Below are 56,901 nucleotides of genomic sequence, written 5' to 3' on the forward strand. Positions count from 1 at the left end.
TATCCATAAGCTCACGGTATATTTTGATACATCTATTGGTTGTGTTGTTGTAATTCCAGTATTTGCTGTAAAATAATATGCACCTTTACTATCATAGCCATCTGTTGGCTTGAACAAAGCTCCGTTGACAACAGCATCATTATTATTTGTCGAGTAATCTTTTGCCTTCGTTGCAGATTCAGCATGCGCTTCAAAAGGCAGATTAAGCGAAGCAATTGAAATTCCATTCAATCTCCAATCAATGATATTTGTATACGGTTCTTCAGCTAAACCTGTTAAATATAAATCTGCATCATCGCTATTAATTGGAGTATCAGTTGAAGTAAGAATTGGATCAAAACCTGAAACAATTGCTGACAACAATAATAGGAATAACAATGAATAGGATTGTTTGTGTATTTGAGATAATAATTTATGATCTTTCATCTTATTTACCCCAAGATAGGTATTGCATGATTGTATATAAATGTTCCTGTTAATTACTAAGTAGGTGTGAATAAAGAGATACCATCAGTACGTAATAAGTCTTCTATAGTTTTAGCGCCGGTTCAGCTTAAACGTATTATTTCGCTTGGATTTTTCTCTCTGGAACTCCGAAAAATCCCCACAATTAGTATGAGAAGAGCTTCACAAAAGTAGGCGCTAAAACCCATGACTTATTACGTACTTCTTAAAGTAAAATATTTATATTCCATTACTTATTTATATTTCATGAAGCTTCAAAACTGGTGTATTCTGATCATTTTTCTGATACTGTTTGGCATAAGTTTTTACTTTTATCAAAAAATGCCAGCTCAAGTACCTATTGATTGGGATGAAAATGGAACTATTCAAGATTACGGTTCAAAAACATTTTGGATTTTCTTTATTCCTGAATTAAGTGTATTTTTGTTTTTACTCCTTTATTATTTGCCTAGATATGATCCAATTCATAAAAATTTTGAGGGATTCAGAAATGCTTATGACTGGCTCATCGTAAGTTTCCTTGTTTTCTTCAGCTATGTTCATACTTTGTTATTATTGGCTATGATCAATGTTAAACTTGATTTTTCACTGTTCTTCATGTTTGGAATAGGGATATTATTTTTTGCCATAGGTAGTGTTATGAAATATTTTAAAAGAAATTATTTTGCCGGGATTAGAACACCATGGACCTTGGAAAGCGATGTTGTTTGGGAAAAAACACATATGCTCGGAGGAACTTTGTTTAAGATAAGCGGCATTATTACTTTAGTAAGCAGTTTCTTTTCTCCTTATGGGATATGGGTTGTTTTAGCTACTGCAATCGGTTCAACAATAGTTCTAATATGGTATTCTTATTATATTTATAAGAGAACTTTTCAAAACTCTCTAAAACACACCAACAAAAAATAATGCAACCATTAGATACCGCAAAGTTCTTGGGACAATCGCATATAGGATGAATTCTTTTAAGGTTAAATTAAATACACCGCCTAACATAGGAACATAAGGAACAGGTGTTGTAGCTCCCAATACCATTAACCATTTTCCATGCTGTTCAAATTGGCTGCTCCATTTCAAATATTTAACTGTTCCATACATCCTGATTAATCCATGTTTTCCGTAGAGAATACCAAGATAATAACCAGTAAAGCTCGCAATAGTACTGCCTATCAGCACTGCAGCAAGCACTGAATACCATGGCAAACCACCCAGAATACCAAAAATTAAAGCAATATCCGGCGCAAGAGGAATTATCAAAGTATCAAGAATAAAAGACACTACCATGATCCCTCCATACCCATAGTTTTGAATAAATTCTTGAATTTCAGCTTCAAATGTTCTATATCTGAAAAGCACATAGGAAAACAATATTATGATGCTGATTACAAGTATTGTTGTCAATAATTTGAAGTTTCTCCTAAAACGCTCATTTCTTGTAGCTTGAATTATCTTTTCTCCATATTCAATAACAATTTCTTCTCCCTTAATTACTATCATTTTTGTTCCTTGAACGGTTCTCACTACTGCATTCTTTGTATTTTGATGCGCTTTTGAAACAATCCGTCTGCTATGATGGTGAATATTTTGAGCGATATTCATAATAATCTGCCTGCTGCTTTTTTAATTTCCCATAAAAAGAATCCTGTTCCTAAAATATAAAAGAGTATCGTAATCATAAAAAAGACTAAAAAAAAGATCCCGGTAAAAAACGAATGGATTTGAAATTGCGAAATAACAGCATTGATGAAAAAGCTGCTATAACTCATGAAAAAATAATAAACATATAGTATGAAATAAATCATTGCAGCTATAATTAAAAAATGTTGGATATGATTATGAAAAAAATTATTCATATTGCAAATGAGAACAATAATTATTAACCCTAAAGCGAGGAGAAGACTAATGTGCAACTGAGTTATGTTGCTGCTGACAGATCTTGTTAGAATATCAACACCTATAAATCCTGGTGTTTTAATAGAAGCTATCTTAAACACAGGATTTACTAAAAAGACAACTAATCCTCCTAAAAAAAGGTACTGAAAAGCTGGAGGTATTTTAAGGGATTCTTTTCGATATATTGCGTACCATATCAACGCAGGAAATACAAAGAGAAACACGATAGCTATAATGTTCAGAAGATACCCTCCTATTATAAACATCGTTTCTGGAAAGGAAGCAGATGCAAGGTCACTGATCAGCAAACCATGGGCTTGCGTTGTAAATAACTCCTTGAAATTAAAAATGATCGTATGCCCTGCCCCAAGATAATCAAAGTACATCCGGTCATGGACATGAATTAAATAAGGAATAAGGAAGTTACCAACATCAGTTAAAAGATGCAGCACCAGCATTCCTGTTACTCCAAATATTAAGCCCTGCCTTGAATGAAACATCGTTATAAAATGTTCATAAAAAGATTCTCCTAAACTCCCCATTTTAAAAATAAAAGAATGAGGATGGAATTTGTCATGATGCTTTAATAATAATAACAGATAGGTGAATATAGCAATAATCAAAAGAGGAGCGTCAATAGCAAGCCCAAGCCATTCCATAATTAAATTAAATATTATGATAAAAAATCCAACAAGCACTATGAAAATCACCAAAGCCCTTACCATATATTTCCATTTTTTATTCAAAGAACCTTCTTCATGTATAACATGCAACAAACTCGGTGATTTTATAGTATACCTATAACCAAAATATAATGATAATCCTATCAGAATAATACCGCCCATGATAAAACTGATTTTGTCAATAAGCGCAGCATGTTTGACAACGGTATTAATAAAAGGAATAAGAAAAGAATCAACGTCAGTAACAAGAAACCGCGATGCTTTTCCATCAGTAATATGAACCACTACTTCAGGATTTGATAAGGTGATCCCATTGAATATGTTTTGCATCACTTCTTTGCTGAAATCTGCTGTTGTCAGATGCTGCAAGTCTGCAACCCTGATAGTAATATAACTCATCCCAGCAGTTAATTTTGTTTCTGCAAATGAAATAAGTTCTGAAGCTTTATGGAGAAGCTCTGTCTGGCTAAGCTGAGCTGCATTAATTAAATTCTTCATTATCATAAGAAAATAAGCAATAACAAGAGCGCCATCACCTATTTTATGCTTTTCTCCGAAGAATAGCTTAGTCAATGAAACGCGATATAAGAGGTATCCTAATGCAACCCAGGATACCAGCTTGTCAATATAATCCCATTCAGGAGTAATAATCTCGAGAAAATCGAGGATGTTAATAAAAATAAGAACTGCAAGAATAATTTCTTCGATATAACATCCAAGTTTATAGACTATACCCATCATATTCTTTATGATGGGTATAGTTTATAAACTTTTCATAACATTTAAATATACTTGAAATAACTCTCGACTTCATACTCAACTGATAAGGCTTACTAAGCTAAATCATTTGTTAATAATGAGTACGGAGGTTAAAACTATGGAATGGCATATATTAGGAGATGACGAGGATGATAATTCTAATGACTGGGATGATGAATAGATAATTCATCACCTATTTTTTTCTTATTATTTATTTCATAGTAATTGCTACTGCAATATCCTGATTAATCCCAAGAATGTTCTCTTTTGCTTGATATATTTTAAATTCTGGATCAAGAAAGTAATGCACGGTATCATTAACCATACGCTTAAGAATAGGGATGCCTTTTACAATTAAGTTAGATATATACAGAGAAACTAAATCAACTGACAATCCAACTTTTCTTGCAACTTCAAAATTAGCAATACCATTTTTTTCATAGGTGTAAAGAGCCATAAACACTTCTTGCTCATTTCTTGTTAATTTATCAACGTGATATTTTTTTTGCTGCTTACCTGATACTTGACCAATAAACAATACTAACTCATCTACACGCTCAGTAAGCTTTTCTATCTTAGCGTCTAAACGACAGAGATATTCATAATTTGTTTGAAGTTCATTAGTATTTTCATTAATGCTTTCTCTATGGTCGTTTAATTCGAGTTTGATCTTAGTAAATGCTTTTCTTATTTGTTCCTTTAAGTCCTCTAACATTGCTGTACCTACTAATCCCAAACCGTACACCCCCAAATAGTTTTTATAATCGAAGGGATATAAATACGTTTCTATTTTTGCGTAATTCATTACTGGCAGATGAAAATTAAAATGCTAATGACATTGTCAACCTGTGTAGAGAAGAGTATATTCTTCTTTTTATAAGAAAATTCCGCAGCTTATTTTCCATTTCATCATACTTATTAAATTTAGATTCATCCTGTTTGAATAAAGCAGTGTGATGATATGATCTCCCTGAAGTGCAATTAAATTTATGCTTTTTATGAAGCAATTCATGATACATCACATAATCCAATAGTTCTTCAGGAGCATTTCTTAACACTGAACTGATAATAATTTTATCAGAACCATATTCATAACTCCCCAGTTTCCTTGTTGATTGCTGACCCCAAACTAGATTAGGCGCATCAACTAAACCATTACAGTAAATATTATTCACCCGGTCAAATGATTGCTTTAGAATAGCGTCTTGCTTTGATTTAGGGATTGCTAGATGGATATTTTTAAGAAAGGTATTATATAATTCTAAATTCAACGTAGAGGGCGCTTGCGCATTTTCTCTGCCAAATACCTTTAACATAAGGCTTTGCAATAAACCAATTTTAATCTCATCACTGATTTTTCTCCAATGTTTGCTTAAATAAAATTCCATTTTAGAACGATTGTACTTAACATTAGCATTATATGATCTAAATCTTCCGGAGTAGGTTAAATCAAATTCATACACCGATGCTTTTTCCGGATAGAGTTCTTTCAATGCTTCTTGAATAAGTTCTGACATCAAGTTTATGTGAAAGAATTTTATTTATATGTTTATTGATTTCAGTTTTTTCTTACTTTGAGAAAATTATAATGCAGAACATAAATAATTAATGAAAGTGTTATGTTCTGCAAACATAATAGCGAACAGAACAATATTAAAAATATAGGTTCGCTATTATAGATTACTACATGATAGAGTAAAACATAAGGGTGTAGCGCTAGATTCCTCTATAACCAAACTTTTTATCATATTCTTTATGGTCAATAATATCGAGAACAAAAGCAATAATTTCTATTTCACTTTCTCCCTCAGTTAAAGTGTACAACATTCTCCAAAAAGCAGGGAGTTCTACTCGAAAGAGATTTACTACAGAATATCTTTGTTTATATTCCTCAGGAATTTTGTCTTTTCCTATGGGATCGCCGTAGTGGGGATTAGTCTTAATAAGTTCTACTTTTTGATTAACTGCTTTGAGAATCATCCGTTCCGTTTTTGAAGTTGGTGCTTCTTCATTGAGGTATTTGTACACCTCTTCAGCTTCTGGAGATAATTTTACACGCACTATCTTCATAATTCAAGTCCCTCTGCGATTGCTTTTTGGAGATTTGGATTAGGGTTGTGTATCCAGGTTATGCCTCGCATGGTAACTAGGATTTTATTGCTGAGTTCAAGGTATTCAAGAATGACTTTAAGAGTATTATGGTTTACTTGGCGTGGAAGGTGGTGTTTAAGCTCTGCAACGGTTATGACGCTTTCGTTCATGTTTTTTAGTGTATCTTCTACCATAAGGACGGTATTCAATGTGGGGGAATGTTTGAGTTCTTGCATTTTAATCACCTATAGTTATTAACTTGTAACTATTATATACTAACTTATATATAAATATTTTGCTACTTTTTTGCTGTTTTCCACAGAATGTCAAAATATAAACTGTATTTACCGAATAAAAAAGAACTTGAACTCTTTGCCAAGTTTAGGTAAATCAATATAAACAGAGATCATATCCTTCGGTTATGGATGACTTATTAGCTGATGAGGCAGTACAGAAAGCATGGAGTAGAGAAGGAATTGAATTTTATAGAATAGGAATGAGAGTTACTACGAGAGAAATGGTAGATGATATTAGATCTCCAAATAGTAAGGGAATTTCATATCAAGCAGATGAAAATGCAAGAAGAAATCCAATAGTAAGCCAATTGGGTCAGTTGCACGAAAATCTTGGAAATGGGTTAATGCGTGTTTATCAGGGAATGAAGAGAGATATTTCCTTAAAATAATCATTTCTATCTTAGTTTTACCATAGACTAATTATTGTCCACTAACATCATATCTTAATATTGCTCCCACTTTACCTAAATCCCTTAATTGCACGCCTTCTCTTGTTTCTGTTGATATTAATTTAACTATGGTGTTAAATTGCTTTGCTGCTTCTTCAAATGCTTCTATTTTTGCATCATCTAATTGCTCTGATAATAACAAAGTGTCAACCACACCATTTTTAACATGCGCCATGCAATCTTTTTCTCCATAAGCAACTTTACCCTGCTCAGTGCTGAACATACTGAAAAATTTCTGCATGATCTTTTTTTCTTCTGCTATTTCTTCAGAAGCAAGAACATCTTCGCATTTATCAACTAATTCCTGCAATCCAAACTCTTCAGTATATCCTAAATCTTTAATAGCGAGAATCTTCTTTTTAACTTCATTAGTAATAAAATCTCCTTCAACAAACTCATATTTTGTTGGGCCAGGACCGCCTACTAAAATCCCTTTAATTTCACTTCGCCCTAAAAATTGATCTTTCATATAATCCCCAACTTTATTATAATGATCTTTTGCTGAAAGCTCTCGGTTGCGTGCGAAACGGACTGAACTCTGACCACCGGCCTTAAACTTTCCTGGAACCTCGGAATGCGTTTTAACTAAGGGAATTATTGTTTTTCCTTTAAGCAATGCTATAATTGCATCCCTTCTATCAAGAACCACTAATCCATACACTGCTTTTGATTCACACATCTCTTTTAATGGCTCAAGAATAAATTCTTTATCACATCTATACAACCGCAAGTTTAAAGGCACTGGCGGTTCAATACTCCAAACTTGAATATCTGACTGACCTTCACGCTCAGCCACGTTGCCTGCAAATGCAGCTAAACCATTTGCCGGAGTTCTTCCTACAATCCGTAAATGCTGAATCATCTTTTCTAAAGCAGCAGTGACATTGTCTCTTGTCTGCTTAGATTTAATGTTCTTGGCAGTACCCTGCTCTTGAGCAAGATGATTCATAATTTTAGTCATTTCATAACCGACAGGAACATAGACAGTCACTAATTCAGTATGCCTGCCTCTATATTGTTCCAGAGTTTTGATAATTTTATTCAGTTTAAATCGTTCAGCTGCTGAGATTGACATGATCTATAAGAACTGGAGATGATTTATAAAGTTAATTTATTCAAATCCATTTGTATTAAAACAATGGGTATGATCGGAATAAACCACATGAAAAAAAACCATAGTACTGGACTGTTGTCTTTTCGTACATAATTTGAAAACCCTTCTGCATATCTAAAAAGCCAATAAAGGCAAACAATAGGAATAATAAGCAACCATGCTGTTGGAATTTGAGCGCCCTGGGATTTTATCTCTTCTTTTGTTTTTACAAACCAATAGATACCATAAATTCCTAACGTGATTATCATAAAGATAATCACTAATGCTGGATTTCTTCGCTTAACCATGACTAACACCTCTGTTATGTTAACTATTTGAGTGGGCAGCATATTTATTGTTCTGTCTTGTCGAAAAAAATAATATTATTGGCAGGCAAACCGCTTTTACTGCGGTAAAAGCTCGGCATGATACATGCCGTTTGCGCCAATATTATTTTTTTCTCTCCGTCAAATTATGCTATTCACTACGAATAATTCCTACCTACCTGATTAGATTATTAGATCACATTAGAGTGACTAATTTAATGCATATATCCTTACAAACCCATAGAGAACTAACAAGACAATGATAGCTATAATTGTTTTTGTCACTCCCATAGGTATAAGGAAAATAAGGATAAAAAGTACTAAGAAGAAACTATTAAGCCCAAAAAGATTCCGCTTACTGTGCTTGTATCTTTCTGCATCTTCTTCAAGGCTTTCTTTATATGCTTCTGCACCAATTCCTGACATAATTAGTTAGGAACTTTTTGGCTTTTTATATTTAACTGTTTCAATCATTAAAGATTATATAAATTTATGAAGAATTTCACTAACTAATTTACCATCTACGTTGCCTTGGTATCTTTTCATCACTAAACCCATTATAGCTCCAACTGGCTTGCCTTTGTTGCTAGCAATAATCTCTTTTATTGCTCTTTCTAACTCAGCTCTTGATATTCCTTTGAATTTCCCATAATTGACTTCTTTACCTTGAGCATACTGCAAAAAAATCTCTTCAACACTGCTTTTAACTATAGAGCCCTGATTAAGATGCCCTAGTAATAATTTGATCTGGGGCTGAGTAATTTTATCAATGTCAACATTGTACTTTCTCTTCACTTCCAATAGCTTAGGCAATAACACTTCAGCAATAAATGCAGGCTTGAGATTTTTGTAATGAGCTACACATGTTTCAAAAAATGCAACATCGCCTTTTTTAACTAACAATTCAGCTAAATCATTGCTTAAACCAAGCGTTTCTAATCTTGTTTGCTTTGCTTCAAGAGTTTCCGGCAAAGACAATAATTTCAAATATTGTTCAGTTATTGGAATTGAAGGAATATCTGTTTCTGGATACATTCTTGCACTTCCTGGCATTGGCCGCATATATTTTGAAGTTGCTTCCTGCGTTGCTGCGCGAACTTCTGAAATAACACCACTGCGCAATAAATTGATCTGTTCAATAATTATTTCAAAGACTATTTTAGCATGGTCATGTTTAACTGCGCTTAAGACAAAAGCATCATCTTTGTTACAAGAAAGTTTTTCCCTGATCACAGCAACTTCTTTGTCTGTAATACCGAATTTAGGCAGTTCATCTGAATGCACTATTCCTGCTCCAGTTAATAGTTTAGTTTTGTCTGAAATTTCAGTTCCAACACGATGATTTGGCATTAATTCACTGCCAAATATCCCAGCAAAACATGGGATTTTCAAGCCATAAATTCCTTTCCCCTCTTTGATTGCTTTCTGTAAAAAAGCGCATTGCGTGTTGGTGAATATTTGCGTTAAGTTTTGAGCAGCTTGTTGTTTGAGCAGAGGAATACGCTGCAACTTTTCAGTTAACGCAAGCATATTCTGCTGGCGTTGAACCTCGTACTCTACAATTTTAGGAATCAAATGCAAATCCTGTGCGCCTTTGATTTCTACTCGTGGACAGCCTTTAATCGAGATATTAAGGTCCTGTCGAATAGTTCCTAAACCACGCTTCACTGCATTAGTTGCCCGAAGCAGCATACCAATCTTTTCTGCTACTTCTTTTACTTGTTCAGGACTATGCATGTCTGGAGCTGTTGCAATTTCAATTAAAGGAATGCCCAATCTTGAGAGATTGTACACTGCATAATCAGTGTGTTTTTCAATAATTTTAGCAGAATCTTCTTCTAAACAAATCGTTGGTATTGATACTTTACCAAAACTTGTTTCAATGAAGCCATCAGTGGCTACCAATGCTGTTCTTTGAAAACCTGAAACATTGCTCCCGTCAATAACTGTTTTCCGCATAAATTGAATTTCATCAACTACTTTTGCATCCAATAATTTTGCTGCAATTAAACAAGTTTTCAATGCTGTTTTGTTGACTGGATGAGGCGGCTCTTCATCAATCTCAACAAGACAGGTATTTTTATGGTAAAGATGATAACGATAATATTTTTGTTTTTTTTGCTCATGGGAAGCTGCTATATCAATCTCACCAGTTTCTCCTTCAACTGCACGTAATACACGTTCGACTATTGCATCTGGTTGAGCATCAATGATTTCAGTTGGACAAGCGCAGAATAATTTATTGCCTTCTAACTGCTGATGAATTTCAATGCCTGAGATTAAACCGAGCTGATGGTAGTTCATATAATGCTATGATTAATGGTTGTTTATAAAGATTAAGAATAAAAAAGAGGAAAAAAGAAAATATTATTGCGTGCTGCCCATCATACCTGTTTTAGATGAACCGCCACTTTCCTGCATTGCTGAACCTGAGGAGGAACTTTCATCCATCATAGCACCGCTTGATTCACCACCTTTTGCTGCTTCACTTGATTGATCAGCTTGTGATCCAGCTTCTTCTGCGCCTTCAGCTCCTGCTGTTCCACTTGATTCCATATCAGGAGATGGATCTGTCCACATTCCTTGAATTGGGAATATTAATGCCTGACTTGGTTTAGCACATGGATGTCCTGCATTTGGATCAGTGTCAATTGGTTTGCCTTTAAGCGATTCTATGAACTGTGTACAAGTTGGTGACAAACCAGCACAAGCAGCACCTAGTACTTTCCCTTGTTGTGGATTACCACTAGTTGGATCTTGATCTGGATTACCACCACCAGCACCTGTTATTATAACAGCAGCTCCAGTCATCTTATCTCCACCAGCACCTTTCTCTTTTTGGCATGCTGCTAATTTATCTAAGAGCATATCATTTTCAGATTTCCCTAAAACCCCTGCACTAAAACAACCCATAACATTGTTTGCAAGACTTCCGCATGGATTAAATGAGTCTTCATCTGGATTAGAACCTTTACCAGTTTCTTTAGGTGGTGTATTTTTAACCTCTCCCTTATCTTTATTTTTAGGACCAGCATCTCCACCTTTGCCTTTTGCGTCTGCAGTTGCAGCTTTATTGACATTATCATTAAGTTTTGCACTATCACTAACAGTTCCCGCGAATGTACCACCAACATTACCTGAAAATGCATCTCCTTTATACGACCCTGTTGTAGTACTTCCTCCTACTGTTTTACCCCCTACTTCTGTTGTTGTTGTTGTTGTTTCTGTTACTTTACCGGTAACTACTCCTCCACCTTCACTACTATAACCATCTGGCGTAAATTTAACAGTTTTTTCAACGGTAGTTTTTGCACTTCCTTTTGTAGTAGTTGTTGTAGATTTTACACTCCAACCAAACGATTTTTCAAGAGCTGCTTTATATGCTGACGTAGCACCTTGTGCTGCATAACCACCGAGTTCACCTAAATTAATTCCAAAACATCCTTTTGCTTTAACCTCTTTCTTGTCTGGCGCCATACCACCTTGACCAGCAACTGCACCACTACCTGCTTCACCTGAAGTTGCAACTGAACCAGGTGTTCCTGCTCCTCCACTTGGGCCGCCTGCACCTGGAGGCAAATTTGATCCTGGCTTATTTTTCATTGCGTCTGTTGCGCAACTTACTGTTGACCAAAGATTACCACCAGACTTGGCACCTTTTGAACCTTTGTCTCCACCCTTGCTTTTAGAGCCTTCAAGTCCAGTACCTTTACTACCTTTTTTACCTCCCGTTGGACTTTGAGGTAATCCCACAGCCTTTTCTTTTTGAACTTGACCTCTGCCACCAATACCCTCTTTATTTTTTAACATAGCCATAACCCCTTCAGGATCCATTGGCATGATTAATTCCTGCGCTGTTAATTCCCTCCCGAGAACAATTTGTTTTAAACTTGGTTCGGCACCTGTCAACCATGCAGACTGTTTAAAATCAGAAGCTGTAAATTTTTTCTTTCCTGCATTATCATTTACTTTATTTTCAATAAAGCCTTTGACTTTTTTGTTTGTTTCTTGATCAGGTGATGTATGTAATGTTTTACACCACATTAACCAATCATATTCTCCATCACCAAAATCTATTAACGCTGTATTACTTGCACAAAGACGCTTCCAAAATTCATCTTCACTTAATCCTAAATCCATCATTTGCTTTTTTAAGAATTCAAACGGTGTTGTACCTTCTTTTTGTTTCGGTGAACCAAGCTGTTGCAAACCTTTTTGAGATTTTACTGCATATCCTGTTGCTTTCCCAGCAGTATTTGACATCTGAAACATTGCAACCATTGCAACAACACCAACAACAAGAACTAATAATAAACCATAGCTTAATGCTTTTTTATCCATGAAATCACCTATTTTAAAATAATAATATATTATAGTATAGTTTCTTGACAAGGCGGTATATATATTTTGTGGAATATAGTGCGTAATAAGTCTTCTTAAGTTTTAGCGCCGGTTCAGCTTTTGAAGTTCATATCGATTGGATTTTTCTCTCTGGCACTCCGAAAAATCCCCATTGTAAAGATAGAAGAGCTTCACAAAATAGGCGCTAAAACCCCAGACTTATATTACGTACGGAATATATTAAAGAAAAACATAACATTACTCCAACTCATACACCACATTCACATTAACCATAACGGTAACATCCTGCGGATTAATGGTTGTTGGTTCTGCTGATGCTTCTGCACATATCTTCTCTAAACAAATTACAAACTAACTGCTTTTATTCTTTTTATGTCAAGTATCTGTATTTTATCTTGTGGTTCATTCACTATATCAAACATTTTTCTTACATTTTCAGGAACATTAATCTCACTGATATTCTGTTTCATTATTTTTTTCCTTGTTATATACTCATGCGCAAAAGAACGTGATATTGATTTTACACCTTTGAAATCTACAGAAATATATTTAGTAGATAACCTTGCAATTTCTTGAAAGAACTTTTTTGCAGATTCTCTCAGTGCTAAATCTACTGAAATCTTATCTTTGATAATAACTTTAGTTGAGGTGTTCATATAAATCCACTTTTGGAGCTGGTAATGGTATTCTAATGCTTATTAATGTACCTTCTAGTGTATATATCTGTTTAAGTATATATAATTTTTCTAAATTCTTCCCAATATATAAGGCTCCTGCCCTTGAAACAATTAGAACTTCTCCATTCATGCCCTTAGTGAATATGTCTAAATTAGTACTAAGTCCATATCCTCTGTCTTTACTTTTTGTTGAAAGACCATTAACAGCTCTTACTATGGCTTCATGATCATTAAAAATTAAACCAGCCTTTTGAAAACTACCTGGAATAGTTATGCCATCATCAAAAAAACAAATCTCTACAAAACCTTTCTTATCATAACGTTGCGCCATAACTAAAGCATTATGAAATTCTGAATGTTGATAAATATTATCTACTAACTCACTCACTAAATACTTAAATACGTTTTCACCACCATATTCTTTGCCATTTTTGTGCAATTTAAAGATAAATTCTAAGATATCTATTACTTTTTCACGTTTATTAGGTAATTGAACACATGGTACATAAGATTTATTTTCAAGTTCTTCAATCTTAATAACTCCTCTTACTAAACCCACGTAATTTGCTACATTATGGTTATAAGGCGGTAAATATTTCATCGTTTGATTTTTCTTTATGAAATCTCCTAATAGCAATAACGTTGTTGGGAAAAGCCAACTGCATGAGCTTAAATCAATTACTTTAGTAGAAGTAGCACGTTCCCTATAATTGCAAAACGTAAGATAATTGTTCACTAAATCAGGTACTTGAAGTTCAGGCATACTAAGTTACTGAATTTTCTTATTTAAGAATATTTCTGAATTGAAGGCTCTATAGAAAATCTCGGCATAGCCTCGGTTTTGGTGCCGTGATTATCTCACTTGTTTACAATAAGGAAAAAATTCCTACTGGAACTTCCTTTTTTCCCACGTACTAATTTGAAGGATAATCACCAGCATGGCACCAAAAACTACATTTTCTACAGAGCCTGAATTGAATTAAAAAAATAAAAGATCAGTTGGATTTACTCCAACTCATACACCACATTCACATTAACCATAACGGTAACATCCTGCGGATTAATGGTTGTTGGTTCTGCAGTTGCTGCCATCTCTGCAACAGCATATTTTCGATAGTCATTATAATATACTGGTGTATATCCTGTTGATTGCCCTAAAGAAAGCACTTTTCCCAGATTCATGCCTGCAGCTTCTGCTAGTGTTTGTGCCCGAGCTTTAGCATCTTTGGTTGCTTCTGCTAATAACTGCAATTCAACTTCTTTCTGCTTTTTATCTGATAATTTGAATTGGATATTATCAACATTATTAGCTCCTGCTTTTATGGCAGTATCAAGCACTTTCCCTACAAGCTCAATATCATTGGTAGTAACGACAAGGCGATGGCTTACTTGATAGCCATTATCAATGTATTTTTTGGTTTCATAATCCCACTGGCGATCTTGATAGATATTATAATTATCTGTCTGCAAGTTTTTGTCTTTTAAGCCCAATGATTTTAAGTTATTAATTACCACATTCATCTTTTCTTTGTTTTGCGTTTGCGCTTCAACAACATCTTTATGTTTGGTTTGCACACTAATATAAACAACTGCCTCATCAGGCGCTTCTTTAGATTCTGCTTTTCCAGCCATATTAATAGTAGAAGTATCTGAAGTTACACCATTACTATTAACGACTGACGGAGTTTTAGTGTACGCCAATATACCTAATACCAAAATACCTATCGTTAAAAGCACTACAATCCATTTAATACCAGATTCTTTATTTGTTTCAGTCATAATGATCAATCCTCCTAGGCTTATAGAAAGATGTTCATTTATATAAATACTGTTTAGACTCTAGATGGAATTAAAGTTATCGCCACAATATTTAAAAACATACACTTTTTTTCCCAGACTATGGTTGATTTTAGCACTATACTTACTCAAACATACTTTGATAATACGGTTTTACAGTATCTCATAGCATTAGGTATAATTGCGGCGGGATATATAGCTGGAAAGATTGCTTATTATATTATTAAAAACATTTTAATTAAGTTTGCTGAGAAAACTGAGACCAAGTTTGATGATATTCTTATTAACTCAATTCATGGACCATTAGTTTTCTTATTATTTGTTATATCCTTGAATATTGCTTATCGCACCTTAATCTTAAGCCAGGGAATATTGACTTTTTTTGAGCGTATAACTTCAGTGTTGGTTATAATTAACATTGTATGGTTTTTAATTAAATTCCTTGATGAGATCATTGTCCAGTATTTACAACCCTTGGCTGCTAAAACTGCTTCTGATTTAGATGACCATCTTGTTCCGATCTTAAGAAGAATTGTTAAAATCATCTTAGTCATTATTGCCGGCATTATGATTCTTGATGATTTTGGGTATAATGTTAACTCCATTCTTGCAGGATTAGGAATAGGCGGATTAGCATTTGCTTTTGCAGCAAAAGATGTTCTTGCTAATATGTTCGGAGGAATAACGATCATTGCCGACAAGCCATTTAAAATTGGGCAGCGAATTAAAATTGACACTTATGATGGCATTGTTGAAGAAGTTGGCCTGCGTTCAACTAAAATAAGAACCCTTGATAAGACTGAAGTGATTATCCCTAATCTCAAGTTTACTGACCAAATTATAGAAAATATTACCCGCGAACCTGCTCGAAAAATAAAATGCATCCTTGGATTAGTTTACAGCACTCCTACTAAAAAACTAGAGCAGGCAATTGAAATAGTTAAAGATATTATAGAAAAACATAAACTTACTACCAAAAATTATCACGTGTTTTTTGATGAATTTGCAGCGTATTCACTCAATATAAAAGTTATGTATTATATTAACAGCAAAGACGGCGATGTTATTTTTAGAACACAGAACGAGATTAATTTTGAGATAAAACGAAGATTTGAGCAATACAGAATTGAATTTGCCTTCCCTACCCAGACTATTGAGATGAAGAAGTAGAACAATTATTAGATTAAATAATTCTATTTTTCCGTAATCTTTCCGATTGTCCAGTGTGAATTTTCGAATAAGGCTAAAAATAGTGAATTCTCCACTTTAAAGCACTCGACACTTTTGCCACTGGACATGGTGGCGTAGGATATATAAAGGCAAAGAGTTTAGTGAAGTTATGGATAAAAATAATGCTTTAGTAGTTTTTCAAGATAAGAAAATACGAAGGATTTGGTATAATGAAGAATGGTATTTTTCAGTAATAGATGTTATAGCTGCATTAGAAGCTAGTACTGTACCTAAAAGATATTGGTCTGACTTAAAAACAAAGCTTTCTACTGAAGGTTTTGAACCGTACGATAATATCGTACAGTTGAAATTACTTGCAGAAGACGGTAAATTAAGAGAGACAGACTGTGCAAATACTAAGAATATGTTCAGAGTCATTCAATCAATTCCATCTCTTAAAGCAGAACCATTCAAACAATGGTTGGCACAAGTAGGTTATGAACGAGTTCAAGAAATAGAGGATCCAGAGCTTACTCAAAAAAGAATGAAAGAACTGTATAGGTTAAAAGGATATTCTGATGATTGGATTGAGAAAAGAGTTAGAGGAATTGCTATAAGGCAGGAATTAACTGATGAATGGAAAAAACGCGGTGTTGAAGAAAGTAGGGAATTTGCCATCTTAACCAATGAAATCAGTAAAGCAACATTTGGCAAAACAGTTGAGGAGTATAAACAATTCAAAGGATTAAATAAAGGAAATTTACGCGATCACATGAATGATTTAGAATTAATATTTACTATGCTTGGAGAAAGGGTAACTACTGAGATTACTAAAACAGAAGATACACCTGGATTTAATAAATGTAAAAATGCCAGCCAAAGAGGCGGAAAAGTAGCAGGCAATGCACGAAAAGAAACTGAAAAAGAGTTAAGACGTTCAATTGTATCTGATGAAAATTATATCTCTGAGTCTGAAAACAAGAAGAAGCTGTTGGTAAAAAATGAAAAGAGTAAGAAGCAAGACAATGCCTCATTGTGATTATAGAGGAACTTGTAATAATAAAGCATATGGAGAAGTTTATCCTAGTTTAATGAAAGGAAAACATAAGGATAGCGGATGGAGCTATCTTTGCAGAAAACATTATTATCAAGAACAAAAAAGAGTTCATTGGAAACTTCCTGCAGGTGGTCTTGATTAATAGAAAACTACTTATTATTTCTTAAGAACTGGTTCATCTTCATTGAAATTTTCTTTAAAGAAAATTCTACTTCTTATTTTAGGTTCTTCAGTACAGACATTATCTTTATTTTGTGTTTTAATATTAGGCATTTGTTCACCTTAAATCATTATTACAAATAATAAATTACCTACTACTAAAATGATTCCTATTTTTATAAATGTTTCGGCATTTCGAACAGATTCTCGCTTTTTTTCAATTTGGGAGAGATTACGTTCTAAATCCCGTTTATAACTTTTAATTACAGCTGTTTTAACATCAATAGATTTATATTTATTTATTGATAAAAAAATATCTTCAAAATAAGGAATAATTAAAGAACAAACTACTAATAATATTTCACTTTTCTTCTTGATATCATCGAATCCTTCCAAAAAAATCCCATACTGTTCTTTAATCTCATCTAAACAAAAATCAATAGACTTTTCTTTATCACTCATCCCTATTTAAGGAAAATATTTGTATTTTATAAAGATGTTCAATTAATCGCCCGTTTCTTAAACGCCTTTAAGCCTAATACCATAAATAAAGCTGCAAAAATGGTTAATCCTAACAAACAATAACCTAAAGGCAAGCTTCCTTGATGAGCAGTTAATAAACTGCGCAATGCTTCATTAGTATAAATATTAGGAATAACATAGAGAATGTAACTAGCATATTTGTTAATTGAGCTAATGATTGCCAATGAAAAAAAGGTTCCGCCAAAAAACATAAAGGTTGTAACCACTAAGTTAAATGACTCAAACATTAACGCTGGAATTCTAAATACACTTGAAACTATTAATCCAAGAGACGCAAAGATTGCTGACGTTAAGATCATGACTAATAATAAGGGAAATATATTAATGAGTTTTATAGAAAATACATTATTTAATAAAAATAGTTCTAATAATAAAATAATTACTCCTGAAAATACTCCTTGAAATACGCCAAATAGTATTTTTTCCAATCCTAATAGTTCAATGCTTATTGGAACCTGGATTTGCGACCGTATTTCTTTATCTCTGAAAAAACTTAATCCTACTAAGGCAACAACACCAAAGCCTGCTGAAAACATCAAGCCGATCGTAATAATGCCTGGCGCCATGATTGATGAAAAATTTTCTGGAACAATTCCTGCTTTTGCTAAAATAATCCCAAATACAACGATAAAAAAGAGCGGCTGAAGGATTACTCTCAACATATTGCTTCTAAAATTACGAAAAAACACGTGCAAATCACGTTTGAATAATGCAATAAAACTAGTGAAACTATTTGGCATCCCGCATCTCCTCACCGGTTAGTCTAATGAAGACATCTTCCAACGACATATCTTTAATCCCCATGTGCAATAATGCTGTATGTTTTTTTATTGTTTTATCAATCTGAATAATGCAATCTGCTACATTATTTGCAAAAATAATGATGTGCTTCTCATCTTGATGATCGTGACATTTTACTTCAACAACATGCTCAATAGTTTTTAACTCCTCTTCAAGTTTTGGTGGCAAAGAAGAAACTTTTATTTCAACTCTTGATTCTGACAATACTTTTTTCTTAAGATGATGGGGTGTATCAATCATCAATATCTTACCATGGTCAATAATGCCAATTCTGTCGCATAGTTCGTCAGCTTCATCAAGATAATGTGTTGTCAATAGGATAGTGATGCCTTTTTTTCTGAATTCATTGATATATTCCCATATTTTTCTTCGCACTTGAGGATCCAATCCAATCGTCGGTTCGTCAAGAATTAAGAATTTTGGCTCTGTTACCAAGGCGCGGGCAAGGAGCAAACGCTGTTTCATACCTCCTGAAAAACCTGCAATATTTTCATCTTTTCTTTCCAACAAACCAATTAATTTCAAAAGTTCTAATGCTACTGGTTTTGATTGCATTTCAGGAATGCTGTAATAAGAAGCATAAAAAGTTAAATTTTGCAGCGCTGTAATTTCTTCATCAAGGGAATTAAATTGCGGAACTAAACCGAGTTGTTGTTTTACTTTTTGAGGCTCCTTTTTAACATTATAACCGTATACAGTAATCTCACCGTTATTTGGGACACTTAAGCAAGAGATCATGTTGATAGTTGTTGTTTTACCTGCGCCGTTCGGACCTAATAATCCAAAGATTTCTCCTTTTTTAATCGTAAAGCTAATGCTATCAACTGCCTTTATGCTGCCAAAAGATTTTTCTAAGTTTTTTATAACAACTACATCTTCCATGAGATGAGAAAGTGAGTTATGATTTATAATAATTGTTATTATTTTAAAAACTCAAATAGTTAACTGTTTCAGTTTTCCATTTAGCGCTTCGTAAAGCTGTTTCTTTTTCTCTTTTGATAATGAAAATAAGGTTTTCTCAATCATCATTTTTGAAACAGTAAATATATAATTTACTTTGATGATGCTATCTTTTATTGCACCTTCTTTTTTGGTGAGCAATATTCCATCCATAGATATATTGCTTGTAATTCCTGCAATAACCACGTTCCCATATTCTTCAAATAAAACTACTGCTGGCCGTTTTTTAATTTCAAAAGTATCAGTAAACTGCATATGCGCAAGGATAACATCGCCTGATTTAAGCATCTTCCCATGCCTCATCTTCCTTGTTATTCCACAACTCTTTCATTTTAGCTTGTTGTATTTTATGAAGAAATTCATCGTATTGATTATGTTTTTTTACCGTTTTATACGTATGAATCATTTTTTTTAAGAGTTCATTATAGGTTTGCCTAGGATAATCCCGCACTTCACTCAAGTTTTTTACAATCGATTTATCAATTTGTATTGTTGTAGCTTTCATTATATATCACTTATAGTATGTATATAATTAGTTATATATAAATGTTATTGAATGAATAAGAAGGCAGTTAATTAGAAAGATTTATATATAACAAATACATCACATAATGTAGTTGAAAAGATGTTATATTTGTGAGAAAGGAGAGCTACTTTCTGTAGAAGATATTCTTTTAGAATTACATGGCTATGTTTTTGTTGTAAAAGGAGAACGATGCAACAAATGCAATGAAGAGATTCCTTACGAAGAAGAAACACAAAAAACAATAACTACTGCACGAAAATTAGGTGTTTGGCCAGAACCATTAAAATTACATAGGCGTTTTTCTAGGAGTGGCGGCGGACTTGTTTTTCGAGTACCAAATGATTTAGAAAAACAGATGCACCTTACAGAAAATACAGAGATTGGCATTACAAAGTTAGGTAAAAAGATTATTATTGAATTATTAGAAGATGATTCTACTTAAAATTTCATGATATGGAATTACTCAATATATTCATCAACCGAAATTCTTGAATTTATTTCTCCTCTCAAATTTTCCGTCATCAACTGTTTTACTTCTTCTGGTTTGTAGTTGCCTAATAACCATGCTAATTTGATAAACGCTGTTTCAGTGAGCATATCATTGCCTTCAATAATTCCTATCTCTTTTTCTTTTCTTAAATTAGAATAAACATCCATCATCACTTTGCCGAATATAGCTTGCGAGCTCATAACAACAATGCACCCACTATTGATCAGTTTTTTAACTGCATTAATGATTTCATCTTTTGCCTCGTGAATGTAGATAGGCATATGGCCAAGACCTGTGCCTTCAATAATAAGCCCTTTGTATTTTTTTTCACGATAAAAATCAAAGATTTCAGGCAGCATATTTGGGTAAACTTTAACTATGCCTACTTTATCTTCAAAATTCGGCTTATATTCTAATTTTCCTTTAACTTCTTTGCAATAATCCTGTTTAAGATATTCAACTTTGCCTGTTTTCATATGCACTTTTGCAATCGGCGTATCATTTATTGCTTTGAATGCATCCCTTCGCGACGTATGCATTTTTTTTGTTTTTGTTGCTGGTAAAATAGCTCCATATTCATCGTTAGTAGTATCATGCATGCAAATCCCTATGCCTTTAAAATCTGTATGGGCAATAAATTGCGCTGCGCATATTAGATTCATTGCTGCATCGGTTGAACCTCGATCAGTAGAACGCTGAGAACCAACAATTAAAACAGGAATAGCAAGGTTTTCAAACATAAAGCTTAATGCTACTGCTGTAAACTGCAAAGTATCAGTGCCATGACCAATAATAATGCCATTAACACCTTGTTTTATCTGCTCGCTTATTGCATCTGCTAATGTTTTATAAAAAGGAAACCGCATATTTTCAGACATCATATTGGCAACTTGTTTTGTTGTTATGTTTGCTATTGTTTTTAGTTCTGGAACTAAAGATAAGAGATCATGAACACTGAATTTTGCCGTAACTGCGCCTGTTGCATAATCAACTTTGCTGGCAATAGTACCCCCTGTATGGAGAACTGCTATTGTTTTTAATTGAGGATTTAAAGTATTAGTTGCTGTTTTTTCTTGTTTTTCAATTGCTTTTTTGATTAAAGTTATAGTTTTTATAGTAGTATTGTTAATGCCTATGTTGTAACCTGTATTGAGCTTGATAAAAGTAGAAGTTTTACTTTGTTGAGGCATCAAAATACCTTCATAGGTAGAATCTGTTGTTGTTATTTTAACTACATCACCAGATGATGCTTCAACTAGGGATTTTTTGGTCATAGAAGGTTAGGATATTAGGAGTTTTTTAAAGGTTGTGATTAATCTGAGTTACATAAGTTTTTATAAGTAATTCATATTCTCAGTTATTATGAGAATTGGTGTGGATTTAGATAATGTACTTGCAGATCATATGTCTGCATTAATCGCATATTATAATAGGATATATTCCAATTCTTTGAACCGAGATGGTTTTAAATCACTTAAATTCTGGGAAACATGGGGAGGAACAAGAGAACAAGCAATTGACCTAGTGCATGATTTTTATGCATCACCTGAGTTTGAAGCTATGCTACCAGTTGATGGAGCACAGGAAGGCATTAACCTTCTTAAATCTGACCATAGATTAGAAATAATAACTGCCCGACCGAGTGATCTGATACCTATTACTTCTCAGTGGCTTAACAAATATTTCCCTGAGACATTTGCTGGAGCATATTTCGCAAATCATTATGCTAGAAATGGGTGGCATTCCAGCTCTAAACGTGAATTATGTGGATTATTTGATATAGATTTGTTAGTTGAAGATTCTTTAGAACATGCTATAGAATGTGTTGATCAAATAAGACCAGTTGTATTGCTTGACAATCCATGGAATCAAACACCCTCATTACCAACTGGCATTTACCGTGTTGGTTCCTGGAAAGAAGTTGTTGCGGTTATTAGGAGATATTGATGCTTAAACTCCATAAGAGAACTTTGCAAAATTATAGTTACTGCCTATTTTGTGAGCATTTTCGAAATACTTATCTTTCTCATCATAATGAAAATAATAAACATTAGTTATGTGCAATTGAAAATTCTGGTCAACTGCGAAAAACTTATATAAGGCTTTATTTTCTTAATAATTACTATGAAAAATTTAGCACCAAGCATCACAAGACAAAGATTGTTAATTGAGGGATTCTATAAAATTGATGCAAACAAAAGCCTCATTATAGATTACTTCAAAATAATTACCAAATCCCTTAATCTTAGAATGTATCGGGGACCAATAATTTTTTCTCCATGTGGTGAGGGTAAAGATATTAATCAGGGATATGATGCTTTTGTCCCGTTGATTGATTCTGGAATATCTGTTTATGTTTGGTCTAATACTAAATTTTTATCCTTAATAATTTACACCTGTAAAAGCTTTGACAAAAATAAAGCCATTGAAGTAACTAAGAGATTTTGGAAAATTGATAAAATAGAATCGCAGTCATTCTAACGCCAGAACTTATAATATAAGTCTTCGGAATTTTTCACTTCTTCTACTACGTAATAAGTCTTCTATGGTTTTAGCGTCGGTTCAGCTTTTCAAGTGCATCTCAATTCGATTTTTCTCTCTGGAACTTCGAAAAATCCCCACATACAAACATGAAGAGCCTCACAAAAAGATGCCAAAAACTATACGAATCAAAGAAAGTGTTGAACTACATTTGACTTTCTTTGATGGTATATTGCTGTGCAATATATTTTCACCAGAGCCGATTAATATATAAGAAGTGTATTATATCAAAACCATGTCAAGTTGAGGAATTTTCTTGAAATCATTATCACTTGTTATTAACATAAGCTTATGTACTCTGCAAATACCCGCAATAAAAATATCTAATTTACCTATTTTGCTTCCCTTTTTCGTAAGTTCTTCTTCAATTTTTACGCTTTCTATTGCAGCTTGTTCATCAAACGGAATTATCTCAACTGATTTCATAAACTCATAGATTATTTGTTTTTTTGCTTGACGAGCATCGATAAGTAACTCATTAATACTGATAGAACTAATGGCAACTGATTGTGTTGCAATTATTTCCTGTAATTGTTTATAGTTACCTTTACCTGAAAGAAGGTCAATTACTGCACAAGTATCAAGAAGTATCATCCACATCTACTCTTTGACTTTCTTGAACGCCCAATAAATTCATGATTTATTTCAGATCTCCTTTTCTCTATCTGCTGTTTCCATTGTTTAACTTCAGTATCATTCATCTTGAAAACACCTGCAAATTTTGCAGCTGCGCCTATTTTATTCGTTGAGACTCGGAGAATAACATCACTGAAACTTTCATCTACTGATTTAATGGTTTTTAATGCATTATAGGCATCTTCAGTAATAGTTAACGATTTGATAACCATATTACACTTAAGGGTACACTTATATTTAAATGTTACTGACCTACGCTCGATATTATATAAGCACACCCATATACAATCCATGCTTACTTTGAACTAATCTGATCTTAACTTTACCATGCTCTTTTGGGCAATTTAATACTAATACTGCGCGTTGCTTTGCAACTGCTATTTTATCGTTCTTCATTCTTCCCAATGCTTTTATTTCAACTTCAATAACATCTCCTTTTTTAAAAGGCTTTGGATATTCGTTTGTTTTCTCAATTTTACCTAATTCCTGTATTAATGGAACAGCTGTTTGATCTTGTAATCGCTGCAATTCTGCAAAAAACTGTTCCCATGACTGCTCCTTGATGGGATTTCTCCCAAATTTGTTTGTTGTAAATTTTTGAATTTGGATTTTTATGTTGTGTTTTTTGCAGAAGATCAAAATATCTTTCATTTCTTCTTCATTATAACCTTTAACATAGACTGGCGTAACTGTAACCTTCATTTTTTTTGCTGCATATTGCATCTCTTCTAAAACTCTTTCAATACTGTAAGCTTTGCTTCCCATCATCTGCTTTCCTTTTTCTGAAGAAAATCCGCTTATGGAAACATTTAATTCACCTTTATTACATTTAGATAATTGATCTATGATAGGTTTATTGAGAAGAACGCCGTTAGTAATAATATGGATTTCTTTAACCTGCGGCATCGCATTGATATCTCCAACTAATTCTGCCAATGGCGCATATAAAAATGGTTCGCCGCTTGGATTAATCCAAATATTTGCTTTATTTTCTTCCTGTTTGTATTTGAACTCCAATAATTTTTTGAGTTCTTGAACCAGATAATCTTTCTCAACAACAAAATCAATCTGCTTTCGTGAATCTGGCCCTTCATCAACACTGCAAAAAATGCAGTTCATATTGCAATTGGTTATTGGGCGAACCTCAATCATTTCACTGCCTTTGTCAACAATCCCAATAAACTGCAAACCTATCAACGGAATGCCTGAATTTTGATGAAGGTACATTACTGGATTACCATTGAGCTTACTTTTTAATTGTTTCATGTATTTCTCAAGCAAAAAAAGAAATTTTGTTCTGAGTTTGTTGTCTTCTAAACCTTTAACTGCAATGCTATTTTTTTGTAGTTGCCATGAACCTAATACATCCAGCTCATTGAAAGGTATTTCAAAATAGAATAGATTATAGAGTGTTACAACTACAGTATTTGTTTCTTTGTTTTTTTCAAATATTAAGTCTATGAAGGTTAGCATAGTGAAAAGAATTAGGTAGTAGTTATAAAAGTTGTTGCCAACAATCTATTGTTTATACTATCAGGTGTGATACCATACTGCTTTAATCTTCTTCGAAAGTTAGACCTATCATCTCCAATTTTTCGAGCTGCTGAAGAAATGCATCCACCAGTGGCAGTCATAAGTAACTTTAGATACTGTGCCTCAATAACATGAGCAACATGTTCACGATGATAATAAACTCCACCTCTTTCCAGCATTTGAATTGGCACTCCTTCATCAGAAGGAGCAGGTTCAGAAAGCAACCGATCCATATCTAAACCATACTGCTTTAATCTTCTTCGAAAGTTAGACCTATCGTCAGCTGTATACCGTGCAGCATTACTCATAGTTGCTACACCATATCTTCTTCTAACTTCCAACAAATATGAAGCGTAAAATTTTCTCATTTCCGCCTCTGTGATACGCTTCCTTATTTGATCATAAGGTTGTTTTTCGTCAAAAGCATTCTTAACTTCAGTTGCTATTCTTTGTTCTAAACGAGCATGAAATTGAATTTCAATACCAGAATGTAAACCAGGTTCTTGTTGATTATCCATTGTTTTTACCTCATCAATTACAATAGGTGGTGCTAAAGTCGTTAATTTATAAAATGTATTAATTTTCCTTATCATTCAGCTTTGTGAGAATTATTTGTAGATGTTATCATGATAATTTCATATTGTTTTTTATTTTTCTTGTAAAGTTTAGCAAATATTTTATCTACTTCTGGTTTAATTGAAAGAATGTACATCTATTCATACCTCTTTCTTAAATTTGCCAGACTGCCTACTTTTACTGTTTTTTCTAACATTATTTTCTTTGCTTTAATAATATATTCAGGTCTTAATTCAGGCTCTAACATATCTTCCCCATATTCTTTTACCACTAAATCAATAGCTTCTGATTTGTCACGGAGATTATGCTTTGCTTTTACAATATTCAATACTTGATTTGTTTCTTCTGAGATATTAATCATTGCTTGTACCATATATACCACCTATATTCAATGTATATACAACATATATTTAAATGTTTTGCTCAGAATAATGGCAATGAAGCGAGTAAACATAAGTAATCACAAGAAAGTGTTTATAAATCAAAATCTATTTCTTTGTGTTATGAAAGCAGTGATAGATAGTAAAGATGAAGTTGAGTTAGAGTATATTGGAGAAGGAGCTACTGGTACGACTTATCGAGGTATTGTTGGTGAAAAAATTAGTCTTGTCAAAATACTTAATGCTTCACTACCACAAGATGCGCCACCTGAAAGAACAGCAGCTCTTGTGCAAACTATTGAAGGTGAAGTAGATGTTCTTAAACGATTAGATCATCCACGGGTTCCAAAATATTATGGCAGTGGTATTATTGAACTTTCTCCTACTGACAGAAGAATTTATTCTGCACGTGAATTTAAAGAAGGTCAGAGTTTAGAACAAGTAATTAAGGATCATGGACCATTATCAGAAACTGAAGCAACTAGACTTTTGATCCAAATGCTTGAATTACTTTCAGTATTACATGCACAATCTACGCCGGTTATTCATCGTGATATCAAACCAGAAAATATTATTCTTGATGGCAGTGAATCAAGCCTTATTGATTTTGGTGTTGCAACTCAACCATTTAATACACTTATTGGTATACGCACTCTTTATGGCACTCCCGGATATATGGCTCCTGAGCAAGCTATGGGAAAAGCTGCAGATCAAAGAACAGATATTTATGGATTAGGGGCAACGCTCATTAGGTGTATAACTAACCAGCATCCAGGATTGCTATTGGATGATACTAGTCGTATTAATTTTAGAGATAGAGTTGCAGGAAGATATAGTGAAAACTTACTCCATGTTCTTGAAAAAATGACGCAATCAAATGCACGAGAAAGATATCAATTTGCTGGAGAAGCACTTGCAGATTTAACAGAACTTCCACCATTGACAAAACACAGAATCGGAGAAATACTTAGTGAAAAAGGTTATAGTCCAGTAGTCATAGAAGAGGCATTATCAAGAAATTTAACTGATGCTTCAGCACTGGGTGATTTAGAAAAAAATCTTGCGCAAAAAGAAGCTGAGATTTTAGAAACCTTGAGAGAGTTTGTTGAATTTTATCATCGAACACGAGTCAAGTCACTAATTATTCCTGATACCAGCACTGATTATGACGCAAAAGACGCTATTAGAAATCCAACGTTCCATATCTCTTTAGGACAAAATGATGATTTAAGTGGTGTTGAGATATGTTTAAGATTCAACTATGTTTTAAGAAAACAACCTCATGAAAACAGCGTAGGTTTTGAAATTAAATATAGATATACCAAAATAAGGAGACGAAAATTAAGCACCCTCTTGTTGACAACCTCTGTTGATGAACTTGAAAGTGCAAATGCGACCTTAGGAATATTTAATAATACCAACTCCATCGGAATAATCAAAGAACCATTTGTATATGCACCGTTACAAAGATTATTACATGGCGCTGTTCAATTTCAACAATCTGGATCAGAACATCAAGATTATCGATTTATCTTACCTGCACTTTTGAATTTGAGAACTGCTGTTTATGGAGGATTACGACAACAAGGAGAAGCTCTTTCTCAATATAAAACAACTGACAGATAGTTACCCTTACAAATAATCATAAACCACAACATTTAAATAGTTTGTAAGTGTACCATTCTTCATGGCAATTGTAAAAAGGAAAAAAGGCACTAAAGAATATTTTTATCTCAAGCATTCGACTCGAGAAGGAGATAAAGTTATTACCAAAGAACAATATCTTGGAGATAGAATTCCTGATAATATTAAAGAGTTGGAAAAACAATTTATGAAAAAACACTCGCAGTTTTTGTATAGAAAACTGCTATTCATAAAAAATGTTTTCCAAAAAGAATGGCAGAAACTTCCACCGTCAATAAAAGAAAAAGAACTCCAAGAAATTGCTATTGCTTTTACTTATAATACTAATGCGATTGAAGGATCAACTATTACTTTAGATGAAACAAGGGACATTGTTAAAGACCATATTGCTCCTCGAAAATCATTGGATGATATTAAAGAAACTGAACTGCATGCAAAAGTATTTCTTGAAATAATAAGAGAGAGAAAAATATTGCATAATGAACTTTTGCTACAATGGCATAAGGGTATTTTTGGCGAAACTAAGCCAGATCTAGCCGACAAATGGAGGGATTATCATGTTCGTGTTGGCTATTATCGAGCTCCTGACTGGCAGGATGTTCCAAAATTAATGACAACTTTCGAGAAGTTTTTGAGATCTAAACAAAAAATAAATCCAGTGGAATTTGCAGGAAGAGTACATTATCAATTTGAAAAAGTTCATCCATTTGGCGATGGCAATGGAAGAATTGGAAGGCTTATTATTAATCATATGTTATGGCATACTCATTATCCTATGATTATTTTTGAATTCAAAAAAAGAAAACAGTATTATCATGCCCTTGAAAAAGATGAAGAAGGATTTGCGCAGTGGTTTATGAGGATGTATTTGAGAGTTCATAAGAAAAGGATAGTTAATTCGTGCTTTAAATAGAAGAAAGCAAAGAAATTTAAATAAGTTGTTACCTATTATTAACTATGGAAACAATAACTATTACTAAAAGAGAATACCAACGATTGAAAGAATTAGAGCAAGTTGATTGGGAACTAGTAGGTAAATTTAAGAGAAGTTTAGAAGACGTTAAAGCTGGAAGAGTGAGAAGGATTAGATAAATTTTTCATTAATACTTTAAATTTTATTCTACAACTCGTTTAATTTTTTCCAAAGAGTTTCCGTTATATCTATACACTTATTTTTCCTATGTTTGTTTTCCAACTCAAATGCTTTGTCTCCAGGAACAGATACTTTGCTATAACCACGCCTTTGTTTAGTCGTTCTTATTTCTTCAGATAGTTTATTATTCATCTTTCTAAAAGTATCAAGAGTGGTAGAAAATGTTGGATTAATAATTACGATCACTGCGCCTCTCAGCAGTTTTAAATAACCTTTCTTTTCACTTTTTTGTTGATTCATCGGCATATTGACAAGGGACCCTGTTAAAATCTCGATAAATAAGGCAAGCACGAATCCTTTATAATCACCAAAAGGAATGACAGAAACAGCTTCATGAGGATTAACGGTAAATTCTCCTTTATCATTCAAGTAGGTTTCCGACGGCAAATCAACATTATTTAATGCTGCATTTCGCACCTCGCCCCATGCTCGTTTTGAAGTAGCCATGTCAACAAGAATATTATGTTGTTCAGAAGGTATGCCTATTCCTATTGGATTTGTGCCAACTCTCGGCTCATATCCTCCTGGTGGAGCTATCATCGGATTGCCGCCACTGTTCACTACAAAACCAACCATATCTTTTTCTGCAATATCCTGAGCAATGCTGCCTGGTCTTAACCAGCTGATCATATTCCTTATCAGAATCATAGAAATACCATTGTTTTTTGCCATCTCTATGCCATGATCTAAATATTTTCTTGTAACAACTCCGCCTAAATTACTTTTAGCGTCAATGAGCAGCGCAGAAGGTGTCTTTTTATCAATGACAGGAGATTCTTGTTTTAAAGGAAGAATTTCAAATAGTGATGGAAATGCCAGCAGTCCATGAGTATATTTACCCTGCAATTCTCCACGAAGATAATCTTCAGCTATTATTTCAGCATGTTCTTTTGATAAACCTCTACTGAGAAGTTTGTTTATGAGAAGTGTTTTTACATCATTAATTTTTACTTTGATCATTTTGTTTAGCATATTAACCTATCATCATCCATAATAACTTGGTCTATTCTCCTGCATTTCTTTACCACGGGCTGATCTGAAGAACTTCTGGATTTCTTTATATGCTTCTTCAATATCTTTAGTCATGGAAGGTCGTACTTTTTCAAGCGCTTTTTCAAAGTATTTCTTAGGCACTTTTTTCGTCTTCATATCATCACGCAAAGCCATGATTGCTGCTTCCCGGCAAATAGCTTCAATATCTGCTCCGACATACCCTTCAGTTTTTTGCGCAAGCTCTTTAATATCAACATCATCTTCAACCGGCATATTTTTCATATGCACCCTGAAAATGGCTTCACGTGTTTCTTGCGTTGAAACACTTGCTAAGATGATACGATCAAATCTTCCTGGTCTGAGCAATGCTGTATCAATAATATCAGGCCTATTGGTAGCAGCAATAACAACGACATCATGCAAGTCTTCCAACCCGTCCATCTCAGTTAAAAGTTGATTTACTACGCGTTCAGTTACATCAAGATCTGCTGATGAACCTCGGCGCGGTGCAAGACTATCAATTTCATCAAAGAAAATAATTGTTGGAGAGGTCTGGCGAGCTTTTTTGAAGATTTTTCTTACTGCTCGTTCGCTTTCACCAACCCATTTTGAAAGAAGCTCAGGTCCTTTAACAAGAATAAAATTAGCTTCAGTCTCATTTGCTACTGCTTTTGCCAACAAGGTCTTACCTGCGCCAGGCGGACCGTATAATAAAATTCCTTTAGGAGGTTTTACTCCAAGACGTTTGAAGGCATCGGGAAACTTTAACGGCCATTCAACAGCTTCTTTTAATTCCTGCTTTACTTCATCTAAGCCGCCAATGTCATTCCACTTGACATTAGGAATTTCAACTAATACCTCGCGCATAGCACTTGGACGAACAACTTTAAGAGCTTCTTTAAAATCATTCATACCAATTTTTAGTTTTTCTAATAAGGTAGGAGGAATTGGCTCATCTTCACGCAGCACCATTTCCGGCAATAATCTTCTTAGTACTACCATTGCTGCTTCTTTTGCCAATGAAGATAAATCTGCACCGACAAAACCATGCGTAATATCTGCAATATGTTTTAAATCCACATCTTTATCAAGCGGCATATTCCTCGTATGAATTTTTAAGATGCTTAATCGTGATGTTTTTCCCGGAACACCTATTTCAATCTCCCGATCAAATCTTCCTGGCCTGCGCAATGCTGGATCTATTGAATCAGGAATATTGGTTGCTGCAATCACCACTACTTTGCCGCGCGCCTGCAAACCATCCATCATCGCAAGAAGCTGTGCAACAACTCTTCTCTCAACTTCCCCATGCACTTCTTCTCTTTTGCTTGCAATAGCATCAATTTCATCAATAAAAATAATTGCTGGAGCGTTTTTCTCTGCATCTTCAAATTTCTTTCGAAGATTGGCTTCAGATTGGCCGTAGAATTTGCTGTTATGCAAAACAGTTAACGGCGATCCGCCTAAGAAATTTTCATGGAATTTCATACTTATATCATATAACGTTCTGCTTTCACCTTGTTTGATCTCTGTTATTATATCCCAACGAAGAACACCTTTTGCAATGTTCCTTAATTTGTTCAACTCGTTTTCGACATTTGGTTGTTTATGTTTTTCAAAAATGGCAAGCAGTTCTTTTAATTTTCTTCGTGTTAAAGGAACTCTTCCTGAAATAATAGGTTCATATTTTGCTTCTGAAATTTCATGATTATACCTTAACTGCAATGATTCTTTTATGTTATGCAAGAGTTTGCTAAGATCAGGAAGACGTTCATTGGAATCAAATTTTACTCTTTGCCCCTGCCATTGCTGATATACGCTGTTTTTTACCATTGGTTTTACAATAGTATAAAATTCCTCAATGCATCCGCTATCAGTTATTTCAAGAGCATGCATTAATGATAATTTAGTTTTCCACTCTTTAACTGTTGAGACAATCCCTATGCGCAAAAGAAGTATCTGCATATCCAACAACAGCTGTTTGCTTTTAGAATATATTCTTGGTGTAGGATACTTTGATGCAGATGCACCTTGTGTGCCATCACCATGATAATATCCACGAATAAAAGCAGCTATTGTTTCTTCATTGCATAACAACAGCCAACGAGGCAAAGAATAGTTGTCTTGTTTTTTATTTATTTCCAATCCAAATCCTTTTACCAGCATTTCAGATAATGCAGAAGAATAAACAGTCACTTTATCGGCAACTGTCTTGACATGTGTTATACCAAATAATTCTTTAAAGTAAGAAATGTATAACTCTTGAAGTGTTTTATCCATTCCTGCAATAGCAATTTCCTCCTCTAAAATATAACCTTCACTTATCATTGCTCCAATAAATTCAGCAAAAAGAGGAGTAATAGCAGTTATAGGTTTTATGTAATTCACTCTTTCCTTTGCTTGGCGCTTAGCATAAGCAAACGTTTTAATATCTGCAGTGCTTGAAACATCTGCCAATGGCAAAATTGAACCATCGTTTAACTCGACAGAAATGCTGTTTTTATCTAGTTTGTTCCAAAAATCAATTTTTGGATTTTCTTTTGAACCATTGATTTTTCCTGCAATTGCAATAAGATCTCCTTTATGCAATTCTTCAGCTTTTTTCCAAATAAGTTCGCCTTCTTGAGAAAGGGCTGCAAACGGCTGATTCTTACTAGTAATAAACTCTCCTTTTCTCTTTGTTTTTACCGAATATGTTTTGTCGCAGTTTATTTTAGTTATGTATTGAACTTCTTGAGGAACAATTTCCATGTGTTCATTTACTGAAAAAAGTTTTATTGGTTCATCAGGTTCAATAACTTCTTTATGATTATCACGGTGAATTATTCTTCCTTTTTTTTGCGCTGTTTCAAACAAATCTTCTACTGTTTTTCTTCCCTTAGGATTAGTAAGCAATTCAGTTGAACCATCAACACACATTATCTCAGGTCCATTAATCAAAATAAAATACGAGTTGGTTTCATTAGCTACTGCTTTTGCCAGCAATGTTTTACCAGTTCCTGGGGGGCCATGCAAAAGAACTCCTTTAGGCGGTTCAATACCTAAACGCTCGAATATTTCAGGATGCTTTAGAGGCAATTCAACCATTTCACGAATTTTTTTAAGCTCGTCTTTTAAGCCACCAACATCTTCATAGGTAACTTCAAGCACTTTTTCTTCTTTTAATTCAACAGCTTCAGGATTAAATCTTACTTCAGTTAAATCAGTGATAATAACTGCCTGTTTTGGATCAGTTTCTGCGACAATAAATTTAAGATCGCTAAACCCAAAACCTGCAATACTTTCATCAAGCATAGAAAAGATATCATTAAAAAAAGGACTATCGCTTAACGTGTTTCTTCTTCGCGAAGTTCCACCTAAACTCACAATATCGCCTTTTTTTACTGCCCTTCCTAAAAGACCTTGCTTAAATATCTGCGGAGATGCTCTTACGACAACACCTTTCTGCGCAGGCGCAATAGTGACCCGTTTTGCTTCTTTGATTTGCGCTTTTTTAACAATAACAATTTCTCCAATACCAGTTTTTGCATTTCTTCGCAAAACACCATCCATACGAATAATATTCAACCCAATATCTCCTGGATATGCGCGATCAGCTATCCCTACCGTAGGCCTTTCACCAGAAATCTCAACAATATCGCCTGGACGAATACCTATTTCATGCATGTAACTTGAATCAATTCTGACAATACCTTTATTGACATCATCCTGAATTGCTTCTGCAACTTTTAGTTTAAGCTGTTTTTCTTCAGTCATAGTTATCCTTTTGGTTGGAAATCGGAAGCCTCATACGTTTATAAATATTATTGTCTTTCTACTGAGGATTTTTATTAAACAACTCTGTGCAGAATATAACTCATTACTCAATGATAATAAAAATAAAAAATCTTATTTATTTGCAATCTTCACTTTAGGCAATGGAATTGGCGAAGGTAAATTTACATCGCGTGATAAGATTAATGCTTGGACATTGCAGCGCGCCAAGACAACATTTAATACTTCAGTCATAACTTCTTTTGGCAGGCGTTTGCCTTTTTTCCACATATCTAAAATTTCTTCTACTTGTTCTTTTGCTTCAATCACAATTAAATTTCCCACTAATTCAATAGCACCAACTTCTGGATCAAATTTTGAAACAAATTTGAAGCTAAATTTAACGGTTTCCTGGCTGTCCTGACCAAGAGCAAAGTTTGACTTTTCAACACTCTCAATTGCAACATTGTTGCTGATTCTAATTTTACCTCTGGAGAGTTCTTTTTTAACTGCAGTAATATTTGTGAAATTAAATCCAACAATTGCCATGTATGATCACCAATTCAGCGAAAATTAAGGTTATTTATAAAGTTATTTGTCGAAAGATATTAATACTATCTATTATTTTGTAGCTTTATGAAAAGAACAACAAGCGCAGGCGGCATAGTACTCAGGGATAATCTTGTTCTCGTGGTTAATCAGCATGGCAGAGCATGGTCACTGCCTAAAGGGCATGTTGAAAAAGATGAAAATCCTCTACAAGCTAGCCAACGAGAGATTTATGAAGAATCTGGGATTAAGGATTTGCACTTTGTTAAGGAACTCGGAAGTTATCAACGCTATAAAATCAACAAAACTGGCGGAGATGATACCTCTGAGTTAAAAACAATTATGATGTTTTTGTTTACGACAAACGAGAAGATACTGAAACCACAAGATCCTGATAATCCAGAAGCACGATGGGTTGCAAAAGATAAAGTTGCTCGATTATTAACACATCGAAAGGATAAGAAATTTTATCAGAGTGTTGTTGATACATTAATGATACCTAACGAAAATAAAAAGAGTAATGTAAAAAAACAATTTTGGAATAGATTCTTTATCATTAAAATAATTATTTCTGTTATTTGCTTAAGTATATTTGCGTATTTCTTTATCAAATACTTATACTAAGAGATATAATCTCTTAGTATAACTACACAATTCTCTCTTCCAACTTACGATGCCAGAAATGATAGACAATGTATGGCGCTAAGAAAAATATCATAAATACAAATACTGCTGCATCATAATTGTAGTCAACCGTAAATAACACTTTTAACCAATTCATAAACAATCGAATAATAAATATATCAATCAATGCCATCACCGGAACTAACAAGAGAATGACCTTGTGGTGTTCTTCTTCCAAGCCTTCTAATTCCAGCATCAGAAATTTGAAGAAAAAGCCCATCAAAAAACCAAGAACAAGAGCAGATAAAAATACTAAAGGACCCTGCAAGAGAATTAAAAAAGGTATAATGAAAATAGACATGATCACATTAATCACTGCAACACCCAACATTAATGTCCAGAAACTGATGTTACTAAGATGCTGATTGATATGGTGATGTTTTTTATTTTCTTCCTTCATCAAGTGATCTACATAGATAAGATCTTCTTTTCTCCATCCTTTTTCAGATAGCCTCTTTTTTGCTGCTTCATCCATGGTAAAATAGTTGTATCAAGAGTATAATAATCTTACGATCGCACTGGTGAAAATCTCGGCATAACCTCGGTTTTGGCATCAGTTCGGCTTGTTAAGAGTATATTTCATTGGATTTTTCTCTCTGGAACCTCGAAAAATCCTCACATATAAACTTGAAGAGCCTCACCAAAAGATGCCAAAAACTACATTTTCACCAGTGCTTACGATGATATATGCTATATTAACCCAAAATCATGCAATGTCTGCTTTAAAATTGTTTTTTTTACTGAAATGTTTTCCAATTCTTCAGGAGCTGCTTTTTCAGCATGATAGGTTGTTCCTGCTAAGTTTGATGCTAATTTTTTGAAGGCTATTGTTGAACGCGCATCGGGAAAGGCATATACTACTGGCTGCCGAAGGAATACAGCATTCCTAATATCATTGTCATAAGGTATCCTTCCTACAACCTTTGTAGATAAAAAGCTTTCGATTGCTTCTGGCTTCATATCTAGAGCATCTCCCCTCCACTTATTCACCACAACCCCTAAAATGTTTTTTTTATAATCGCGCGCCAATTTTATCGTGCGCAAACAGTCAGTTGCTGCAGTCAATTCAGGAGCTGTTACTAAGAGAACATTATCCATTAATTTCATCAGGTTAGAGGTCGAACTTTGAAACCCTGCTGAAGTATCAACCATTACAATATCAAATCCCTCAATTTCACAGAGCACTTTTTCCAGAAGATCTACATCACTAATTGTTGCATCATGATAGGCTATGCTCCCCACAATGCATCTTAACCCAGATTCATGCAACGTGATAACTTCATTAAGCTTGGCTTCGCCTTTTAAGATGCTGTGGATAGTATTCTTTGTCCCCAATAAACCGAGGTAAATGGGAATATTAGGAGAGCTGAAATCACAATCAAGAACCAGCACATTATAACCAATATGCTGCAAAGCATGAGCTAAATTAATCGTAACTTGTGTTCTTCCAACACCGCCTTTTGCGCACATAACACCAATAAATTTAGTCATGGGATTACCCAACAATTTCTATTAAGTGCTCCATCAACTGCATTGCTTTTTTATAATACTCAGTAACCAGATCAATGCATACTTCAATAGTTTCGCCATCTACTTCGATGATAAAAGCAACATGACGCCTGAATTCATTAATAGAATCATACTCTTCATTTTTTGCAATTTTTCTCAGCAAAATATAGAAATCTATAAACTCATTGATTACTTCATTCTGAGGATATAATTTTTTAACTTCTTCGCATTTATGGATTGCAGGCTGAGGAATTTCAAATAAAATTCCTTTCTCATGGGCTTCTTTTACTATGCCGTTAATAAGAATCTCAAAAGAATTAACTAAACGCAAAATAACATTTTTTAAAACATCAACCGTTCGTGTATATTTTAAACTTACATAGATCAAGTGATCAACGCGCTTTAGTTCATCTTTGAACTCTTCAACATATTCTTTCATATTAATCAGCAGCTCCCTTCATAATCATTTTCTCAACATCCACAATAAACGATTTTGTTTTTTCTAAAGCTTCACGCAAAAATTTCTTTGAAATAACATCAGTCTTATATTCATCTGAACAAATAACATAGTTCTCTTTTCTGACAAATTCTACCGGACTTGTCTTATGATGCTGTGTAATTTCATACACTTGATGAATGGCATCCACATACGCTGGATTAAATTGATAACGCCTGCTGCATCTTACCTTGAACATTGAAAACATGTCAAGAAAATCTTCTTTGAAAGATGGAATCCGGCGTTGATAAACTTCATATAACAATACTGACTTTATAGCTGCGGCCTGAGCTGCTAATAATTTCTCTGCCACCACAACTAATAATTTTGGATCATTAACTACATTATAGGTAACCATCACCATATGGTCTGCTATTTTCGCTGCGTCCTTTGCTTCTTGTAATGCAACGAAATGTTCTTCCATGGTTCATATAAGATAGATTATAGAGCTATATAAAAGTTTCTATTTATTATGAATGAGTAACAACTAAAAAAGAAAGAGAAAGAGACATAGTAAAATCAAGTACACGATGCCCCTTTGTTGTTTACTGCACATTTTTTATTAAGGAAATCACAATCATACTTTAAAGTGTTTGTAGTACCAGTCAATGTACTTTTTGAAATATTGACTTGCCAACTTCCATCACAATAAGAATCAACTAATTCTTGCTTAATACATCCTATGTTTTCCTGACAGATGATTAATGATTACTTATGTATTCTTGAGAAACTGGTATTTAAATATATATATATATATATATCAACATATAGTTTGTAGAATATATAATTGACCGAAATCACCACAATATTTATAAATATGTATGCTATTATTCAATTAAAAGTAATTTTAGCAGGGTTAAAATGTATATTAAAAGAATTTTAGAAGGAATACTAGAGCAGTATCTGCCTAAGAAAGAGATCATAGCTATTATAGGTCCACGACAGAGTGGAAAAACAACGCTTCTCCAACACATCAGAAAAAATCTTGATAATGCTCAGTTTATAGATTTTGAAGATAGACAATTATTAGAACTATTCACTACAGATTTATCTTCGTTTATTGAATTATATGTTAAACCTTATAAGTATTTGTTTATTGATGAATTTCAATATGCTCTTGATGGTGGTAAAAACCTAAAGTATATTTATGATCATTATTCAACTAAAATAATTATCTCTGGCTCTTCAGCAACTGCACTCTCCATACACGGCATCAAATACTTAGTGGGAAGGATTTTTATTTTTACTCTCTATCCTTTTTCATTTGAAGAGTATCTTGCCTACAAAGAACCCTTACTGTTTAAGAATATTTATACGGGAAAAACATTAACGAACCCTATTATTGAAAAGATTTTCCCCTATTTTGAAGAATTTTGTATTTATGGAGGTTATCCTCGTGTTATTACTACTGAAAATAAAGAGGAAAAAGAAATAGTTTTAAGAAATATTTATAATACCTATTTTCTTAAAGAAGTTAAAGAAATTTTAAATATCGCTGACGATTATACTTTGAGCAGATTGCTCTATGTGCTGGCTTTACAAGTGGGCAATATTATTAATTACCATGAATTAGCACAAATAACCAATTTATCTCATAAACAGGTACTTGACAAACTAAATATATTAGAAAAAACGTTCATGTGCATTAAAAGTTATCCTTTCTACACTAATAAACGAACTGAAGTAGTGAAAGCACCTAAAATCTTTTTCTTTGATAATGGTTTTCGTAATATTGTGATACGATCTCTTGATAGATTAAAGTTTCGCCAAGACAAAGGAACTCTTTATGAAAATTTTGTTGCATCTGAACTGATAAAAGCTGAAAAACAAATAAAATACTGGCGAAGTAAATCAAAAGCTGAAGTAGATTTTGTCTTAGAAGAAAAAAGGGATATTATCCCTATCGAAGTAAAATCACATTTAACATCTCCTGTAACCACACGATCGTTTACCAGTTTTCTTGAGAAGTATAAACCTAAAAAAGCTATCATACTTTCTGAAAAACTGCTGGCAAAGAAAGGCAAGCTTAAATGTATACCTATTTTCTATGTGATGAATGAAATAAAATAATACTCTCTTGAGAAAGAGATATTTAAATATATATATATATATATATATATTAACATATAGTTTGTAGAATATTCTCACTAATAATGAGAATTAATTAATATTTTCATTAATAATAATGAGAACATTTAAATAGCAGTTAAATAGTTACCATAAATATGATACCTAAAGATAGATTAAAACAAACACTGGTAGAACAAAGAGAAGCAATTTTACAAAGACCATTAGGGGTAGAAAGAACTATTTTAAATCTGATAAAAAAAAAGGCAAAATTACCTCATGTAGTAGTTCTCACGGGTTTAAGACGTAGTGGAAAATCCACGCTTCTGAGACAATTGATAAAAAAACAGTATAATGATCTCGATTTTTACTATGTCAACTTTGAGGATGAACGATTATTTAATTTCAACGCAGAAGATTTCAATATAATATATGAAACACTAGTGGAATTATTTGGTGAGAAAAAGACTTTTTTTATTGATGAAATACAGAATATAGCTCACTTTGAAAATTTTGTCAGAAGATTTTATGATGAAGGATTTAAATTTTTTATAACCGGTTCCAGCGCCAAACTATTAAGCAAAGAAATTGGAACAAAGCTTACCGGAAGGCATATTGATATCATAGTAAGACCATTTTCATTTAGGGAATTTTTAGTTGCAAGAAAATTTAGCGTTGACAAAGATGCGCTTTTCAGGACAGTGAGTAAGGCAGAGATTAAAAAACATTTTACCGTCTTTTTAGTTGAAGGAGGAATGCCTGAATACGTGCATTTCCAAGATCCAGACATTTTAACCAGAGTGTATGAAGATATTGTAGTTAAAGATGTCATAGTAATATATAATGTTGATGGCGTGACCGAATTAAAAGAACTTTACCGATATCTCATAACAACCATATCGCAAAGATTTAGTTATAATTCTCTTAAAAAATTTATTAAAATAAACAGCGCCAACACTATTAAAAAATATATTGATTATTTAGAAGAGACTTATTTTGTGAGTCAGGTCAGCAAATTTGATTACAGTTTTAAAAAACAAATAATAAATGATAAGAAAATATATGTTGTAGATAATGGTTTTATTTCAAAAATTTCTACTAAATTTACTAAAGATGACGGATGGCTGTTGGAAAATGTAGTTTTTACAGAATTAAAAAATAAAGGAGAAGTATTTTATTTTTCAGAAAAATTCGAATGTGATTTTGTAGTGGCAGAAAATAAGGTAGTGAAAGAGGTAGTTCAGGTTTGTTGGAACTTAACTGAAATAAACAAAGAAAGAGAGCTAAATGGCCTGCTCGAAGCAATGGACAAATTTAAAATTAAAACCGGCCTGATTTTAACCAATGATGATGAACAAGAAATTGAAATAAACAAAAAGAAAATAATTGTTAAGCCTGTTTGGAAATGGCTCTTGGAAACAAACTAACTTTTATGGATAAGCTTCAACACCCTGAAATAAACTCATCAAACCTGTTTCTAATGATGCTTTGTCTGAAATTGAATTGTGTGTTGAAGGATAAATAATCCATTTCTTTTCTCCTAATGCCTGCGGGTTAACAAAAAATATGCTCAACAAAGGAAATATAATTATTTTATCCCATGCTTTAATCATTGCTTCAACAAATTGCTTTTGATTAGGAACTATTAATGAAAGATGCGTATTGTCTTTTACTATGTTTAAATGATCAAGAAGTTTAATTGCATCAGTAACAATAATATAAACATGTTTTTTTGTTTTATATTGTACGCTAATTATAGATGGTTTATCATCTATCTTAATAATATCTTGTTTCATCAAATTCCGATGTTTGATGTACTCTTTCAGCCATTCATGTAATGCTTCCTCTTTTTGCATCAATAAATTGAATCATTTATCATTTATATATTTTAAGAAAAGTTATCTCAATGCTGTTCTCTTCTGTATTCCTGCATCCACAATAACCCTATCTTCATCATTACTTTGTTAAATCTATCACTAATCCTATAGGTTTTTTTATAAAGATCATAATCTATCAAACCCATGCCCTTCATTGGCGTTAAAATACGGTCATAAAATTGCCGTTTATTATAACTTAATTTTACCTGCTTGCCTTTAAATTCAGGTTCATCTAACGTTGCAACCATGTTTCCTTCATGCAAAACTGTGGCAAAATGCGACATTTCTGTCTTAGTCATAGTGCCTTGATTCTTTTTCATTTCATTAATAAGAAGCTTACCAACTATCTTTTGCTGCTTTGTAGCAAATATGATTTCATACACATCTTCAGGCAAATTGTAAAGGTCAAATAACAGGACCATGCCATTCTTTTAGATACGCCAATATATAAATGTTGTGTTTTAGGATATTAGTATGGCTTTTTGTATATTAGTTGGTGAAAAGTCAAAGTATATAATATAGTGTTACTTAATAGTGATTAAGGAGAAAATTATATAACCTAGTATTGTTATTCAATAACTTATGGAAGACACAAAACTCATATTAAATAAATTAGATACTATTAAGCAAGAATTGGATTATATAAAAGAACGCATGATTGATCCTGATACTATTCTAACAATAGATGATTTGGATTCTTTACGAGAAGCTGAAGAAGATTTAAAGAAAGGAAAGATAAAGAGGCTTGTTTAAGTTGTATTTTGTTGACTTATCTCAACGTGCTGACAAATTTCTTGATAAATTACCGAACCAACAAAAAGAACGTATACAAGATCGACTTAAGCGCCTTAAAGATAATCCAGTTCCCAATGACGTAAAATTTATTGGGAGGGATGGTGATGGAGAAAAAATATTTCGCTATCGAATAGGAGATTATCGAGCATTGTATAAAATAAAAGATAAAGAAAAAATAGTTCTTATAACTAAAATAGATCGAAGACCTCATGTTTATGACTAAGACTTGTTAAAGTAATGCCTAAAAACGGCTTCGGTGAAAATGTAGTTTTTGGTGCCATGCTGGTGATTATCCTTCAAATTAGTACGTGGGAAAAAAGGAAGTTCCAGTAGGAATTTTTTCCTTATTATACATAAGTAAGATAATCACGGCACCAAAACCGAGGCTATGCCGAGATTTTCACCGAAGCCCCTAAAAACTAATAGTATCCATAATCAATTTCTTGTCAAACTTTAATAAATCTGCATATCTTTGTCCGACACCTAAATATAAAATAGGTTTGCCCGTAACATAACTTACTGAAATAGCTGCTCCGCCTTTGTCATCAACATCTGCTTTGCAAAGAATAATACCATCAATCCCTATTGCTTTATTAAACTGCTTTGCTTGTTCAATACAATCATTGCCGGTAATAGCCTCACCAATAAATATTTTCAAATCCGGCTTTGCTATTCTGATAATTTTCTTCATTTCATCCATGAGATTAGTATTACTGTGCAATCTGCCGGCAGTATCTATTAAAACACAATCAATACTTTTTGCTTGTGCATATTTTATTGCGTCAAAAGCAACTGCCGCAGGATCTGCGCCATAATCATGCTTGATTAATTTTACTCCTATTTTCTCAGCATGTTCTTCAAGCTGTTGAATAGCAGCTGCTCTAAAAGTATCAGAAGCTGCAATAATGCAGGAAACATTGTTCATCTTTAACATATGAGCAATCTTTGCAATGGTCGTTGTTTTCCCAGAACCATTAATCCCAACAAAAGAAATGATGTATGGTTTTTTAACACGGACAGCTTGGACAAGATCAAAACCAGCAACATTAAATAAATCCTCAATGGAATGCTGCAATGCTGCTCTGATAATATCTAAGCTTTTTCCCCGTTGAATTTTCTTATTGACTAAAACAGCTTTTAAATCTCCTTTAATTTTATCAATAACTTCAACAGCTACATTATTTTCCATCAACGCAACTTCCAGCTCCCAGAATAATTCTTCAAATTTTTCTTCAGATAAGGTTGTTTTAGTAACAACATCTGCTATTTTTGCGAAAAATCCGCGTTTTTCTTCCTGTTCTTCATCAACGTATTCAGGAATTCTTACCGCTCTTTTCGGCGGTTCAAGACTTATTTCATGATACCCTTCTTGCTTCAATTCTTCAAGCTCATCATCAACCTTCTGTGGTTTTACTTCTATTTCTTCTTTCTTTTTCTCAATTACTTGTTTGACTGGTTCTTCAATTTCAATTGGCGAAGGAGGCTGCTCTATTTCTTTTGCTAATTCCTGAATTTCCTGATCTTGAGGAGAAATAGCTGTTTCCTCTTCAAATCCCTCTTCTTCAGGCTCTTTTTCTTTGCCAATTATCTTTTCTTTTAATCGTGAAAAGAATCCTTTCTTTACTTCTTTTACTTCTGGTTTTATTTCAGGGATGCGTTGTTTTGGTTCTTGTTTCTTTTCTGGTTCTTTGACTTCTCCTTCAACTTCCTCAACAGGAGGCGGGACATCAAGGAGTTCTTCAGATTGTTTTTTAGGTTTACTTTTTGATTGTTCAGGGATTACAGCGTCCTTGGTAAGCATATCAGGAAGTAATTCAGAAGATGCTCCTGATTCCGGTTCATATTCCGCTTTTTCTTCTCCTTCTTCTTGCTCTAATTCTTTAAGAACTTCTTTATCAATGTCTGGAATATCTTTCGCAGCCTGCGTTACTGCTTCTTGTTCAATTTTCTCTTCTTCACCTTGTTCTTCTTCAAATGTTTCTTCAAAAGTAATTTCTTCAACCGGTTCTTCCTTAGCTGGTTTCTTGTTAAGAACAGACTTAAGCTCAGGTTTATCTTCTCTGATAATAACATGTTCTTTGCTTTCTTGAGAAGGATATTTCTTTTTAAGTATTGCCGGCGCTTCATCTTCAAGCTCTTTAACTGTTTCTTCAACTTCTTTTGATTCATGATCTACCTCTTTAGAGAATTTTTTAAAAGCATCTTTTAATTTGTCTTTCAGGAATTTAAACATTGCATCACTCTTTAGTTTTACTTGCTTTTTTCTTTTTCTGCAGAGGCGAGAAGCTCTTTTTCAAGATGCTGCGCATGCGCCATTAACATGCTGAGATTTTCAAGAACCTTCATTTTATATTTTTCAATTTCAACTATCTGCTCCTGAACCATTGATCTTGTTTGCATGTTTGTTTTTTTCACCGCTACATTGCTGCCAACATTGACAACTAATGATTCAGCATCAACTAGATTTGTTTTGACAAATATCCCATTAGTTAAAGGAACAAGAATTTCAGTCCCTTTTGGAGCAGCCTGAAGATCATCTAAATATTGTTTAACATTGTGAAGTTCAACTGACTGCGTTTCGAACTTTTCCAACTGCTCCTGCATCTGCTTAACCTGCTGCTCAATCATCTTATATTCCATATATTTACGCTGCATTAATTCTTCTTTTTGTTTTGCCATCAATACACCTATATTATTTAGTTATTATGAGAAAAGGAGGCAGTTTTATTTATAAATGTTTACTCAAAATAAAAAGAAAAAAACAGTATTCTTACTTATAACATGCTCCTGATTTACAAATGTAACTTGCAGGACATGCAATATCTTTGTATTCTATTACCGTCTGGCCATTATTATTTAGTCTGCAATACCATTCTCTTACATTTCTTGACGCAGCTACAACGTTTCCTTTAGTATCAACACATTCGTCAACTGGGCCTGAACTGCTCGAAGGACTGATAGTAACCATTCCTTTTTCAAAGAGATTAACATAAGTATATTTTTTCAAGTCTAATCCTCCATAGTTTTTAGTAGTTTTGTCTGAATCTTCACATCCTGTTTTCAACTGAACAGGTGGTGGATTTTCTATTCCTGCAAAAGGCATACCTTTAATTGCCTCACCACTGAGGTCTGCTTCATTTCCATTAAATTCTGCTGAAAACCGAGGCTGTGTTACTTGCCACATTACAACTATTGCAACAGCTGCTACTGCTACAACTAACCAAACTCCATAATTGGTTGATTTGTTATCTTGTTTCATACTATCACCTATTTTTTATTTAGGATCATTTGATTATTTTATTTCTTAATGCAAGCGCCATCTTGGCATTTTGTACCGTGAGGACATTTAAAACGCTCCTGGCCATGAATGATTTTACCGCCTGGCAGTAATTGGCAATACCATTCTTTGAGTTCTGATGATTCATAGGTATTTTGCCCAAATTGATCAATACAAGCATCAGTAAGCGTTTCTGGTTTAATTTTACTATTGCCTTTTAATGAAATAGTACCTTTTGTCCCTAAGTTTACCCATTTATAGGTGTTTTTGCTCTTACCCATATCATTTTTTTTTGCTATATCACTATCAGAACAAGGACTGGTAAGCCATTCAGGAGCTGGTTTTTCTACACGATATGCTTTCACTGCATTGCCTGTTGGAGATGTATTAGATAATACATTAGAGGATGCAAATAAAGCAACCATTCCCACAAGCAAAACAATACCAATTAACATACTTGAATAAGATAACAATTCTTTTTTCATGATATTAAACCTCCTTATTACTTACAAGCACCACTACTGCAGCCATTCTTGCATTCCTCAATTAAAGACTCAATAGTGGTGCTACCTTTAGGCAGTACACGACAATAATATTCTTTTACATAACCTGAAGCTGCAACAGGACCAGAACGTGAAATACAAGTATCAACGCCTTTGTTGCCATCTAATGCTACAGCAGTTCCTGCTACTTTAAGATTCACATATTGGAATTTATTAAGAGGGAAATTCTTGTAGTTTTTTTGAATAACATCAGAATCTGAACAACCTTCTAAAGTAATTGGCACTTGGACTTGGCTAATGCCTTTCGTTGGCATTCCTTTGACCATATAACCTTGATAACTTAACGATGAATTATAAACTGAGAAAACAGCAACTACACCAACAAGAAGAACAATTAACCATAAAATTACATTATATGATAATGCTCTCTTGGACATAGATTATTTTTGATGTTTGAGATTTATAAATTTTTTCTGAAATGTAGCTCTGGTGAAAATCTCGGCATAGCCTCGGTTTTGGCATCAGTTCGGCTTTTGATATATTTATCGGGGATTTTTCGGAGTGCCAGAGAGAAAAATCCCCGATAAATATATGGGAAGAGCCTCACAAAAAGATGCCAAAAACTACATTTTCACCAGAGCCTTGAAACATCATTATTTCATTCCTAATCCTGCCATGCCTGGCAAGCCTTTGAATTTCTTCATCATTTGCTGCATGTTGCCTGAACCTGCTCCCTTAAACATCTTCATCATCTTCTTACTTTGCTTGTAATGTTTCAGCAACTCTTTTACTTCTCCAGGTGAAGAGCCAGAACCATGCGCAATGCGCTCAATTCTGGCATTATCCAAATCTTCGGGATTTTCTAATTCATATTCTGTGCAAGAATCCATAATATATTTCCATTTCTTAAGCTTGTCTTCCTGTCCTGAAACTAATTCTTTAGGCAGTTGCATTGAAGACATTCCCGGAATCATCTCTAATACTTTTGATAAAGGCCCCAGTTTAGTCATTGCCTGCATTTGCTCGTATAAATCAATAAGATTAAATTTACCTGATAAGAATTTCTTCCCTAAATCTTCAGCATCTTGTTCGGTGATTGCTTCTTTTGCTTTTGCTAATAAGGCTTCTAAATCGCCCATCCCTAATAAACGGCCGACGAAGTTCTTTGGCTTAAATTCTTCCAAAGCATCAATTTTTTCTCCTACACCAATGAGTTTTACTGGAGCGCTAGTTACAGCGCAGGCAGTTAATGCTCCGCCACCTTTTGCTGTACCATCAAGTTTGGTGATGATGACTCCTGTAATATGCACCTGTTCTTTGAATACTTCTGCTTGTTTTTGCGCTGCCTGACCAAGATCTGCAGCCATAACAAGGATTGTTTCATCAGCATGAACTGTTGTGTTTAATTCTTTCAATTCATCAATCAATTCTTCATTTAATGCATCTCTTCCTGCTGTATCTACAATAACAACATCATAATTCTTGAATTTATATTTATATTCATTATAAATCTGACCTGGCTGTTTTGCTTTTTTATTGCCATAAACATCAACATGAAGCTGCGCCCCTAATTGCTGCAACTGATCATAAGCAGCTGGACGCCAGGTATCTGTTTGTATAAGGGCAATTTTACTTCCGCGTTTCTGGAAGAATTTTGCTAGTTTACCTGCAGTTGTCGTGTTATGAACAATAACACCATCTGCTATGAAATTATGGTTATCTTCAACCGTAAGATCATATACATATTCTGAAGAGTTACTAACTGGAACTGCCTTTGTTACCTTTGTCCATGAAATATCAGAGAATGCTAATCTTCTTAATTGCTCTAATTTATCATTGACGCTGTTTTTATTCATATTTTGAACATAGTCTTTTCCTTTTTTTGTTAAGATTAGTTTAGTTGGCGAGTTTGTAACTTCAGCAAGCATACCTTTAGATTTAAATTGACCAACTAAAGCATTGATTAAAGGCTGATTAAGCTGCAATTCATTTGATAAAGAAGCAACTTCTTTATTTTCAAGGACTCCAATCAATTTGGAGAAATTACCTATTTTATTTCTGTCATAAATAGCCACTAGTTTTTTTAATTGAGTTCTTGAGATACAGCCTTTTTGTTCATATAAACCATATGAAGATACCTCTTGCTGTATTTGACTAATTGAATATCCTAAACCATTCCTGACTTCATTTAATAAAGTTCCAACGTGAATTAAGTCTTGTTTACCGTCTCCTTGCTTAATAGTCATTATAGAGTAACTTTCAAGCGCATCCTTTTTTCTCTTGATTAAAGAACCAATCTTTTTTCCAAATGCAACTGCATATCTTCCTTGAATAAATAATCGATAGTATTCTTTATTTTTTATTTCTTTTTTAGATAATATACCTAAAATATTAAACCGCAAAAGCAAATGATGGACTTGCTGCAGCAATATTTTACTTTCTGAAACAATTTCAATTTGCCTTTCCTTTTTATTAAAATAACCATCACAATCAAAATAAGCTCTTAAAAAAAGAGATACTGCATCTAAAGAAGACTCTTGCAGAATTCCTGGGCTTTCTAAATATCTTCCTTTTTTTCCTATAGGTATCTTAAACACTTGATGAAATATTTGCACTAAGGACTGTGAATTTAATCGCAAACAGACTAGTTTTTCTGATCTCTTATCTCTTGTTTCTGCTATTTTCTTTGAAAATAAAAATAGTGAAAGCTCTTTAATTCTGTCAATAATTTCTGAATCTTCATTACTTATGTTAATTGATCCTTTTGAGAGATACCCATCTCCAATTACATACCCTGCAAATTCCGCTAATTCCGAACAAAATCGCGTTGGAAATTGCACCGCTTCAATAGAATCGTAATGTTTTAATGTAATTCTTTCTTCATTATAACCATTAATAAACTGAACAGGAACCTGACCATTTTTAAGAGAAAGAGTAAATTTTGCATAATTTCGCTTAAATGGCAGTGATTTTACTGCATTTTTTAACGTGGTATACTTTGCTTTAATGTCCTCCTTCACCCGTGATATATTTTTCTGTGGAAGATATAGGTCTACATTCATATTTTTTATTTGTTCAATAAAATACATGGTTTTTGATTCAGAAGGAACATACGCTGGAATTCCAACAAAATCGCCGTTAGTTAATTCATCTGCTCTTTTTTGCGTTATAGCACCATTATTAAGGATGAAAAAAGGGTGTTCATAAGTTGTTTTTACAGAAAAATTATTTCCATTATCAAGAAAAACTTCCATTAAATTTTTTGCTTTTAGTTTCCACAAATAAGTTATTTTTTTCTTTTCTATTTTCAAGGTATTAACATTCATTGAAGGAACATAGAGATCATCAGTGAGTGGAATAATAGAACCATCCTGCAATCCCATTTCTCCCTTTGATTGATGCTTAAGATATAGTTTTTCTGCAGTTATTGTTTGCCCACTCCATAAAAGAATATTGGTATTTTTATCAACACATTTACCATTCCCAAATAAACCAACGAGCATGATGATGAAGGGCTTTTTCGTTAATTCTATTTTTGCCCCTTCAGCTCCAAGAAAATGAGTTAATTCTTCATAAACAATGTTGATGAGATATTCTTTTTTTGTTAATCCAGGAGGTGTTTCTTCTTTGAGAATTCTTTCTTTTATTTTTTTTGATAACTCAAAAACGAGTTTTACATTGACATCTGCCTGAAGCAAAGCACGCTGGATATCTTTGACTAATTCATTCACTAATTTTTCATCAACAAAGACCGCATTCGCTATTTTAGATAACGTGTTTCTCAGAGATTCTCCTAACTTGTCTAAGACCATGGAAAACTAGAGTTGCTATTTGTTTATAAATAATATGGTTATTTAGGCTCTGGTGAAAATCTTTCAGGTTTTAGCGCCGGTTCAGCTTTTTAAGTGGATTTCGATTGGATTTTTCTCTCTGGCACTCCGAAAAATCCCCAAAATAAAGTTAAGAAGAGCTTCACGAAATAGGCGCTAAAACTATACGAATCAAAGAAAGATTGAATAATATTTGACTTTCTTTGATGGTATATTGCTACGCAATACATTTTCACCAGAGCCGATTATTTATAGAGTTTTATATTACTTAAATCTCGAGGAACTTTTTCAATTCTTGCTTTTGCGCTTGAGGTAAGGCACCTTCCATCACTACAGATATACGGCGGGGGGCAATGAAGGGTTTCTTCTTTTGCAACCAACTCACCTTGTGAAAGTTTTTTACAATAACCTTCTCGGTGCTTACACAATATCCCACTGCACAAAAGAACATCCCGTGGATTTGCATACTTGCCTTTGACATTGTCATATTGGACACAACTATCATCATATCTTGTTCCGTTCATGTCTAAAACACTTCCTTTTTCATGCACATTCTGCTTGTCAGGAAGTTTGCTATCAGTATCTACACATTGTTCATCAATCAATAATACTGGTTCTTTGTTTTCTATAACTTTTCTAATGTCAACAGTGGCGTAGGTTGTTACCTTATTAGTTCCTTGAAGTGAAAATATGCCAGCTCCAATAACTATTGAAACAATTAGCGCAAGATACAACGCATGTTTTCGTGAATGGTATTTTTTCCCCATGTCGATTCTTTTAAAAGAATTGAGATTTATAAAAGTTTAGAAAATCAGTTATGAATAAAAAAAGAGAAAAGAAAAAAATAAAGAAAAATGTGGAAGAAAAGAAAAAACTAGTTTATTACCTTTACAACCGTAAATTGCTCCCAAGGCCCAAGCACGGTTGCTTTTGCTTCTAAATGACCGTTATGCTCTGGAGGATTTGGTGGAATGCCTGTTACAAATCTTCCATGCACTGTTTTCAAAGCAAATGGTTGGTTATAATGTACTGTGCCTTTTGTTCCTTTTTTACCATCTGGGTCAAGAGGATAAACTACTTTGAATTCATGCCAAGTACCAACATACCAATCAGAATATCTTGCTTGCATAAGCCTCCAATCAAACGTATGTGAACCTTCCACTTCCAAACCACCTATCAAATTAAACACCGCTGCATTACCATCTTCAGCAATAACATACAACTCACCTGAAGTAACTATTTTATGACTAACGTCCCCTCCAGCAAATCCCTGGTATTTGGGATCAAATGCAAATTCGCTATCAGATCTCATTGGGTGAATGAGAATTATATCTCCCCATTGTACTTTGGTACCCATCTTCTTCATATCAGGAATACTTGGATTTTTTGGATCAAGTTTTAAAATCATGAACTTCTCCCACTCTCCAATAGTATCACGATCAGCCCTAGTTACGCGATAATAGTCAGAAAATGACTTTAGTCCATATTTGTGTTCATCTACGCCAGTTTCACTAACCCAATATTTGTTATGTGTTGTTTTTATAGCAACAACATCCCCATATTTAACATCATTTAACTGCACCGGTTGAGAAGTTTGTTTTACCGCATAGCCGATACCATAATCAGAATCTCCCGTGACTTCATAACTTGTACTATTGTTGTTCGACATCATAACCATACTTACAACCGCAACAACACCAACAATAAGAACTAACACTAAACCATGACTTAATGCTTTTTTCATCATAATAATACACCTCTTTGATATATGATGATTAATGATTAGCTTATATTCTTGAGAAACTGGTATTTAAATATATATATATATATATGAACATATAGTTTGTAGAATATATGATAATATTATTACGATTTATAATTTACCCATTGCCTCTAAAAGCTTACGATGCCCACTAATTAGCTTTTTAACATGTTCAATCTCATCAATTACTACCTTTGCTTTTAGCTTCATTGATTATCCACCCCCTAATCTCATTATCCATATAATAATTTTCTCTAATTCCTAACATTACTCGTACATAATCAGGATTATCTTTAATTCCAAATGTATGATGATTTTTAACAATGAAATCTTTTGTTGTAATAAAAGCTGTTCTTCTATTCCCACTAGCAAATGGATGCTTTTGAACAATACCTTTTATCAAAACAACTGCTTTGTCATAAATATCACCTCTATTAAATTTACATTCTTCAATTACTTGGAATAATTTAGCCGCACTTAGTGTTTTTTGCTGATCTCCTTTCTTTGCTTTTAGTAAGGTTAATATCAAATAATTATATTCAACCACTTTTTCAACTTCTGGATAAAGTAGATTGTTTTCCATTGCATTCATTTTAGAACTTACTTGTTTATATAGTTTTATTTTTGATGTATGCGTATGATATGAACATATAGTTTGTAGAATATATCCGATTAGTAATCGGAACATTTATAAATAAGCTTGATTATCTTATGATCATGGAACTCGAGACTATATTTGCACGTTTTAATCCTTGGTGGAATGAAGCATTTACTTCACCCGGGATTTTACGGGAAAAGTATCTCTTACTACTAAATAAAGAACTCAATGAAAAACAGGTTACCTTTGTCATGGGTTTGCGAAGAGTTGGAAAGACAACGTTGTTAAAGCAAGTAATCGCAATGTTATTAAAGCAAGGTGTACCTGCTAAAAATATTCTTTTCCTTTCGTTAGATCATAGTGGTTTAGCAACCTATTCACTCCTCAGCCTGGTAGAAAAATACCGTGAGTTACAAGCTATCTCCGTAAAAGAAAAGATATATCTTTTTTTAGATGAAGTTCAATATTTTAATGTTTTTGAACAAGACATAAAAATAATTCACGACCATGAAAATGCAAAGATAATTGCTTCTGGCTCAAATTCATTATTGATCAAAGATAAAAAAGCTTTTCTTACCGGTAGAAATAAAGTTTTACTTATTAATCCACTTTCATTTGAAGAATATCTTTTATTTAGAAACATAAGCGTAGACAAAAGCGAAAGCCAGTTATTAAAACATTATTTCTCTGATTATCTGGTAACAGGTGGAATCCCTGAGTATATTCTTACGAATGATCCAGAGAAAATAACTAATCTGGTTTCTAATATTATCTACAAAGATATTATTGGTAAACATAATATAAAAAACGCTAAAAAGATAGAAGAATTATTTTTATTATTATGCGAACGAGTAGGAAAAAACCTAACATATAACAAATTAGCAAAAATTCTTGATCTAGATGTAGAAACCGTAAGTTCATATATTTCTTATTTCGAAGAAACATTTCTTATTTATCAAATACAACGATATACTAAGTCATATAACGAAGCACTGCGTTCTCCTAAAAAAATTTACATATGTGATAATGGCATAAAAACAACATTTGTGGGCAATAAGGATAAAGGCGCTTTATGGGAAAATTTTGTATTTTTAACTATAAAACAAAGAAAAGTAAATTATTTTTATCAAGACGATCATGAAATTGATTTTATTATTCAACTAAAAAATAAACGTCTTATCGCTGTTGAAGCAAAATACAAAGACATACTTTCTGAAAAAGACAAACAAGCATTTGGAACCATACCTTTTAAAGAGAAAATATTAGTTAAAGATATTGATGATTTAAAAAAACTAAATAAAATTCTTAGCGATGAAAATAAATAATTAGATAGATAGGATTTATAATTTAAAATTCAACATTCTTTTATCAATCCCATTTTTAATGTGTTTAATAAAATCATCTAATTTAATACCAAACTTTACTTGACCATCCAATGTTCTTACTGCCAGTGTTTTAGCTTCTTTTTCTTTTTCACCAATAGTAATAATTAAAGGAATGTACTGCATTTGAGCATCACGCACTTTTTTATTGATCGTTTCCTGTTCCTTGTTGATTTCTGTCCGTATTTTCTGGGATTTTAATTGAGCTTTAACTTGCTCTGCGTACTCAACCACATTATCATTAATGGTTAATAACCGGACTTGCACTGGGCTAAGCCATAAGGGAAATTTACCTGCACAATGTTCAATGAGAATCCCTATAAATCGATCCAAGGTACCGAGAACTGCACGATGGATCATAATAGGGGTATGTTTTTTTCCATCACTGCCTTCATACGTTAAACCAAATCTTGATGGCTGTTGAAAATCAACCTGTATCGTTGATAACTGCCATGATCTTCCTAAACAATCTTTAATATGGAGATCAATTTTAGGGCCATAAAATGCTCCATCACCTGGATTTATTTTGTACGGCAACTTGCTTTTATCCAATGCTTCTTTCAAAACACGTTCTGCTACATCCCATTGTTCTTTAGTGCCTATTGATTTTTCAGGCTTTGTGGAAAGTTCTAAACGAAATTCAAAGTCAAATGTTTTCGCATAGACATAATTTGCAAAATCAATGCAGTTATCAAGTTCTTCAGCTAGTTGTTCTTCAGTGCAGAAAATATGGGCATCATCCTGGTGAAATTTTCTTACCCTTGTCATTCCGCCAATAACACCTTTAAGTTCATTTCTGTGCAATGCAGCAAAATCTGCAAATCGCAAAGGCAAATCACGGTAGCTTCTTGTTTGTGTTTTGTAAATAAGACAATGGCTTGGACAATTCATCGGCTTTAAGCTCACTTCCTTGCCATCAACCATAAAGGTAAACATATTTTCCTTGTAAAATCCCCAATGCCCTGAAGTTTCCCAGAGAGATTTATCATAAACTAACGGTGTAATAACTTCACTAAATCCACGCTCCCAATATTGCTCCCGGATGAAGGTTTGTAATTCATTGAAAATAATAGCTCCTTTAGGATGAAAGAATATTGCACCCGGTGATTCTTCGTGAAAACTAGCCAAGTCTAGTTTTTTTGACAGTATGCGGTGATCACGTTTTTTTACTTCCTCCAAACGATGAAGATGTTCATCTAATTCTTTTTTGGTAAAAAATGCTGTACCATAAATTCGTGTCAGCATTTTATTTTTTTCATCGCCACGCCAATAGGCGCCTGCAACTGACAAAAGCTTGAAATGCTGTACATGTTTGCCTGGATTAAAAAGATGCCCACCTTTACAGAGGTCTATAAAATGCCCTGCAGTGTAAAAGGTTAATTTTTTTCCTCCTTCTGCAAATTCATTAATCAGTTCTGTTTTGTATTTATTCCACTTAAATTGTTTTAATGCCTCATGGACAGTAACTTGTTTTCCTTCCATAACACCCCATGTTTTGATAATTTCACGCATTTTCTCTTCTATTTTTGCAAAATCAGCTTCAGAAATCGGCTGCGGAAGTTCAAAGTCCTGGTAAAAACCATCTTCAATTGGCGGACCTATTGCGTTTTGCGCTCCCGGATATAATTCAATCATGGTTGCTGCCAACAAATGCGCGCAGGAATGACGTAATGCCTCGAGAGATTCTTTGTCTTTGGTTGTAATCACTTTGAAAGCGCAGTCTTTATCAAGCTTTGTTTCCTGAAGCACTGAATGATCATTTACTTTAAAGTCTAATGCTGCTCTTGCAAGCCCTTCAGAAATTGATTTTGCTACCTCTAATACTGTTATCCCTTTTTTATATTCGCGTTTTGTGCCATCGGGAAAGGTTACTTTGATTGTCATGCTATTCTAAAATAGCATGACGTTTATATAGATTATTATTTTAGTGCTGACATTGGTTGGGTAAAATGTGGAATTCTAATGATTTAATTAATTTCAAACATTCGTATTAGTTCATGAGTAGCATAAATCGTAACATCATTTTGTTCTTTCAGTTTCTTTTCATTTGTCCAAATAGGGCAGTTTAGATAGAGTGCTAAAGCAAAATAAACCATATCTTTAGGATCTGGACAGATTTTATCGGCTTTTTCCCTATAACTAAGAAAGTCTTGCTCAGGAATTATTTGAATACTATGAGCAAGTATGGTTAAAAGCCATTCGTATTCTTCTCTTATTAAACTTGATTTACTCATAAGTTCTTCTTTGTTTTGTTCTAGTTCTTCAAAAAGTAATTGAGGTGCAAAAATACTTAATCTACTGTCAAAAAATAGATCAATAGGTTTTCCTGGTTTTACCAGCATAGCTATGATGACATTAGCATCAATGATAACTTGCATTGATTACATTCCCCTGAATTTCCTTGCCATGTTTTCATTGATTTTTTCAGAAATTTCTTTCGCATCTTTAGGTGTAAGTTTGCTTTTACTGCTTAATTTCTTCATAATTACCACTTCTTTGAGCTTTTCTTCAAATGCTCTTCTCGCTACTGCTGACCAATTAATTTCCTGCATTTTAATCATTTGTTCCCTTAATTCATCAGGAACTGAAACGGACAATGTTCCCATAGTTTCACCTTAGTTTAATTATTAATTTTGTTATTTATATTAATATTATTATAATTGTTATAATTATTATTTAAGGCTTTCGGTTTTATCAGTAGATTCGAAAGTAACATCGTACGTATTAAGTCTGTGGTTTAGCGCCTACTTTTGTGAAGCTCTAAGAGTTTATGCATTGAGGATTTTTCGGAGTTCCAGAGAGAAAAATCCAATGTTAAATTACTTCTGAAGCTGAACTGGCGCTAAACCTGAAAAAGACTTAATACGTACTTGCAGGAAATCCCATGTTTTAAAAAAAGAATGATTTATCCGGTATCAAATCTCATTTTCAAAGAAATTTCTCTAATGAATTTGAAAATATAACATACAAAATTCTTTAAAGTAATATTCAAACCAAACACATTTGCTAATTTCCAGAGATTATACCCCAAACAACAAAACATAACAAGGAAATATCTAATAATTTCGTTCTTTGTTGTTGTTTTAATGCCAATATTATCAAGAACTCGATCAAATAATGCTAATAGGTTTGAAAAACTGTTTTATTTCTTCAAAATTAGTATATTTTAGACGAGAAAATACAGTTTCACCAGTAGGTCCATCAATTCTATGTGTGGTATTATTGATAAAATCAACATGTTCTGCTGCATCTGCAAGAACATGTAGAATATCATTGTTTTTGTAAGGTGAATTGCAAGAAACACCACAAAATATATCATTAGAATCCCTATTTAAACATATACTGAAATTCATTACGTTTGCCAGTATTCTTGTATTTAACCATCTGGCTTTTACGCAATTTCTTTAAACTCATGGTTACTGAACCAATAGAAACATTAATTGCTTCGCTTATTTGCTTAGAGGTAAACCATTTACCCTTATTTTCTTTTAAAAAATTATACACTTCTTGTTGTCCCATGTATATATCCCCTAACAATAAATATAATATAGCTATTAAAGGCTTCAAATATATAAACCTTTGGGTGCTGTTTAGAAGGGTTTATATGTGTAACTATAAGTAGATGGTAAAAGCTAGAATATAATAAAAATAGTAAAAAAAGAAAGAAATACCTTTAACTAAAATTTTTTCATGCTTTGATAGCAATCTCTGCAGTAAACTGGTCTGCCTTCTCCTGGCTTGAAAGGAACTTCACATTCATTGCCAC

66 protein-coding genes (1 of these 66 only partly in view) are annotated in these 56,901 nt (G+C 33.4%); 16 read left to right on the plus strand and 50 right to left on the minus strand.

Annotation, left to right across the window (positions count from 1 at the left end):
- Nucleotides 1-426: hypothetical protein (locus tag HYY69_07190; GenBank protein MBI3033233.1), on the minus strand; the 426-nt coding region annotated here is incomplete at its 3' end.
- Nucleotides 427-711: 285 nt separating this feature from the next.
- Here HYY69_07190 and HYY69_07195 point away from each other — a divergent pair.
- Nucleotides 712-1,374 (plus strand): SdpI family protein, encoded by a 663-nt coding sequence (locus HYY69_07195; GenBank protein ID MBI3033234.1) that lies wholly within the window; start codon nucleotides 712-714, stop codon nucleotides 1,372-1,374.
- Here HYY69_07195 and HYY69_07200 read toward each other — a convergent pair.
- The 6 genes from HYY69_07200 to HYY69_07225 all read right to left on the minus strand — a co-directional run bounded on the left by HYY69_07200 (nucleotide 1,351) and on the right by HYY69_07225 (nucleotide 6,127).
- The gene (locus HYY69_07200; GenBank protein ID MBI3033235.1) at nucleotides 1,351-2,064 is read right to left on the minus strand and encodes a DedA family protein; all 714 of its coding nucleotides are present in this window, start codon (nucleotides 2,062-2,064) and stop codon (nucleotides 1,351-1,353) included. The genes HYY69_07195 and HYY69_07200 overlap by 24 nt on opposite strands.
- Entirely contained in the window at nucleotides 2,061-3,782 is a 1,722-nt protein-coding gene (locus HYY69_07205) for a hypothetical protein (protein ID MBI3033236.1), read from the minus strand. Before HYY69_07205 ends, HYY69_07200 begins: the two co-directional genes overlap by 4 nt.
- 229 nt (nucleotides 3,783-4,011) lie before the next feature.
- Nucleotides 4,012-4,536, minus strand: coding sequence for a hypothetical protein (locus HYY69_07210; GenBank protein MBI3033237.1), 525 nt, complete (start codon nucleotides 4,534-4,536; stop codon nucleotides 4,012-4,014).
- A gap of 85 nt (nucleotides 4,537-4,621) precedes the next feature.
- The gene (locus HYY69_07215; protein MBI3033238.1) at nucleotides 4,622-5,317 is read right to left on the minus strand and encodes a M48 family metallopeptidase; all 696 of its coding nucleotides are present in this window, start codon (nucleotides 5,315-5,317) and stop codon (nucleotides 4,622-4,624) included.
- Nucleotides 5,318-5,516: 199 nt separating this feature from the next.
- Entirely contained in the window at nucleotides 5,517-5,870 is a 354-nt protein-coding gene (locus HYY69_07220; GenBank protein MBI3033239.1) for a hypothetical protein, read from the minus strand.
- The gene (locus HYY69_07225; protein MBI3033240.1) at nucleotides 5,867-6,127 is read right to left on the minus strand and encodes a hypothetical protein; all 261 of its coding nucleotides are present in this window, start codon (nucleotides 6,125-6,127) and stop codon (nucleotides 5,867-5,869) included. Before HYY69_07225 ends, HYY69_07220 begins: the two co-directional genes overlap by 4 nt.
- A gap of 185 nt (nucleotides 6,128-6,312) precedes the next feature.
- Here HYY69_07225 and HYY69_07230 point away from each other — a divergent pair, with 185 nt between their 5' ends.
- Nucleotides 6,313-6,576 (plus strand): hypothetical protein, encoded by a 264-nt coding sequence (locus tag HYY69_07230; protein MBI3033241.1) that lies wholly within the window; start codon nucleotides 6,313-6,315, stop codon nucleotides 6,574-6,576.
- 31 nt (nucleotides 6,577-6,607) lie between these two features.
- On the opposite strand, the gene prf1 is transcribed toward HYY69_07230, so the two are convergent.
- From prf1 to HYY69_07270, 8 genes are all read right to left on the minus strand, one after another.
- A complete protein-coding gene (gene prf1, locus HYY69_07235; protein MBI3033242.1) occupies nucleotides 6,608-7,711 on the minus strand; it encodes a peptide chain release factor 1 in 1,104 nt (367 codons plus the stop codon).
- A 23-nt stretch (nucleotides 7,712-7,734) separates the two neighbouring features.
- Complete coding sequence (locus HYY69_07240; GenBank protein ID MBI3033243.1) at nucleotides 7,735-8,037, minus strand: DUF4234 domain-containing protein; 303 nt, start codon at nucleotides 8,035-8,037, stop codon at nucleotides 7,735-7,737.
- A 228-nt stretch (nucleotides 8,038-8,265) separates the two neighbouring features.
- On the minus strand, nucleotides 8,266-8,481 hold the full coding sequence (locus HYY69_07245) for a hypothetical protein (protein ID MBI3033244.1): 216 nt from the start codon (nucleotides 8,479-8,481) through the stop codon (nucleotides 8,266-8,268).
- Between the two features lie 54 nt (nucleotides 8,482-8,535).
- A complete protein-coding gene (gatE, locus tag HYY69_07250; protein MBI3033245.1) occupies nucleotides 8,536-10,359 on the minus strand; it encodes a Glu-tRNA(Gln) amidotransferase subunit GatE in 1,824 nt (607 codons plus the stop codon).
- Between the two features lie 63 nt (nucleotides 10,360-10,422).
- Nucleotides 10,423-12,396, minus strand: coding sequence for a hypothetical protein (locus tag HYY69_07255; protein MBI3033246.1), 1,974 nt, complete (start codon nucleotides 12,394-12,396; stop codon nucleotides 10,423-10,425).
- A gap of 365 nt (nucleotides 12,397-12,761) precedes the next feature.
- The gene (locus HYY69_07260; protein MBI3033247.1) at nucleotides 12,762-13,073 is read right to left on the minus strand and encodes a DUF4325 domain-containing protein; all 312 of its coding nucleotides are present in this window, start codon (nucleotides 13,071-13,073) and stop codon (nucleotides 12,762-12,764) included.
- Entirely contained in the window at nucleotides 13,057-13,857 is an 801-nt protein-coding gene (locus tag HYY69_07265; GenBank protein ID MBI3033248.1) for a sensor histidine kinase, read from the minus strand. Before HYY69_07265 ends, HYY69_07260 begins: the two co-directional genes overlap by 17 nt.
- Nucleotides 13,858-14,099: 242 nt before the next feature.
- A complete protein-coding gene (locus tag HYY69_07270; protein ID MBI3033249.1) occupies nucleotides 14,100-14,873 on the minus strand; it encodes an SIMPL domain-containing protein in 774 nt (257 codons plus the stop codon).
- Nucleotides 14,874-14,993: 120 nt separating this feature from the next.
- Between HYY69_07270 and HYY69_07275 the strand changes: the two genes are divergently transcribed.
- The 3 genes from HYY69_07275 (at nucleotide 14,994) to HYY69_07285 (ending at nucleotide 17,260) form a co-directional block, all read left to right on the plus strand.
- Complete coding sequence (locus tag HYY69_07275; GenBank protein MBI3033250.1) at nucleotides 14,994-16,061, plus strand: mechanosensitive ion channel family protein; 1,068 nt, start codon at nucleotides 14,994-14,996, stop codon at nucleotides 16,059-16,061.
- Nucleotides 16,062-16,230: 169 nt separating this feature from the next.
- A complete protein-coding gene (locus HYY69_07280) occupies nucleotides 16,231-17,100 on the plus strand; it encodes a phage antirepressor protein (protein ID MBI3033251.1) in 870 nt (289 codons plus the stop codon).
- On the plus strand, nucleotides 17,087-17,260 hold the full coding sequence (locus HYY69_07285; protein ID MBI3033252.1) for a hypothetical protein: 174 nt from the start codon (nucleotides 17,087-17,089) through the stop codon (nucleotides 17,258-17,260). The genes HYY69_07280 and HYY69_07285 overlap by 14 nt, the downstream gene beginning before the upstream one ends.
- 140 nt (nucleotides 17,261-17,400) lie before the next feature.
- On the opposite strand, the gene HYY69_07290 is transcribed toward HYY69_07285, so the two are convergent.
- From HYY69_07290 to HYY69_07310, 5 genes are read right to left on the minus strand one after another with little or no spacing between them, the layout of a single operon-like run.
- On the minus strand, nucleotides 17,401-17,739 hold the full coding sequence (locus HYY69_07290) for a hypothetical protein (protein ID MBI3033253.1): 339 nt from the start codon (nucleotides 17,737-17,739) through the stop codon (nucleotides 17,401-17,403).
- A gap of 38 nt (nucleotides 17,740-17,777) precedes the next feature.
- Entirely contained in the window at nucleotides 17,778-18,560 is a 783-nt protein-coding gene (locus HYY69_07295) for an ABC transporter permease (protein ID MBI3033254.1), read from the minus strand.
- Complete coding sequence (locus tag HYY69_07300) at nucleotides 18,550-19,503, minus strand: ATP-binding cassette domain-containing protein (protein MBI3033255.1); 954 nt, start codon at nucleotides 19,501-19,503, stop codon at nucleotides 18,550-18,552. Before HYY69_07300 ends, HYY69_07295 begins: the two co-directional genes overlap by 11 nt.
- Before the next feature lie 51 nt (nucleotides 19,504-19,554).
- Nucleotides 19,555-19,869: a type II toxin-antitoxin system PemK/MazF family toxin gene (locus HYY69_07305; GenBank protein MBI3033256.1), complete on the minus strand. Its 315-nt coding sequence runs from the start codon at nucleotides 19,867-19,869 to the stop codon at nucleotides 19,555-19,557.
- Nucleotides 19,862-20,086 carry a hypothetical protein gene (locus tag HYY69_07310; GenBank protein ID MBI3033257.1) on the minus strand — a complete coding sequence of 75 codons (225 nt, stop codon included), beginning with the start codon at nucleotides 20,084-20,086 and terminating at the stop codon, nucleotides 19,862-19,864. The genes HYY69_07305 and HYY69_07310 overlap by 8 nt, the downstream gene beginning before the upstream one ends.
- A 112-nt stretch (nucleotides 20,087-20,198) precedes the next feature.
- On the opposite strand from HYY69_07310, the gene HYY69_07315 reads away from it, so the two are divergent.
- Nucleotides 20,199-20,549: a hypothetical protein gene (locus tag HYY69_07315; protein ID MBI3033258.1), complete on the plus strand. Its 351-nt coding sequence runs from the start codon at nucleotides 20,199-20,201 to the stop codon at nucleotides 20,547-20,549.
- Between the two features lie 17 nt (nucleotides 20,550-20,566).
- Here the strand turns inward: HYY69_07315 and gatD are convergent, their stop codons facing one another.
- Nucleotides 20,567-21,871 (minus strand): Glu-tRNA(Gln) amidotransferase subunit GatD, encoded by a 1,305-nt coding sequence (gene gatD, locus HYY69_07320; GenBank protein ID MBI3033259.1) that lies wholly within the window; start codon nucleotides 21,869-21,871, stop codon nucleotides 20,567-20,569.
- An 88-nt stretch (nucleotides 21,872-21,959) separates the two neighbouring features.
- Here gatD and HYY69_07325 point away from each other — a divergent pair, with 88 nt between their 5' ends.
- Together HYY69_07325 and HYY69_07330 are read left to right on the plus strand one after the other, a co-directional pair.
- Nucleotides 21,960-22,544 carry a hypothetical protein gene (locus tag HYY69_07325; protein MBI3033260.1) on the plus strand — a complete coding sequence of 195 codons (585 nt, stop codon included), beginning with the start codon at nucleotides 21,960-21,962 and terminating at the stop codon, nucleotides 22,542-22,544.
- Between the two features lie 177 nt (nucleotides 22,545-22,721).
- Nucleotides 22,722-23,078 (plus strand): S-adenosylmethionine decarboxylase, encoded by a 357-nt coding sequence (locus tag HYY69_07330; GenBank protein ID MBI3033261.1) that lies wholly within the window; start codon nucleotides 22,722-22,724, stop codon nucleotides 23,076-23,078.
- A gap of 282 nt (nucleotides 23,079-23,360) precedes the next feature.
- Here HYY69_07330 and HYY69_07335 read toward each other — a convergent pair whose 3' ends face one another.
- The 5 genes from HYY69_07335 to HYY69_07355 form a co-directional block, all read right to left on the minus strand.
- Nucleotides 23,361-23,732 carry a type II toxin-antitoxin system VapC family toxin gene (locus tag HYY69_07335; GenBank protein MBI3033262.1) on the minus strand — a complete coding sequence of 124 codons (372 nt, stop codon included), beginning with the start codon at nucleotides 23,730-23,732 and terminating at the stop codon, nucleotides 23,361-23,363.
- Complete coding sequence (locus tag HYY69_07340; protein MBI3033263.1) at nucleotides 23,729-23,986, minus strand: antitoxin VapB family protein; 258 nt, start codon at nucleotides 23,984-23,986, stop codon at nucleotides 23,729-23,731. Before HYY69_07340 ends, HYY69_07335 begins: the two co-directional genes overlap by 4 nt.
- A 52-nt stretch (nucleotides 23,987-24,038) precedes the next feature.
- Entirely contained in the window at nucleotides 24,039-25,247 is a 1,209-nt protein-coding gene (locus tag HYY69_07345) for a radical SAM protein (protein MBI3033264.1), read from the minus strand.
- Between the two features lie 11 nt (nucleotides 25,248-25,258).
- On the minus strand, nucleotides 25,259-25,825 hold the full coding sequence (locus HYY69_07350) for a hypothetical protein (GenBank protein MBI3033265.1): 567 nt from the start codon (nucleotides 25,823-25,825) through the stop codon (nucleotides 25,259-25,261).
- Between the two features lie 194 nt (nucleotides 25,826-26,019).
- A complete protein-coding gene (locus HYY69_07355; GenBank protein MBI3033266.1) occupies nucleotides 26,020-26,256 on the minus strand; it encodes a DUF2683 family protein in 237 nt (78 codons plus the stop codon).
- Nucleotides 26,257-26,386: 130 nt separating this feature from the next.
- Between HYY69_07355 and HYY69_07360 the strand changes: the two genes are divergently transcribed.
- Both HYY69_07360 and HYY69_07365 read left to right on the plus strand, forming a co-directional pair.
- Nucleotides 26,387-27,889 (plus strand): serine/threonine protein kinase, encoded by a 1,503-nt coding sequence (locus HYY69_07360; GenBank protein ID MBI3033267.1) that lies wholly within the window; start codon nucleotides 26,387-26,389, stop codon nucleotides 27,887-27,889.
- A 61-nt stretch (nucleotides 27,890-27,950) separates the two neighbouring features.
- Nucleotides 27,951-28,820 carry a Fic family protein gene (locus HYY69_07365; protein ID MBI3033268.1) on the plus strand — a complete coding sequence of 290 codons (870 nt, stop codon included), beginning with the start codon at nucleotides 27,951-27,953 and terminating at the stop codon, nucleotides 28,818-28,820.
- Nucleotides 28,821-29,027: 207 nt separating this feature from the next.
- On the opposite strand, the gene HYY69_07370 is transcribed toward HYY69_07365, so the two are convergent.
- The 3 genes from HYY69_07370 to HYY69_07380 all read right to left on the minus strand — a co-directional run bounded on the left by HYY69_07370 (nucleotide 29,028) and on the right by HYY69_07380 (nucleotide 34,355).
- Nucleotides 29,028-30,032 carry an Ldh family oxidoreductase gene (locus HYY69_07370; protein ID MBI3033269.1) on the minus strand — a complete coding sequence of 335 codons (1,005 nt, stop codon included), beginning with the start codon at nucleotides 30,030-30,032 and terminating at the stop codon, nucleotides 29,028-29,030.
- Nucleotides 30,033-30,044: 12 nt separating this feature from the next.
- Complete coding sequence (locus tag HYY69_07375; protein ID MBI3033270.1) at nucleotides 30,045-33,809, minus strand: AAA family ATPase; 3,765 nt, start codon at nucleotides 33,807-33,809, stop codon at nucleotides 30,045-30,047.
- A 132-nt stretch (nucleotides 33,810-33,941) separates the two neighbouring features.
- On the minus strand, nucleotides 33,942-34,355 hold the full coding sequence (locus tag HYY69_07380; protein MBI3033271.1) for a hypothetical protein: 414 nt from the start codon (nucleotides 34,353-34,355) through the stop codon (nucleotides 33,942-33,944).
- Between the two features lie 87 nt (nucleotides 34,356-34,442).
- Between HYY69_07380 and HYY69_07385 the strand changes: the two genes are divergently transcribed.
- Nucleotides 34,443-34,979 (plus strand): NUDIX domain-containing protein, encoded by a 537-nt coding sequence (locus tag HYY69_07385; protein MBI3033272.1) that lies wholly within the window; start codon nucleotides 34,443-34,445, stop codon nucleotides 34,977-34,979.
- Between the two features lie 22 nt (nucleotides 34,980-35,001).
- Here HYY69_07385 and HYY69_07390 read toward each other — a convergent pair whose 3' ends face one another.
- The 4 genes from HYY69_07390 to HYY69_07405 form a co-directional block, all read right to left on the minus strand.
- A complete protein-coding gene (locus HYY69_07390; protein ID MBI3033273.1) occupies nucleotides 35,002-35,514 on the minus strand; it encodes a hypothetical protein in 513 nt (170 codons plus the stop codon).
- A 215-nt stretch (nucleotides 35,515-35,729) separates the two neighbouring features.
- Nucleotides 35,730-36,530, minus strand: coding sequence for a P-loop NTPase (locus tag HYY69_07395; GenBank protein ID MBI3033274.1), 801 nt, complete (start codon nucleotides 36,528-36,530; stop codon nucleotides 35,730-35,732).
- Nucleotides 36,531-36,534: 4 nt separating this feature from the next.
- Nucleotides 36,535-36,987: a hypothetical protein gene (locus tag HYY69_07400; protein ID MBI3033275.1), complete on the minus strand. Its 453-nt coding sequence runs from the start codon at nucleotides 36,985-36,987 to the stop codon at nucleotides 36,535-36,537.
- A gap of 1 nt (nucleotide 36,988) precedes the next feature.
- Nucleotides 36,989-37,468, minus strand: coding sequence for a hypothetical protein (locus HYY69_07405; protein ID MBI3033276.1), 480 nt, complete (start codon nucleotides 37,466-37,468; stop codon nucleotides 36,989-36,991).
- A 437-nt stretch (nucleotides 37,469-37,905) separates the two neighbouring features.
- On the opposite strand from HYY69_07405, the gene HYY69_07410 reads away from it, so the two are divergent.
- Nucleotides 37,906-39,114 (plus strand): ATP-binding protein, encoded by a 1,209-nt coding sequence (locus HYY69_07410; protein MBI3033277.1) that lies wholly within the window; start codon nucleotides 37,906-37,908, stop codon nucleotides 39,112-39,114.
- 155 nt (nucleotides 39,115-39,269) lie between these two features.
- Entirely contained in the window at nucleotides 39,270-40,538 is a 1,269-nt protein-coding gene (locus HYY69_07415) for an ATP-binding protein (GenBank protein ID MBI3033278.1), read from the plus strand.
- A gap of 3 nt (nucleotides 40,539-40,541) precedes the next feature.
- Here the strand turns inward: HYY69_07415 and HYY69_07420 are convergent, their stop codons facing one another.
- Together HYY69_07420 and HYY69_07425 are read right to left on the minus strand one after the other, a co-directional pair.
- Nucleotides 40,542-40,967, minus strand: coding sequence for a hypothetical protein (locus HYY69_07420; GenBank protein ID MBI3033279.1), 426 nt, complete (start codon nucleotides 40,965-40,967; stop codon nucleotides 40,542-40,544).
- Between the two features lie 47 nt (nucleotides 40,968-41,014).
- Nucleotides 41,015-41,410: a hypothetical protein gene (locus tag HYY69_07425; protein ID MBI3033280.1), complete on the minus strand. Its 396-nt coding sequence runs from the start codon at nucleotides 41,408-41,410 to the stop codon at nucleotides 41,015-41,017.
- Nucleotides 41,411-41,570: 160 nt separating this feature from the next.
- Here HYY69_07425 and HYY69_07430 point away from each other — a divergent pair, with 160 nt between their 5' ends.
- Together HYY69_07430 and HYY69_07435 are read left to right on the plus strand one after the other, a co-directional pair.
- Entirely contained in the window at nucleotides 41,571-41,741 is a 171-nt protein-coding gene (locus HYY69_07430) for a hypothetical protein (GenBank protein MBI3033281.1), read from the plus strand.
- 1 nt (nucleotide 41,742) lies between these two features.
- Nucleotides 41,743-42,006, plus strand: a complete 264-nt coding sequence (locus HYY69_07435; GenBank protein MBI3033282.1) for a type II toxin-antitoxin system RelE/ParE family toxin — start codon at nucleotides 41,743-41,745, stop codon at nucleotides 42,004-42,006.
- 189 nt (nucleotides 42,007-42,195) lie between these two features.
- On the opposite strand, the gene ftsY is transcribed toward HYY69_07435, so the two are convergent.
- From ftsY to HYY69_07480, 9 genes are all read right to left on the minus strand, one after another.
- Nucleotides 42,196-43,275 carry a signal recognition particle-docking protein FtsY gene (ftsY, locus tag HYY69_07440; protein ID MBI3033283.1) on the minus strand — a complete coding sequence of 360 codons (1,080 nt, stop codon included), beginning with the start codon at nucleotides 43,273-43,275 and terminating at the stop codon, nucleotides 42,196-42,198.
- 758 nt (nucleotides 43,276-44,033) lie between these two features.
- A complete protein-coding gene (gene pfdA, locus HYY69_07445; GenBank protein MBI3033284.1) occupies nucleotides 44,034-44,462 on the minus strand; it encodes a prefoldin subunit alpha in 429 nt (142 codons plus the stop codon).
- A gap of 91 nt (nucleotides 44,463-44,553) precedes the next feature.
- Nucleotides 44,554-45,042, minus strand: coding sequence for a hypothetical protein (locus HYY69_07450; GenBank protein MBI3033285.1), 489 nt, complete (start codon nucleotides 45,040-45,042; stop codon nucleotides 44,554-44,556).
- Nucleotides 45,043-45,080: 38 nt separating this feature from the next.
- On the minus strand, nucleotides 45,081-45,545 hold the full coding sequence (locus HYY69_07455; protein ID MBI3033286.1) for a hypothetical protein: 465 nt from the start codon (nucleotides 45,543-45,545) through the stop codon (nucleotides 45,081-45,083).
- Between the two features lie 17 nt (nucleotides 45,546-45,562).
- On the minus strand, nucleotides 45,563-46,000 hold the full coding sequence (locus HYY69_07460; protein ID MBI3033287.1) for a hypothetical protein: 438 nt from the start codon (nucleotides 45,998-46,000) through the stop codon (nucleotides 45,563-45,565).
- A gap of 216 nt (nucleotides 46,001-46,216) precedes the next feature.
- A complete protein-coding gene (locus tag HYY69_07465) occupies nucleotides 46,217-49,375 on the minus strand; it encodes a signal recognition particle receptor subunit alpha (protein ID MBI3033288.1) in 3,159 nt (1,052 codons plus the stop codon).
- Nucleotides 49,376-49,638: 263 nt separating this feature from the next.
- The gene (locus HYY69_07470) at nucleotides 49,639-50,160 is read right to left on the minus strand and encodes a hypothetical protein (protein MBI3033289.1); all 522 of its coding nucleotides are present in this window, start codon (nucleotides 50,158-50,160) and stop codon (nucleotides 49,639-49,641) included.
- Between the two features lie 107 nt (nucleotides 50,161-50,267).
- A complete protein-coding gene (locus tag HYY69_07475; protein ID MBI3033290.1) occupies nucleotides 50,268-51,140 on the minus strand; it encodes a hypothetical protein in 873 nt (290 codons plus the stop codon).
- A gap of 196 nt (nucleotides 51,141-51,336) precedes the next feature.
- On the minus strand, nucleotides 51,337-51,738 hold the full coding sequence (locus HYY69_07480; protein ID MBI3033291.1) for a Fic family protein: 402 nt from the start codon (nucleotides 51,736-51,738) through the stop codon (nucleotides 51,337-51,339).
- A 134-nt stretch (nucleotides 51,739-51,872) separates the two neighbouring features.
- Between HYY69_07480 and HYY69_07485 the strand changes: the two genes are divergently transcribed.
- Nucleotides 51,873-53,078: an ATP-binding protein gene (locus tag HYY69_07485; GenBank protein ID MBI3033292.1), complete on the plus strand. Its 1,206-nt coding sequence runs from the start codon at nucleotides 51,873-51,875 to the stop codon at nucleotides 53,076-53,078.
- A 15-nt stretch (nucleotides 53,079-53,093) separates the two neighbouring features.
- Here the strand turns inward: HYY69_07485 and thrS are convergent, their stop codons facing one another.
- The 6 genes from thrS to HYY69_07515 form a co-directional block, all read right to left on the minus strand.
- Entirely contained in the window at nucleotides 53,094-55,019 is a 1,926-nt protein-coding gene (gene thrS / locus HYY69_07490; protein MBI3033293.1) for a threonine--tRNA ligase, read from the minus strand.
- Between the two features lie 83 nt (nucleotides 55,020-55,102).
- Nucleotides 55,103-55,513: a PIN domain-containing protein gene (locus HYY69_07495; GenBank protein ID MBI3033294.1), complete on the minus strand. Its 411-nt coding sequence runs from the start codon at nucleotides 55,511-55,513 to the stop codon at nucleotides 55,103-55,105.
- Between the two features lie 3 nt (nucleotides 55,514-55,516).
- A complete protein-coding gene (locus HYY69_07500; protein MBI3033295.1) occupies nucleotides 55,517-55,741 on the minus strand; it encodes a hypothetical protein in 225 nt (74 codons plus the stop codon).
- 504 nt (nucleotides 55,742-56,245) lie between these two features.
- The gene (locus tag HYY69_07505) at nucleotides 56,246-56,488 is read right to left on the minus strand and encodes a hypothetical protein (GenBank protein MBI3033296.1); all 243 of its coding nucleotides are present in this window, start codon (nucleotides 56,486-56,488) and stop codon (nucleotides 56,246-56,248) included.
- On the minus strand, nucleotides 56,463-56,654 hold the full coding sequence (locus HYY69_07510) for an HTH domain-containing protein (GenBank protein ID MBI3033297.1): 192 nt from the start codon (nucleotides 56,652-56,654) through the stop codon (nucleotides 56,463-56,465). Before HYY69_07510 ends, HYY69_07505 begins: the two co-directional genes overlap by 26 nt.
- Nucleotides 56,655-56,812: 158 nt before the next feature.
- Nucleotides 56,813-56,901: the 3' end of a DNA-directed RNA polymerase gene (locus HYY69_07515; GenBank protein MBI3033298.1), read on the minus strand. The gene runs 106 nt beyond the window's last position; 89 of the gene's 195 nt are visible here — the last part of the coding sequence; the start codon falls outside the window, past its right edge; the stop codon is at nucleotides 56,813-56,815.

The organism is Candidatus Woesearchaeota archaeon (assembly GCA_016192995.1).
GTDB lineage: Archaea > Nanobdellota > Nanobdellia > Woesearchaeales > DSVV01 > JACPTB01.

Bases quoted from the DNA above. Each gene is read 5' to 3' on its own strand.
- HYY69_07390 (MBI3033273.1), bottom strand. From the start codon at position 35,514: ATGGATGAAGCAGCAAAAAAGAGGCTATCTGAAAAAGGATGGAGAAAA.
- HYY69_07340 (MBI3033263.1), bottom strand. From the start codon at position 23,986: ATGGTTATCAAATCGTTAACTATTACTGAAGATGCCTATAATGCATTA.
- HYY69_07460 (MBI3033287.1), bottom strand. From the start codon at position 46,000: ATGTCCAAGAGAGCATTATCATATAATGTAATTTTATGGTTAATTGTT.
- gatD (MBI3033259.1), bottom strand. From the start codon at position 21,871: ATGACCAAAAAATCCCTAGTTGAAGCATCATCTGGTGATGTAGTTAAA.
- HYY69_07280 (MBI3033251.1), top strand. From the start codon at position 16,231: ATGGATAAAAATAATGCTTTAGTAGTTTTTCAAGATAAGAAAATACGA.
- HYY69_07420 (MBI3033279.1), bottom strand. From the start codon at position 40,967: ATGCAAAAAGAGGAAGCATTACATGAATGGCTGAAAGAGTACATCAAA.
- HYY69_07285 (MBI3033252.1), top strand. From the start codon at position 17,087: ATGCCTCATTGTGATTATAGAGGAACTTGTAATAATAAAGCATATGGA.
- HYY69_07290 (MBI3033253.1), bottom strand. From the start codon at position 17,739: ATGAGTGATAAAGAAAAGTCTATTGATTTTTGTTTAGATGAGATTAAA.
- HYY69_07215 (MBI3033238.1), bottom strand. From the start codon at position 5,317: ATGTCAGAACTTATTCAAGAAGCATTGAAAGAACTCTATCCGGAAAAA.
- HYY69_07400 (MBI3033275.1), bottom strand. From the start codon at position 36,987: ATGAAAGAATATGTTGAAGAGTTCAAAGATGAACTAAAGCGCGTTGAT.
- HYY69_07505 (MBI3033296.1), bottom strand. From the start codon at position 56,488: ATGAATTTCAGTATATGTTTAAATAGGGATTCTAATGATATATTTTGT.
- HYY69_07305 (MBI3033256.1), bottom strand. From the start codon at position 19,869: ATGCTTAAATCAGGCGATGTTATCCTTGCGCATATGCAGTTTACTGAT.
- HYY69_07480 (MBI3033291.1), bottom strand. From the start codon at position 51,738: ATGGAAAACAATCTACTTTATCCAGAAGTTGAAAAAGTGGTTGAATAT.
- HYY69_07335 (MBI3033262.1), bottom strand. From the start codon at position 23,732: ATGATACTTCTTGATACTTGTGCAGTAATTGACCTTCTTTCAGGTAAA.
- thrS (MBI3033293.1), bottom strand. From the start codon at position 55,019: ATGACAATCAAAGTAACCTTTCCCGATGGCACAAAACGCGAATATAAA.
- prf1 (MBI3033242.1), bottom strand. From the start codon at position 7,711: ATGTCAATCTCAGCAGCTGAACGATTTAAACTGAATAAAATTATCAAA.
- HYY69_07510 (MBI3033297.1), bottom strand. From the start codon at position 56,654: ATGGGACAACAAGAAGTGTATAATTTTTTAAAAGAAAATAAGGGTAAA.
- HYY69_07300 (MBI3033255.1), bottom strand. From the start codon at position 19,503: ATGGAAGATGTAGTTGTTATAAAAAACTTAGAAAAATCTTTTGGCAGC.
- HYY69_07425 (MBI3033280.1), bottom strand. From the start codon at position 41,410: ATGGTCCTGTTATTTGACCTTTACAATTTGCCTGAAGATGTGTATGAA.
- HYY69_07450 (MBI3033285.1), bottom strand. From the start codon at position 45,042: ATGAAACAAGATAACAAATCAACCAATTATGGAGTTTGGTTAGTTGTA.
- HYY69_07495 (MBI3033294.1), bottom strand. From the start codon at position 55,513: ATGCAAGTTATCATTGATGCTAATGTCATCATAGCTATGCTGGTAAAA.
- HYY69_07485 (MBI3033292.1), top strand. From the start codon at position 51,873: ATGGAACTCGAGACTATATTTGCACGTTTTAATCCTTGGTGGAATGAA.
- HYY69_07295 (MBI3033254.1), bottom strand. From the start codon at position 18,560: ATGCCAAATAGTTTCACTAGTTTTATTGCATTATTCAAACGTGATTTG.
- HYY69_07350 (MBI3033265.1), bottom strand. From the start codon at position 25,825: ATGGATAATCAACAAGAACCTGGTTTACATTCTGGTATTGAAATTCAA.
- HYY69_07245 (MBI3033244.1), bottom strand. From the start codon at position 8,481: ATGTCAGGAATTGGTGCAGAAGCATATAAAGAAAGCCTTGAAGAAGAT.
- pfdA (MBI3033284.1), bottom strand. From the start codon at position 44,462: ATGGCAAAACAAAAAGAAGAATTAATGCAGCGTAAATATATGGAATAT.
- HYY69_07265 (MBI3033248.1), bottom strand. From the start codon at position 13,857: ATGCCTGAACTTCAAGTACCTGATTTAGTGAACAATTATCTTACGTTT.
- HYY69_07475 (MBI3033290.1), bottom strand. From the start codon at position 51,140: ATGATGAAAAAAGCATTAAGTCATGGTTTAGTGTTAGTTCTTATTGTT.
- gatE (MBI3033245.1), bottom strand. From the start codon at position 10,359: ATGAACTACCATCAGCTCGGTTTAATCTCAGGCATTGAAATTCATCAG.
- HYY69_07345 (MBI3033264.1), bottom strand. From the start codon at position 25,247: ATGCTAACCTTCATAGACTTAATATTTGAAAAAAACAAAGAAACAAAT.
- HYY69_07325 (MBI3033260.1), top strand. From the start codon at position 21,960: ATGAGAATTGGTGTGGATTTAGATAATGTACTTGCAGATCATATGTCT.
- HYY69_07355 (MBI3033266.1), bottom strand. From the start codon at position 26,256: ATGGTACAAGCAATGATTAATATCTCAGAAGAAACAAATCAAGTATTG.
- HYY69_07330 (MBI3033261.1), top strand. From the start codon at position 22,722: ATGAAAAATTTAGCACCAAGCATCACAAGACAAAGATTGTTAATTGAG.
- HYY69_07455 (MBI3033286.1), bottom strand. From the start codon at position 45,545: ATGAAAAAAGAATTGTTATCTTATTCAAGTATGTTAATTGGTATTGTT.
- HYY69_07310 (MBI3033257.1), bottom strand. From the start codon at position 20,086: ATGAAAGCTACAACAATACAAATTGATAAATCGATTGTAAAAAACTTG.
- HYY69_07385 (MBI3033272.1), top strand. From the start codon at position 34,443: ATGAAAAGAACAACAAGCGCAGGCGGCATAGTACTCAGGGATAATCTT.
- HYY69_07370 (MBI3033269.1), bottom strand. From the start codon at position 30,032: ATGCTAAACAAAATGATCAAAGTAAAAATTAATGATGTAAAAACACTT.
- HYY69_07205 (MBI3033236.1), bottom strand. From the start codon at position 3,782: ATGATGGGTATAGTCTATAAACTTGGATGTTATATCGAAGAAATTATT.
- HYY69_07405 (MBI3033276.1), bottom strand. From the start codon at position 37,468: ATGGAAGAACATTTCGTTGCATTACAAGAAGCAAAGGACGCAGCGAAA.
- HYY69_07465 (MBI3033288.1), bottom strand. From the start codon at position 49,375: ATGGTCTTAGACAAGTTAGGAGAATCTCTGAGAAACACGTTATCTAAA.
- HYY69_07220 (MBI3033239.1), bottom strand. From the start codon at position 5,870: ATGAAGATAGTGCGTGTAAAATTATCTCCAGAAGCTGAAGAGGTGTAC.
- HYY69_07200 (MBI3033235.1), bottom strand. From the start codon at position 2,064: ATGAATATCGCTCAAAATATTCACCATCATAGCAGACGGATTGTTTCA.
- HYY69_07260 (MBI3033247.1), bottom strand. From the start codon at position 13,073: ATGAACACCTCAACTAAAGTTATTATCAAAGATAAGATTTCAGTAGAT.
- HYY69_07240 (MBI3033243.1), bottom strand. From the start codon at position 8,037: ATGGTTAAGCGAAGAAATCCAGCATTAGTGATTATCTTTATGATAATC.
- HYY69_07470 (MBI3033289.1), bottom strand. From the start codon at position 50,160: ATGGGGAAAAAATACCATTCACGAAAACATGCGTTGTATCTTGCGCTA.
- HYY69_07395 (MBI3033274.1), bottom strand. From the start codon at position 36,530: ATGACTAAATTTATTGGTGTTATGTGCGCAAAAGGCGGTGTTGGAAGA.
- HYY69_07230 (MBI3033241.1), top strand. From the start codon at position 6,313: ATGGATGACTTATTAGCTGATGAGGCAGTACAGAAAGCATGGAGTAGA.
- HYY69_07360 (MBI3033267.1), top strand. From the start codon at position 26,387: ATGAAAGCAGTGATAGATAGTAAAGATGAAGTTGAGTTAGAGTATATT.
- HYY69_07410 (MBI3033277.1), top strand. From the start codon at position 37,906: ATGTATATTAAAAGAATTTTAGAAGGAATACTAGAGCAGTATCTGCCT.
- HYY69_07255 (MBI3033246.1), bottom strand. From the start codon at position 12,396: ATGGATAAAAAAGCATTAAGCTATGGTTTATTATTAGTTCTTGTTGTT.
- HYY69_07225 (MBI3033240.1), bottom strand. From the start codon at position 6,127: ATGCAAGAACTCAAACATTCCCCCACATTGAATACCGTCCTTATGGTA.
- HYY69_07270 (MBI3033249.1), bottom strand. From the start codon at position 14,873: ATGACTGAAACAAATAAAGAATCTGGTATTAAATGGATTGTAGTGCTT.
- HYY69_07375 (MBI3033270.1), bottom strand. From the start codon at position 33,809: ATGACTGAAGAAAAACAGCTTAAACTAAAAGTTGCAGAAGCAATTCAG.
- HYY69_07195 (MBI3033234.1), top strand. From the start codon at position 712: ATGAAGCTTCAAAACTGGTGTATTCTGATCATTTTTCTGATACTGTTT.
- HYY69_07500 (MBI3033295.1), bottom strand. From the start codon at position 55,741: ATGGGAACATTGTCCGTTTCAGTTCCTGATGAATTAAGGGAACAAATG.
- HYY69_07430 (MBI3033281.1), top strand. From the start codon at position 41,571: ATGGAAGACACAAAACTCATATTAAATAAATTAGATACTATTAAGCAA.
- HYY69_07365 (MBI3033268.1), top strand. From the start codon at position 27,951: ATGGCAATTGTAAAAAGGAAAAAAGGCACTAAAGAATATTTTTATCTC.
- HYY69_07275 (MBI3033250.1), top strand. From the start codon at position 14,994: ATGGTTGATTTTAGCACTATACTTACTCAAACATACTTTGATAATACG.
- HYY69_07380 (MBI3033271.1), bottom strand. From the start codon at position 34,355: ATGGCAATTGTTGGATTTAATTTCACAAATATTACTGCAGTTAAAAAA.
- HYY69_07415 (MBI3033278.1), top strand. From the start codon at position 39,270: ATGATACCTAAAGATAGATTAAAACAAACACTGGTAGAACAAAGAGAA.